This is a genomic window from Mesorhizobium sp. B4-1-3, from assembly GCF_006439355.1.
Classification (GTDB): Bacteria; Pseudomonadota; Alphaproteobacteria; order Rhizobiales; family Rhizobiaceae; genus Mesorhizobium.
The window spans coordinates 532501-587705 of sequence record NZ_VFTG01000001.1; the positions used below are offsets into that span (position 1 = coordinate 532501).

Annotated in this window: 57 protein-coding genes and 1 tRNA gene (2 of these 58 only partly in view); 26 read left to right on the top strand and 32 right to left on the bottom strand. The window is 64.8% G+C overall.

Going from position 1 to position 55205, the window contains the following annotated elements; all coding sequences use genetic code 11:
* Nucleotides 1-771, top strand: partial view of a M23 family metallopeptidase gene (locus FJW06_RS02575; RefSeq protein ID WP_181178110.1) — the final stretch only. Its footprint begins 1209 nt before the window's first position; the window shows 771 of its 1980 coding nt (coding positions 1210-1980); its start codon lies off the left edge, out of view; the stop codon is at nt 769-771.
* 17 nt (nt 772-788) lie between these two features.
* Here FJW06_RS02575 and FJW06_RS02580 read toward each other — a convergent pair whose 3' ends face one another.
* Nucleotides 789-2342, bottom strand: coding sequence for an MFS transporter (locus tag FJW06_RS02580; RefSeq protein WP_140747443.1), 1554 nt, complete (start codon nt 2340-2342; stop codon nt 789-791).
* Between the two features lie 289 nt (nt 2343-2631).
* Here FJW06_RS02580 and FJW06_RS02585 point away from each other — a divergent pair, with 289 nt between their 5' ends.
* The gene (locus FJW06_RS02585; RefSeq protein WP_246674503.1) at nt 2632-3174 is read left to right on the top strand and encodes a TMEM175 family protein; all 543 of its coding nucleotides are present in this window, start codon (nt 2632-2634) and stop codon (nt 3172-3174) included.
* Here FJW06_RS02585 and FJW06_RS02590 read toward each other — a convergent pair.
* From FJW06_RS02590 to FJW06_RS02625, 8 genes are all read right to left on the bottom strand, one after another.
* On the bottom strand, nt 3148-4692 hold the full coding sequence (locus tag FJW06_RS02590; RefSeq protein ID WP_140747446.1) for a L,D-transpeptidase family protein: 1545 nt from the start codon (nt 4690-4692) through the stop codon (nt 3148-3150). The genes FJW06_RS02585 and FJW06_RS02590 overlap by 27 nt on opposite strands.
* 140 nt (nt 4693-4832) lie before the next feature.
* The gene (locus FJW06_RS02595) at nt 4833-5192 is read right to left on the bottom strand and encodes an MmcQ/YjbR family DNA-binding protein (RefSeq protein WP_140747449.1); all 360 of its coding nucleotides are present in this window, start codon (nt 5190-5192) and stop codon (nt 4833-4835) included.
* Nucleotides 5193-5308: 116 nt separating this feature from the next.
* The gene (gene clpB, locus FJW06_RS02600) at nt 5309-7915 is read right to left on the bottom strand and encodes an ATP-dependent chaperone ClpB (RefSeq protein WP_140747452.1); all 2607 of its coding nucleotides are present in this window, start codon (nt 7913-7915) and stop codon (nt 5309-5311) included.
* A 279-nt stretch (nt 7916-8194) separates the two neighbouring features.
* A complete protein-coding gene (locus FJW06_RS02605; RefSeq protein ID WP_246674499.1) occupies nt 8195-9184 on the bottom strand; it encodes a DUF4167 domain-containing protein in 990 nt (329 codons plus the stop codon).
* A gap of 331 nt (nt 9185-9515) precedes the next feature.
* Nucleotides 9516-10394: a peptide chain release factor N(5)-glutamine methyltransferase gene (gene prmC, locus FJW06_RS02610; protein WP_140747458.1), complete on the bottom strand. Its 879-nt coding sequence runs from the start codon at nt 10392-10394 to the stop codon at nt 9516-9518.
* Nucleotides 10387-11466, bottom strand: coding sequence for a peptide chain release factor 1 (gene prfA / locus FJW06_RS02615; RefSeq protein WP_140747461.1), 1080 nt, complete (start codon nt 11464-11466; stop codon nt 10387-10389). Before prfA ends, prmC begins: the two co-directional genes overlap by 8 nt.
* Before the next feature lie 9 nt (nt 11467-11475).
* Entirely contained in the window at nt 11476-13746 is a 2271-nt protein-coding gene (ptsP, locus tag FJW06_RS02620) for a phosphoenolpyruvate--protein phosphotransferase (RefSeq protein ID WP_140747464.1), read from the bottom strand.
* Nucleotides 13747-13828: 82 nt separating this feature from the next.
* The gene (locus tag FJW06_RS02625; RefSeq protein ID WP_140747467.1) at nt 13829-15082 is read right to left on the bottom strand and encodes an aspartate kinase; all 1254 of its coding nucleotides are present in this window, start codon (nt 15080-15082) and stop codon (nt 13829-13831) included.
* 212 nt (nt 15083-15294) lie between these two features.
* Here FJW06_RS02625 and FJW06_RS02630 point away from each other — a divergent pair, with 212 nt between their 5' ends.
* Nucleotides 15295-15594, top strand: a complete 300-nt coding sequence (locus FJW06_RS02630; protein ID WP_140747470.1) for an antibiotic biosynthesis monooxygenase — start codon at nt 15295-15297, stop codon at nt 15592-15594.
* Nucleotides 15595-15619: 25 nt separating this feature from the next.
* On the opposite strand, the gene FJW06_RS02635 is transcribed toward FJW06_RS02630, so the two are convergent.
* Complete coding sequence (locus FJW06_RS02635; RefSeq protein WP_140747473.1) at nt 15620-16183, bottom strand: putative glycolipid-binding domain-containing protein; 564 nt, start codon at nt 16181-16183, stop codon at nt 15620-15622.
* Between the two features lie 207 nt (nt 16184-16390).
* On the opposite strand from FJW06_RS02635, the gene ubiG reads away from it, so the two are divergent.
* Entirely contained in the window at nt 16391-17140 is a 750-nt protein-coding gene (gene ubiG, locus FJW06_RS02640; RefSeq protein WP_140747476.1) for a bifunctional 2-polyprenyl-6-hydroxyphenol methylase/3-demethylubiquinol 3-O-methyltransferase UbiG, read from the top strand.
* Nucleotides 17141-17151: 11 nt separating this feature from the next.
* Here the strand turns inward: ubiG and FJW06_RS02645 are convergent, their stop codons facing one another.
* Together FJW06_RS02645 and FJW06_RS02650 are read right to left on the bottom strand one after the other, a co-directional pair.
* Complete coding sequence (locus tag FJW06_RS02645) at nt 17152-17655, bottom strand: flavin reductase family protein (RefSeq protein ID WP_140747478.1); 504 nt, start codon at nt 17653-17655, stop codon at nt 17152-17154.
* Nucleotides 17656-17722: 67 nt separating this feature from the next.
* Nucleotides 17723-18841 (bottom strand): LLM class flavin-dependent oxidoreductase, encoded by a 1119-nt coding sequence (locus FJW06_RS02650; RefSeq protein ID WP_140747719.1) that lies wholly within the window; start codon nt 18839-18841, stop codon nt 17723-17725.
* A gap of 117 nt (nt 18842-18958) precedes the next feature.
* Here FJW06_RS02650 and FJW06_RS02655 point away from each other — a divergent pair, with 117 nt between their 5' ends.
* A complete protein-coding gene (locus tag FJW06_RS02655; protein WP_181178111.1) occupies nt 18959-19543 on the top strand; it encodes a winged helix DNA-binding protein in 585 nt (194 codons plus the stop codon).
* Here FJW06_RS02655 and FJW06_RS02660 read toward each other — a convergent pair.
* Nucleotides 19540-20472: a DMT family transporter gene (locus tag FJW06_RS02660; RefSeq protein ID WP_140747484.1), complete on the bottom strand. Its 933-nt coding sequence runs from the start codon at nt 20470-20472 to the stop codon at nt 19540-19542. The genes FJW06_RS02655 and FJW06_RS02660 overlap by 4 nt on opposite strands.
* 99 nt (nt 20473-20571) lie before the next feature.
* Here FJW06_RS02660 and FJW06_RS02665 point away from each other — a divergent pair, with 99 nt between their 5' ends.
* The gene (locus tag FJW06_RS02665) at nt 20572-21057 is read left to right on the top strand and encodes a MarR family transcriptional regulator (protein WP_140747487.1); all 486 of its coding nucleotides are present in this window, start codon (nt 20572-20574) and stop codon (nt 21055-21057) included.
* Nucleotides 21058-21064: 7 nt separating this feature from the next.
* Here FJW06_RS02665 and FJW06_RS02670 read toward each other — a convergent pair whose 3' ends face one another.
* From FJW06_RS02670 to FJW06_RS02685, 4 genes are all read right to left on the bottom strand, one after another.
* Nucleotides 21065-21490 carry a DUF1178 family protein gene (locus tag FJW06_RS02670; protein ID WP_140747490.1) on the bottom strand — a complete coding sequence of 142 codons (426 nt, stop codon included), beginning with the start codon at nt 21488-21490 and terminating at the stop codon, nt 21065-21067.
* Entirely contained in the window at nt 21487-22353 is an 867-nt protein-coding gene (locus FJW06_RS02675; protein WP_140747722.1) for a carbon-nitrogen hydrolase family protein, read from the bottom strand. Before FJW06_RS02675 ends, FJW06_RS02670 begins: the two co-directional genes overlap by 4 nt.
* A 2-nt stretch (nt 22354-22355) precedes the next feature.
* Nucleotides 22356-22625, bottom strand: a complete 270-nt coding sequence (gene grxC / locus FJW06_RS02680) for a glutaredoxin 3 (RefSeq protein WP_140747493.1) — start codon at nt 22623-22625, stop codon at nt 22356-22358.
* Nucleotides 22626-22701: 76 nt separating this feature from the next.
* Nucleotides 22702-23502, bottom strand: coding sequence for a ComF family protein (locus FJW06_RS02685; protein ID WP_140747496.1), 801 nt, complete (start codon nt 23500-23502; stop codon nt 22702-22704).
* A 64-nt stretch (nt 23503-23566) separates the two neighbouring features.
* On the opposite strand from FJW06_RS02685, the gene FJW06_RS02690 reads away from it, so the two are divergent.
* Complete coding sequence (locus tag FJW06_RS02690; protein WP_140747499.1) at nt 23567-24439, top strand: methyltransferase domain-containing protein; 873 nt, start codon at nt 23567-23569, stop codon at nt 24437-24439.
* 30 nt (nt 24440-24469) lie between these two features.
* Here FJW06_RS02690 and FJW06_RS02695 read toward each other — a convergent pair whose 3' ends face one another.
* From FJW06_RS02695 to argJ, 5 genes are all read right to left on the bottom strand, one after another.
* On the bottom strand, nt 24470-24655 hold the full coding sequence (locus tag FJW06_RS02695) for a Flp family type IVb pilin (protein WP_140747725.1): 186 nt from the start codon (nt 24653-24655) through the stop codon (nt 24470-24472).
* Nucleotides 24656-24758: 103 nt separating this feature from the next.
* The gene (locus tag FJW06_RS02700; RefSeq protein ID WP_140747502.1) at nt 24759-25079 is read right to left on the bottom strand and encodes a hypothetical protein; all 321 of its coding nucleotides are present in this window, start codon (nt 25077-25079) and stop codon (nt 24759-24761) included.
* 137 nt (nt 25080-25216) lie between these two features.
* Nucleotides 25217-25639, bottom strand: a complete 423-nt coding sequence (locus FJW06_RS02705; RefSeq protein WP_140747505.1) for a (deoxy)nucleoside triphosphate pyrophosphohydrolase — start codon at nt 25637-25639, stop codon at nt 25217-25219.
* Nucleotides 25636-26415 carry a GNAT family N-acetyltransferase gene (locus FJW06_RS02710; protein ID WP_181178112.1) on the bottom strand — a complete coding sequence of 260 codons (780 nt, stop codon included), beginning with the start codon at nt 26413-26415 and terminating at the stop codon, nt 25636-25638. Before FJW06_RS02710 ends, FJW06_RS02705 begins: the two co-directional genes overlap by 4 nt.
* Nucleotides 26415-27656 carry a bifunctional glutamate N-acetyltransferase/amino-acid acetyltransferase ArgJ gene (gene argJ / locus FJW06_RS02715; protein WP_140747508.1) on the bottom strand — a complete coding sequence of 414 codons (1242 nt, stop codon included), beginning with the start codon at nt 27654-27656 and terminating at the stop codon, nt 26415-26417. The genes FJW06_RS02710 and argJ overlap by 1 nt, the downstream gene beginning before the upstream one ends.
* A gap of 188 nt (nt 27657-27844) precedes the next feature.
* On the opposite strand from argJ, the gene FJW06_RS02720 reads away from it, so the two are divergent.
* Entirely contained in the window at nt 27845-28438 is a 594-nt protein-coding gene (locus FJW06_RS02720) for a TetR/AcrR family transcriptional regulator (protein ID WP_140747511.1), read from the top strand.
* A gap of 79 nt (nt 28439-28517) precedes the next feature.
* On the opposite strand, the gene FJW06_RS02725 is transcribed toward FJW06_RS02720, so the two are convergent.
* On the bottom strand, nt 28518-29438 hold the full coding sequence (locus tag FJW06_RS02725) for a peptidylprolyl isomerase (RefSeq protein ID WP_140747514.1): 921 nt from the start codon (nt 29436-29438) through the stop codon (nt 28518-28520).
* A 264-nt stretch (nt 29439-29702) separates the two neighbouring features.
* Here FJW06_RS02725 and secA point away from each other — a divergent pair, with 264 nt between their 5' ends.
* Nucleotides 29703-32435, top strand: a complete 2733-nt coding sequence (gene secA / locus FJW06_RS02730) for a preprotein translocase subunit SecA (RefSeq protein WP_140747517.1) — start codon at nt 29703-29705, stop codon at nt 32433-32435.
* Nucleotides 32436-32553: 118 nt separating this feature from the next.
* On the opposite strand, the gene FJW06_RS02735 is transcribed toward secA, so the two are convergent.
* Nucleotides 32554-35142 carry a LuxR family transcriptional regulator gene (locus FJW06_RS02735; RefSeq protein WP_246674500.1) on the bottom strand — a complete coding sequence of 863 codons (2589 nt, stop codon included), beginning with the start codon at nt 35140-35142 and terminating at the stop codon, nt 32554-32556.
* A 322-nt stretch (nt 35143-35464) separates the two neighbouring features.
* On the opposite strand from FJW06_RS02735, the gene FJW06_RS02740 reads away from it, so the two are divergent.
* From FJW06_RS02740 to FJW06_RS02760, 6 genes are all read left to right on the top strand, one after another.
* Nucleotides 35465-35737 carry a DUF4242 domain-containing protein gene (locus FJW06_RS02740; RefSeq protein ID WP_140747520.1) on the top strand — a complete coding sequence of 91 codons (273 nt, stop codon included), beginning with the start codon at nt 35465-35467 and terminating at the stop codon, nt 35735-35737.
* A gap of 112 nt (nt 35738-35849) precedes the next feature.
* The gene (locus tag FJW06_RS30005) at nt 35850-35999 is read left to right on the top strand and encodes a hypothetical protein (protein ID WP_181178113.1); all 150 of its coding nucleotides are present in this window, start codon (nt 35850-35852) and stop codon (nt 35997-35999) included.
* A gap of 173 nt (nt 36000-36172) precedes the next feature.
* Nucleotides 36173-36625, top strand: a complete 453-nt coding sequence (locus FJW06_RS02745) for a hypothetical protein (RefSeq protein ID WP_225248335.1) — start codon at nt 36173-36175, stop codon at nt 36623-36625.
* A gap of 115 nt (nt 36626-36740) precedes the next feature.
* A complete protein-coding gene (locus FJW06_RS02750; RefSeq protein ID WP_140747526.1) occupies nt 36741-38144 on the top strand; it encodes a lipopolysaccharide biosynthesis protein in 1404 nt (467 codons plus the stop codon).
* The gene (locus FJW06_RS02755) at nt 38144-39424 is read left to right on the top strand and encodes a GNAT family N-acetyltransferase (RefSeq protein ID WP_140747529.1); all 1281 of its coding nucleotides are present in this window, start codon (nt 38144-38146) and stop codon (nt 39422-39424) included. The genes FJW06_RS02750 and FJW06_RS02755 overlap by 1 nt, the downstream gene beginning before the upstream one ends.
* Nucleotides 39425-39481: 57 nt before the next feature.
* Nucleotides 39482-40657: a YncE family protein gene (locus tag FJW06_RS02760; RefSeq protein WP_140747532.1), complete on the top strand. Its 1176-nt coding sequence runs from the start codon at nt 39482-39484 to the stop codon at nt 40655-40657.
* Between the two features lie 46 nt (nt 40658-40703).
* Here FJW06_RS02760 and FJW06_RS02765 read toward each other — a convergent pair.
* A tRNA-Leu gene (locus FJW06_RS02765) sits at nt 40704-40788 on the bottom strand.
* A gap of 336 nt (nt 40789-41124) precedes the next feature.
* On the opposite strand from FJW06_RS02765, the gene FJW06_RS02770 reads away from it, so the two are divergent.
* Together FJW06_RS02770 and FJW06_RS02775 are read left to right on the top strand one after the other, a co-directional pair.
* On the top strand, nt 41125-41712 hold the full coding sequence (locus tag FJW06_RS02770) for a YqaA family protein (RefSeq protein ID WP_140747535.1): 588 nt from the start codon (nt 41125-41127) through the stop codon (nt 41710-41712).
* Between the two features lie 23 nt (nt 41713-41735).
* Nucleotides 41736-42254: a disulfide bond formation protein B gene (locus tag FJW06_RS02775; RefSeq protein ID WP_140747538.1), complete on the top strand. Its 519-nt coding sequence runs from the start codon at nt 41736-41738 to the stop codon at nt 42252-42254.
* Between the two features lie 166 nt (nt 42255-42420).
* On the opposite strand, the gene FJW06_RS02780 is transcribed toward FJW06_RS02775, so the two are convergent.
* Nucleotides 42421-42978, bottom strand: coding sequence for an HNH endonuclease (locus tag FJW06_RS02780; protein WP_027167440.1), 558 nt, complete (start codon nt 42976-42978; stop codon nt 42421-42423).
* Nucleotides 42979-43088: 110 nt separating this feature from the next.
* Nucleotides 43089-43748 (bottom strand): DNA-3-methyladenine glycosylase, encoded by a 660-nt coding sequence (locus tag FJW06_RS02785; RefSeq protein ID WP_140747541.1) that lies wholly within the window; start codon nt 43746-43748, stop codon nt 43089-43091.
* 80 nt (nt 43749-43828) lie between these two features.
* Here FJW06_RS02785 and gluQRS point away from each other — a divergent pair, with 80 nt between their 5' ends.
* A complete protein-coding gene (gene gluQRS, locus FJW06_RS02790; protein ID WP_140747544.1) occupies nt 43829-44698 on the top strand; it encodes a tRNA glutamyl-Q(34) synthetase GluQRS in 870 nt (289 codons plus the stop codon).
* Here gluQRS and FJW06_RS02795 read toward each other — a convergent pair whose 3' ends face one another.
* Both FJW06_RS02795 and FJW06_RS30010 read right to left on the bottom strand, forming a co-directional pair.
* Nucleotides 44699-44986 (bottom strand): hypothetical protein, encoded by a 288-nt coding sequence (locus FJW06_RS02795; RefSeq protein ID WP_140747547.1) that lies wholly within the window; start codon nt 44984-44986, stop codon nt 44699-44701. It lies immediately after the preceding gene.
* 3 nt (nt 44987-44989) lie between these two features.
* Nucleotides 44990-45163 (bottom strand): hypothetical protein, encoded by a 174-nt coding sequence (locus tag FJW06_RS30010; RefSeq protein ID WP_181178114.1) that lies wholly within the window; start codon nt 45161-45163, stop codon nt 44990-44992.
* On the opposite strand from FJW06_RS30010, the gene FJW06_RS02800 reads away from it, so the two are divergent.
* Nucleotides 45141-46136, top strand: a complete 996-nt coding sequence (locus tag FJW06_RS02800; RefSeq protein ID WP_140747550.1) for a DMT family transporter — start codon at nt 45141-45143, stop codon at nt 46134-46136. The two genes, FJW06_RS30010 and FJW06_RS02800, sit on opposite strands and share 23 nt — an antisense overlap.
* Here FJW06_RS02800 and FJW06_RS02805 read toward each other — a convergent pair.
* Entirely contained in the window at nt 46099-46950 is an 852-nt protein-coding gene (locus FJW06_RS02805; RefSeq protein ID WP_140747553.1) for a YihY/virulence factor BrkB family protein, read from the bottom strand. The genes FJW06_RS02800 and FJW06_RS02805 overlap by 38 nt on opposite strands.
* Nucleotides 46951-47008: 58 nt before the next feature.
* Here FJW06_RS02805 and FJW06_RS02810 point away from each other — a divergent pair, with 58 nt between their 5' ends.
* The 7 genes from FJW06_RS02810 (at nt 47009) to FJW06_RS02840 (ending at nt 52459) form a co-directional block, all read left to right on the top strand.
* Nucleotides 47009-47875: an SDR family oxidoreductase gene (locus tag FJW06_RS02810; protein WP_140747556.1), complete on the top strand. Its 867-nt coding sequence runs from the start codon at nt 47009-47011 to the stop codon at nt 47873-47875.
* A 25-nt stretch (nt 47876-47900) separates the two neighbouring features.
* Nucleotides 47901-48092 (top strand): twin transmembrane helix small protein, encoded by a 192-nt coding sequence (locus FJW06_RS02815; RefSeq protein ID WP_140747559.1) that lies wholly within the window; start codon nt 47901-47903, stop codon nt 48090-48092.
* A 19-nt stretch (nt 48093-48111) separates the two neighbouring features.
* Nucleotides 48112-48693: a cob(I)yrinic acid a,c-diamide adenosyltransferase gene (locus tag FJW06_RS02820; RefSeq protein WP_140747562.1), complete on the top strand. Its 582-nt coding sequence runs from the start codon at nt 48112-48114 to the stop codon at nt 48691-48693.
* 21 nt (nt 48694-48714) lie between these two features.
* Entirely contained in the window at nt 48715-49518 is an 804-nt protein-coding gene (locus FJW06_RS02825; protein ID WP_140747565.1) for a rhomboid family intramembrane serine protease, read from the top strand.
* A 162-nt stretch (nt 49519-49680) separates the two neighbouring features.
* Nucleotides 49681-50430: an electron transfer flavoprotein subunit beta/FixA family protein gene (locus FJW06_RS02830; RefSeq protein WP_140747568.1), complete on the top strand. Its 750-nt coding sequence runs from the start codon at nt 49681-49683 to the stop codon at nt 50428-50430.
* A 23-nt stretch (nt 50431-50453) separates the two neighbouring features.
* Nucleotides 50454-51383 (top strand): electron transfer flavoprotein subunit alpha/FixB family protein, encoded by a 930-nt coding sequence (locus FJW06_RS02835; protein ID WP_140747571.1) that lies wholly within the window; start codon nt 50454-50456, stop codon nt 51381-51383.
* Nucleotides 51384-51580: 197 nt separating this feature from the next.
* Nucleotides 51581-52459, top strand: a complete 879-nt coding sequence (locus FJW06_RS02840; RefSeq protein WP_140747574.1) for a 3-hydroxybutyryl-CoA dehydrogenase — start codon at nt 51581-51583, stop codon at nt 52457-52459.
* A 129-nt stretch (nt 52460-52588) separates the two neighbouring features.
* Here the strand turns inward: FJW06_RS02840 and FJW06_RS02845 are convergent, their stop codons facing one another.
* Both FJW06_RS02845 and FJW06_RS02850 read right to left on the bottom strand, forming a co-directional pair.
* Nucleotides 52589-54550: a PAS domain S-box protein gene (locus tag FJW06_RS02845; RefSeq protein WP_246674501.1), complete on the bottom strand. Its 1962-nt coding sequence runs from the start codon at nt 54548-54550 to the stop codon at nt 52589-52591.
* Between the two features lie 164 nt (nt 54551-54714).
* On the bottom strand, nt 54715-55205 hold the 3' portion of the coding sequence (locus FJW06_RS02850; protein ID WP_140747580.1) for an NrsF family protein. The gene runs 148 nt beyond the window's last position; 491 of the gene's 639 nt are visible here — the last part of the coding sequence; the start codon falls outside the window, past its right edge; it ends in the stop codon at nt 54715-54717.

Below are 55205 nucleotides of genomic sequence, written 5' to 3' on the forward strand. Positions count from 1 at the left end.
ATGACGCAGAAGCTGATCAAGCTTCTCGCCTCCGACGTCGATTTTCAGTCGCGCATTTCGCCGGCCGACCGCCTCGAGGTCCTGTTCTCGCAGCCCGACGGCGACGACCAGACCTCCGACAATTCCGACCTTCTCTATGTATCGGCGACCTTCGGCGGCCAGACGAAGAATTTCTACCGCTTCCAGATGCAGGACGGCAGCACCGACTATTTCGACGAAAACGGTTCGAGCGCCCAGCAGTTCCTGCTGCGCAATCCGCTGCCCGCCGGCAAGTTCCGCTCTGGCTTCGGCGCGCGGCGGCATCCGATTCTGGGCTACGTGCGCATGCATACCGGTGTCGACTGGGCGGCGCCCATCGGCACGCCGATCATCGCTGCGGGCAACGGCGTCGTCGAGAAGGTCGGCTGGGCCGGCGGCTACGGCAAGCAGATCATCATCCGCCACGCCAATGGCTACGAGACCTCCTACAATCACCAGAGCGCTTTCGCCAAGGGCATCGAGCCCGGGATGCGCGTGCGCCAGGGCCAGGTGATCGGCTATCTCGGCCAGACCGGTCTCGCCACCGGTCCGCATCTTCACTACGAGCTGATCGTCAACGGCACCAAGGTCGACCCGATGCGCGTGCGCCTGCCGGTGGGCAAGGTGCTGAAGGGCGACGATCTCGTTGCTTTCAAGCGCGAGCGCGAGCGAATCGACGATCTTCTGAAGCAGGAAGACGGCAACGCGCTGAAGGTTGCCAGCGCCAAGACGGATTCGCAGCTTCCGAATTAGTCGCGTGACTATTGAACCTATTCGCCCGAATCGTCGCCTTGTTGCCGCCAGGGCGACGCCTGCCCGGGAACGGTGAGCCAGGCAACGATCGATGACAACACGCAAAGCAATGTCGTGATAGCGGCGACCGCGGCAAAAGCCGAATCGTTTGCCCTAATCCGCAATGCATCGAGATTGGCCGCCAGCCCGGCCGCAGGAGGCTCGCCGAAACCGGGAATGCCGGCAGGGTTGCCGGTCACTCGCGCATAGACGAAAGCCGCCAGCGAGCCCATTGCCGCCACCGCGATCAGCCCGCCGACGCGCGAGACGGCATTGTTGATGCCTGACGCAGCCCCCGTATCCTGGTCTTCGACCGAGGTCATTACCGCCGTCGACAGCGGCGACACCACAAGCGCCATTCCAAGCCCCATCAAGGCCATCAGCGGAAAGGCCCCGGTCCAGAAACGATGGACGCCGGCATGAGAGAGCAAGGCGAGCCCGGCGAAGGCGATGGCGACGATGAAGCTGCCGGCGGCGATCGGCAGACGCGGACCGATCTTGTCGGACCACTGGCCGACCGCTCCCGATAGCAATGCGATCGATGCCGACAATGGCAGGAAGATGAATCCGACCTCGGCCGAGCTCAATCCCCAGCCTGCGATCAGGACCATCGGCAGGTAGAAGAGATTCGCCGACAGCGCGAAATAGAGGAAGAAGGTCGCCAGATTGGCGCCGGCGAAAGCGCCGATGCGAAACAGGCCGAGATCGATCATCGGCTCGCGCCGCCAGCGCTCGTAAAGGATGAAGACGAAAAGCAGGACGACGCCAGCGACGATCGCCGGCCCGGCCATCATCCCGCCGCCCTCGGCGTTCATCGCCGTCAATCCATAGGCCAACGATCCGAACGCCAGCGTCGCCAGCGCCGCACCCCCGAGATCGAGGCTGCGCTTTTCAGTCGGCTGGTCGGCCGGCACCTTGGCCAGAAGCAGATAGATCGAGATCAGTCCAAGCGGCAGGTTGATGGCGAAGATCGCGCGCCAGACCCCGTTCCCGAAAGTCGTCAAGACGAAGCCGCCCAGAACGGGACCGAGCGCCGTGGTCAGCGCCGACGCGGCGGCCCAGATGCCGATGGCCCGACCGCGCTCCTTCTTCGGATAGGCTTTGGCGATGATGGCGAGGCTGCCCGGCACCATGATCGCCGCGCCGATGCCCTGGATGGCGCGGAAAGCGATCAATATGGCCGGGTTGGGCGCCACCGCGCAGGCGAGTGAAGCCGCGATGAACAGCGCGATGCCGGTCACGAAGGCGCGCCGCAATCCAAACCGGTCGCCGGCGGCGCCCCCCGCCAGGATGAGCGCCGACAGCGTCAGCGCATAGGCGTTGGAAATCCACTGCGCCTCGGCCAGGCTGGCGCCGAGATCAACGCGCAATGCGGGCATCGCGATTGCCAGGATCGAGCCGTCGATAAAACCGAGCGCCGAGGCGAGGATCGCCGCCACCAGGACGAATTTCCGCCGCGTCTGAGGACAGAATGTACCGTTCGCCCGCGTGGGCGAATGCTTATCGGCAATGGTTTCGTTCGCGGATGACATGAGATCCCTGCTTATCCCCCTCGTGCGGGCGCAACAACAAGCCAGAGCATCGCTGTCCTTGAAACCAGACGACAGAGCATGATGCCGAAAGTACGAAGCGGTTTTCGGACTCTTTGACTCAGCACCGGATCGCGAGGTGGCTCAGTCCTGATGCAAACCGCCGGTGGCGTGCTAGGTTCCACCATCATGCGTGAGAGGGAAGCCATGAAGCGGCCGCTCGTCGGCGGAAGGGCGCGGACGCATCGTCGGCATAACCGACGGCGTCTTCGCCATAGCGCTGACCTTGATCGTGTTGGAGATCAGGGTGCCGTCGCGTGAGGCGGTGCACTCGGAAGGCGAACTGGTTGCCGCGATCCTGGCGCTGGCGCCACGGTTCCTGACCTATGCGCTGAGTTTCCTGACGCTCACCATCTTCTGGTTCGTCCAGCAGGCGCAGCATGGCCTGATCGCGAGATCGGACCGCAGGCTGGCGACGCTCAACCCGTGCTTTCTTGCCTTCATTCGCGCTGCTGCCATTCTCGACCGATCTGCTGGCCGATTTCCTGGAATTCAGGATCGCGGTGCTGGTCTACTGGCTGAACCTGCTGATGCTTGGCGCCGCGCTGTTTTCGAGCTGGTGGTATGCCGACAGGAACGGCATGATCGCCGAGGATGTCGACGCGGAGATGCGGCGCACCGTCTACAGCGCATCGTCAAGGCGCAGGTCCTGTGGGCGGTCGGCGCGGCGCTTTGCCTGATCACGCCGCTGCTCAGCATCGTCTTCATCCTGCTGGTGCAGCTTATCTACGCCGCCGCGCCGCGCAGCTCACTGCTGCGTAAACTCATCGGTTGAGGTCCCGCCAACCTCCGCGATTGTTGCTCCGCCGACGAACTCCACCGTGACGCCCGGCGACACAAGCTTGGCGAGCTCGCGTGCATCCCAGTTGGTCAGGCGCACGCAGCCATGGCTCTCGGTCTTGCCGATCTTGGAGGGGTCGGGCGTACCGTGGATGCCGTAGGTCGGCTTGTCGAGCGCGATCCAGACCGAGCCGACCGGACCGTTCGGTCCCGGCGGGACGGTGAGGATCTTGTCGTTCTGGCCCTGCTTGAAATTGATGTTCGGGTTGTAGGTGTAGTTCGGGTCGAGCGCGATGCGCGAAACAGCATGGATGCCGGTCGGCGACGGCGTGTCGGCCGAGCCGATGGTCGCCGGATAGGCCGCGACCAGCTTGCCGCCGCCATCATACGCATAGACTTCCTTCTTGGTCTTGTCGGCGACGATACGCGTTACCGGCGTCGAGACCAGCTTGCCGAAATTGGCGACCTTGATCATCGTGCCGGGGCGATTGAAGTCAACGCCCTTGTTGATCGACTTCAGATAGGTCTCGTCCATGTGGAAGCGCTCGGCCAGCGCCTCGGTGACCGAGGTGTAGCACATGCAGTTGAGCTTGGCCTTCTGGCTGTAGTCCTCGGGGATCGAGGCGACGTAAGGGCCGGCCACATCTTCCGGCGTAATCGTATAGCTGGCAAAGGGGTCGCCGCCCGACTGGGCAAGCGCCGCCTGGATGCCGACGGCATCGGTGGATTTCAGATTGGTGCCGTTTATTTCGTTGTAGGCGGCCAGCGCCTTGTCGACATTGGAGCCGAAGCGCCCGTCGATCACGCCCGGCGAAGCGCCGCCGCGATCGAGCAGCACCTGCAGCGCGGCGACGTCCTGGCGCACCCCGAGCGACAGTGACGGATCGACCGCGGCCTTGCCGCCCGTGTTGGGCGGCAGCGACGGCTGGGCGTCCGGGTTTGTCTGCAGCACCTCGCCCTGGCCCGGCTGCTCCGGATCGATCGACGCCTCGTTCAGCGGCTGGCGCTTGATGGTGTTGGACTTCGGCGCGTCCGGATAGGTGGTGGCGTAGCCTTCATCATTGTTGGGCGCCGGCGGATAGGCATCGACGGAATTGTCGCCGTTGGAATCGTATTCATCGACCGGCGGCGGGATGACGCGGCCGTTCTCCTCCAATTGCCGGCGGCGGAAGCGGGCCATGTCCTCGGGATTGTCGAGATAATAGCGGTCGTCGTCCTCGGCCGGCGCGCGGCCGAGTTCCTGCATGCGCATCTGCCGGTGCAGCGCGCGGCGGTCGAGCCTGCTCCCCGGCGGCTGGATGGCGATCACCTTGCCGGTGTCGGCATCGACCAGCACGCGGTTGCCCCTGGCATCGTAGTAGATGTCGATATTGCCTTCCTGCGCCAGCATCAGCGCGCCGCGCTGGGCGGGCCTCGTCGCCTGCACCGTTCCATCCACACTCGGCATGGCGAACGCACTGGAGGACACCAGCCCGGCCGCAAGTGCCGAAAGGGAAAAGATCAAGCGCAGCATGGGGGTCCAACTCTCCGGTCGACGAGGCTCCTGGCGGGCGAATCTTCGCCAGCAAACCAGTCACGCAAATTAAGGTTCCAATATGAACCGGGCATGAAGATGGCGGTTTTCCGGCGTTTCACAATGATACCGAACGAATGTCAGCGCAGCCCCAGTTCCCCGCGTACCAGTTTCGTCAGCTTCAGCACCACCAGGCGATGGCTCTCACGCAGATAGTCCCTGAGTGCCGCATCATTCATGCTTTGGCTTGTCTGACGCTGGATCCATTTCATGCCTCGCGAGGCGAGATAAGGCGCCGGCCGGCAGCCTGGCTGATCCTTCAGCACATCATAAGCCATCTCGGAACATTTGAAGGTGACGAACAGCCCGCAGCCCTCGTTCCAGCCGCCGATGGCGAACACCTTGCCGCCGACCTTCCAGACATGGGCGCCGCCCCACTGAACGACATGAGTCGTGGCGGGCAGCGATGCGCAGAAGCCGTTGTAATCGTCGAGCGTCATCGAGTCCTTCCAGCCATTCGAATCGGCAGCCGATTATGCGCAATCACCGGGAATAACAAAGCGCGCCGCACCAGTCCGGTGCGACGCGCTTCGCGTTCATTGAACGCTCGACCCGATCAGGCGGCGGCTTCCGTCGCCACCACGGTCGGCTTCGAGCGGAAGTTCAACCGGTCGGAGCCCGCGGTGACCTTGACCGTCGAACCGTCCAGGATGTCGCCGAGCAGTATCTTCTCCGCCAGCGGGTCCTGCAGCTCCTTCTGCATCACCCGCTTCAGCGGCCTGGCGCCATAGGCCGGATCGTAGCCCTTCGACGCCAGCCAATCGATCGCGTCATGATCCAGCAACAGCGTGATCTTGCGATCGGTAAGCAGGTTCTCCAGCCGCTTGAGCTGGATCTCGACGATGCGGTCCATGTCCTGCCGGCGCAGCCGGTGGAACAGGATCACCTCGTCGACGCGGTTGAGGAACTCCGGCCGGAACGAGGCCTTCACCACGCTCATCACCTCGTCGCGCACGGCATCGACATCCTGGTCGTCGCTGAGATTGACCAGATATTCGGCGCCGAGATTCGATGTCATGATGATCAGCGTGTTGCGGAAGTCGACCGTGCGGCCCTGGCCATCGGTCAACCGGCCGTCGTCGAGCACCTGCAGGAGCACGTTGAACACATCCGGATGCGCCTTCTCGATCTCGTCGAACAGCACGACCTGATAGGGACGACGCCGCACCGCTTCGGTCAGCGCGCCGCCTTCCTCATAACCGACATAGCCGGGGGGCGCGCCGATCAGCCGGGCCACGGAGTGCTTCTCCATGAACTCCGACATGTCGATGCGCACCAGCGCGGTCTCGTCGTCGAACAGGAAGCTGGCCAGCGCCTTGGTGAGCTCGGTCTTGCCGACGCCGGTCGGACCAAGGAACATGAACGAGCCGATCGGCCGGTTCGGATCCTGCAATCCGGCGCGGGCGCGCCGCACGGCCTTGGACACCGCCTGCACGGCTTCGCCCTGGCCGACGACCCGCTTGCCGATCTCGTCTTCCATGCGCAAGAGCTTCTCGCGCTGCCCTTCCAGCATCTTGTCGACCGGAATGCCGGTCCAGCGCGACACGACATGCGCGACATGGTCGGGTGTGACCACCTCTTCCACCATGCCGGTCTTGCCGTCCTGCGCTTCCGCTTCCTTGAGCTTCTTCTCCAGCTCCGGGATCTTGCCATAGGCAAGCTCGCCGGCGCGCTGGAACTCGCCCTTGCGCTGCGCGATCGCCAGCTCGTTGCGCGACTCGTCGAGCTGCTTCTTCAGGTCGGCGGCAAGGCCGAGCTTCTGCTTTTCGGCCTGCCACTTCGTGGTCAGCTCGCTCGATTCCTCCTCGAGGTCGGCAAGCTCCTTCTCCAGCCGAGCAAGCCGATCCTTCGAAGCCTCGTCCTTCTCGACCTTCAGCGCCTCGCGCTCGATCTTGAGCTGCATGATGCGGCGGTCGATCTCGTCCAGCGCCTCTGGCTTGGAATCGACCTGCATGCGCAGCCTGGAGGCCGCCTCGTCGACAAGGTCGATCGCCTTGTCCGGCAGGAAGCGGTCGGCGATGTAGCGGTTGGAAAGCGTCGCCGCCGACACCAGCGCGGAATCGGAGATGCGCACCTTGTGGTGCTGCTCGTATTTCTCCTTCAGGCCGCGCAGGATCGAGACCGTATCCTCCACCGTCGGCTCATCGACGAAAACGGGCTGGAAACGGCGGGCAAGCGCCGGGTCCTTCTCGACATGCTTGCGGTATTCGTCGAGCGTGGTCGCGCCGACGCAGTGCAATTCGCCGCGCGCCAGCGCTGGCTTCAACAGGTTCGACGCGTCCATCGCGCCGTCGGCCTTGCCGGCGCCGACCAGCGTGTGCATCTCGTCGATGAACAGGATGATGTTGCCGTTGGCCGAGGTGACCTCGTTGAGCACGGCCTTCAGCCGCTCCTCGAACTCGCCGCGATATTTGGCGCCGGCAATCAGCGCGCCCATGTCGAGCGCCATCAACTGCTTGTCCTTCAGCGATTCCGGCACGTCGCCATTGACGATGCGCAGCGCCAGGCCTTCGGCGATCGCCGTCTTGCCGACGCCGGGCTCGCCGATCAGCACGGGATTGTTCTTGGTGCGCCGCGACAGCACCTGGATGGTGCGGCGGATCTCGTCGTCGCGGCCGATGACCGGGTCGAGTTTGCCGGCGCGGGCGTCGGCGGTGAGGTCGCGCGCGTATTTCTTCAACGCGTCATAGCCTTGCTCGGCCCCGGCCGAGTCGGCGGTGCGGCCCTTGCGGATATCGTTGATGGCCTGGTTGAGCGCCTGCGCGGTGACGCCTGCCTTGGACAGGATGTCGGCGGTCTTGGCCGACTTCTCCATGACAAGCGCCTGCAGCAGCCGTTCGACGGTGACGAAGCTGTCGCCGGCCTTCTTGGCCAGGTCCTCGGCGGTGGAAAACACCTTGGCGAGAGGCTGGGCAAGATAGAGCTGGCCATTGCCGCCTTCGACCTTGGGCATGGCTTCGAGCGCGGCCTCGACGCCGAGCTTGACGTCGCGGACGCTGCCGCCGGCGCGCTCGATCAGGGACGCGGCAAGGCCCTCGTCGTCATCGACGAGGACCTTCAGCATATGTTCAGGGGTAAATTGCTGGTGGTTGCGCGAGAGCGCCATGGTCTGCGCGGACCGGATGAAGCCGCGCACGCGCTCGGAGTATTTCTCGATATTCATATGCGTCTCCTTCCATCACCGGCCCGCTTTGCGGCACCGGATCAGATTGCGGTGACGGACCCGCTCATAGAGCCGAGCCCTGTTCAGCCGAGATATGGTGTATGGGGTACGGTCCCTCAAGACGCCTTGATGTCGATCAAAGCAGAATATTCCACTGCATGTCGCCCCGGAAGTGCAAAGCGGTTTGAGGGCGAGCGACATGCATCGAGCAAGCAGCGCACGAACGAAAACGGCGGAGATTGCTCTCCGCCGTCTGCAATGCCTGGATTGGCGTCCGGATCAGTTGTTCGCGTCGGCGGACACAGGCTCGCCAGGAGCTTCGCTGGCAACGGGCGCCGGCTCGTCGGCAACCGGCTCGTTCGCCCGGTCCGCTTTCTCGGCCGGCTTGGCGCTGGCGTGGTCGCCATTGCTCGCCGCGTTGCGCGTTTCGCCCGAATTTTCAGCGCTGGCAGCTTCCGGGCTCAAGCTCTCCGGCTGGTCGCCCTGCTCGCCATTGCCGGCCTGCTCGGCATAATTGCCACGCGGGCGCCGCGGACGCCGCGGACGCCGACCGCCGCCGGCATTGTCCATGGCGGCTTCGTTGAGCTCGGCCTGAGCAGCGAGCGCGGCCGGCGAGAAACTGTCGAACTGCGGCGCCTGCTCACCCTGGGAGCCGGCCTCGTCGGTCGCCTCGTTGCGGCGATTCTGATCGAACTGCTGGCCGCCCTGCTCGCCGCGCTGGCCATTTTCGCCACGTTGACCGTTCTGGCCATAGCCGCCATTGCGGCGGTCGCGATGCCGGTCGCGGCTGTTGTTGTCGCGCTGCCCCCCGTCACGCTGACCACCGTCGCGGCGACTGTTGTTGTCGCGTCCATTTTCCTGGTTGTAGGCGAGTTCCGCTGGCGTGCCTTCGATGACCGGCTGCGGCCCGGAGCCGTGCGCCGGCGCCCCGGCGCCATTGCCGGCATTGTCGAACTCGTCGCGGTCCTCATCGAGATCGTCATCGAACTCTTCGCGGTTCTGCGGAACGTTCTGGATCGGCATCTGCGCCTGTGCGGCGGCAATGATGCGATTGTAGTGTTCGGCGTGCTGGAGATAGTTCTCGGCCATCACCCTGTCGCCGGAGCTTTGCGCGTCACGGGCGAGTGCGGCGTATTTTTCGGCGATCTGTTGAGCCGATCCGCGGATCTTCACGTCCGGGCCGTTGCTCTCGTAAGTGCGGGTCAGGGGATTCGGCCCCTTGCGGTTGTTGTTGTTGCCACCGCCGCCATTGTTGTTGCGACCGCGCATGCGCCTGTTCTGCTGTTGTGGCCTCATTAGACTCTCTTCATAGTGAATTTTCGAAAAACTCTTCACGAACGGAGGCGCTCATGCAGCCAGCCGTTTCGTTTCTTCACCGGCGTTCGCCCGCATCAATTGCGTTGGCGCCACGTGCCATCCTGTTCCGGTTACATCACTTGCCGGATGATTCCCGCACGAAGCTTGGGCGTCGTTTGCGCAAGAAGGCAGCTATTTCCAAGGAAAACCGAATCGCTGGGAGCACTGCCTGCTTCGTCTCATCCGGTTGAGCCGGACCCTAACCGCATTCCCCTGTATTGCCAAGCGGTTTTTTCGCGCTGCATCAGGGCTTTCGCCGCTCGAACACCAGAACTCTGTCGTTGCCGCCGAGGTCCCGGTAGGCTGCGGCCAGCCCATAGCCGACTGCCGCGAATATCTCGGTGACCTCGTTTTTCTGCGTGTGGCCGATCTCGACCGCTACCTTGCCTTGCGCTTCCAGAAATCCTGCCGCCTCGGCGGCGATGACCCTATAGGGTTCCAAACCATCCGCGCCTCCGTCCAGGGCCCGGCGCGGGTCGAAATCGCGGACCTCGTCCTGCAGATTTCCGATCTCTCCCCTCGGTATATAGGGAGGGTTCGAGGCAATTACATGGTAGCGGCCCGAAACTTTTTCGAACCAGTTGGAATTCAAGGCCTTGAAGCGCTCGCCGAGCCCCAGATTCCGGGCATTTGCGGTTGCGGTCGCCAATGCGCCGGGCGAAATGTCGACGCCCGTCGCGGTCGCCGCCGGAACGGCGCCAAGCAGGGCCAGCGCGATGGCGCCGGTGCCCGTGCCAAGATCGAGAATGCGGCATTCGCCAAGCCTTTCGGCCGTCGCCCGGGCGAAGGGCAGGACGGCGTCGACCAGCGTCTCGGTGTCCGGCCGGGGTTCCAGCGTCTCCGGCGATAGCGACAGGCGCAAACCGTAGAATTCGCGGTAGCCGAGGATGCGGTGCACCGGCTCGCCTGCGACGCGACGCCTCAGGGCCGCTTCAACGGCCGAAAGCGCCTTCGGACCCACCTCGTGCCCCGGCTCGGCGATCGCCTGGGTGCGGGTCGTGCCGGAGAAATGTTCGACGATCAGCCGGGAATCGAGCGCCGGATCGTCGATACCGGCGGCGGCCAGACGCTGGCGCGCCGCCCTGAGCAGAGGCCCGAGCGCGGCGGGCAGTCGATCAGCCATCGAGGCTCATATCGGCTAACAGCTTCGACTGATGGTCGGCAATCAGCGCATCGATCACCTCGTCCAGCTCGCCCATCATCACCCGGTCGAGCTTGTAGAGCGTGAGGTTGATGCGGTGGTCGGTAACGCGCCCCTGCGGGAAATTATAGGTGCGGATGCGTTCCGACCGGTCGCCCGAGCCCACCTGCGATTTTCGCGACGACGAGCGTTCTTCGTCGGCCCGGCTGCGCTCCAGGTCATAGAGCCGAGCCCTCAGGATCTGCATGGCGCGCGCCCGGTTCTGGTGCTGCGACTTCTCCGCCTGCACCACCATGATGCCGGTCGGCAAATGGGTGATGCGCACCGCCGAATCGGTAGTGTTGACGTGCTGGCCGCCGGAGCCCGAGGCGCGCATCGTATCGATGCGGATATCCTCCGCCCGGATTTCGATATCGACCTCTTCCGCCTCGGGCAGCACGGCCACCGTCGCGGCCGAGGTGTGGATGCGCCCGCCGGCTTCGGTCTCCGGCACGCGCTGGACGCGGTGCACGCCGGATTCGAACTTCAGATGCGCGAACACGCCCTTGCCCGACACCGAGGCGATGATTTCCTTGTAGCCGCCGACCTCGCCATCGCTGGCCGACACAACCTCGAAGCGCCAGCCGCGCGAGGCGGCATAGCGCTCATACATGCGAAACAGGTCGCCGGCGAACAGGGCCGCCTCGTCGCCGCCGGTGCCGGCGCGGATTTCAAGGATGGCGTTCCTCTCGTCGGCCGCGTCCTTGGGCAGAAGCAGGATCTGGATGTCCTTCTGCAGCGCCTCGATGCGGCCCTCGACCTCCGGCAGGTCCGCCTCGGCCAGCGCCCGCATGTCGGCGTCGGTCGCCTTGTCGGCCAGCATCGCCTCGAGGTCCGCCTGCTCCTGCTCGGCGGCGCGCAACGCTCGGATCTTGCCCACCATCTCCTGGATGTCGGCATATTCCGACGCCATCTTGACATATTGATCGGCGGCGGGCCCGGCCGCCATCTGCGCTTCGAGCATATCGAAACGCTTGACGACTTGATCCATACGGTCGCGGGGCAAGTTGATCATAACAGAGGGCTATAGCGGAATCGAGCGGTCGTCGGCAAAGGCCTGAAGCAAGGCCCGCATCGGCGTCGCTTGGGCCGGCGCCATCAGATTGTCCCTGAAGAAGTCTTCCAGCTCCTGCAGCGGCAGTTCGGTCAGCATCGCCTTGACTGGGCCGATCGAGGCCGGCGACATCGAGATCGAGCGGAAGCCCAGGCCGATCAGCGCCATCGCCGAGATCGGCTTGCCGGCAAGCTCACCGCAGAGCGTCACCGGCGTGTTGTTGCGCAGGCCGGCATCGGCGATCGTCTTCAGCACCCGTAGGAACGGCGTCGACAGAGTGTCGAAGCGGTCGGCGAGTTGGGTGTTGCCGCGATCGACGGCCATGACGAACTGGAAGAGGTCGTTGGAGCCGACCGAGACGAAGTCCACCGCCTTCATCAATTCGTCGAGCTGGAACAGGAGCGAGGGCACTTCCAGCATCGCGCCGAGCTTGAGGCTGGTGGGCAGATGATGCGCAAAGCGCGACAGATGCCGGACCTCACGGTCGATGATCTCCCGCGCCTGCGCGATTTCCGACAGCTCGGTCACCATCGGCAGCATCAGCTTCAGTTCACGGCCGCCGCAGGCCTTCAACAGCGCCCGGATCTGCGTTCTGAGCAGGCCTGGGCGATCGAGCGTCAGCCGGATCGCCCGCCAGCCGAGCGCCGGATTCTCCTCCTGCACCGCGCCCTTGAAATAAGGCAGCACCTTGTCGCCGCCAATGTCGATCGTGCGGAAGGTAACCGGCTTGCCGCGCGCGGCGTCGAGCACGTCGCGGTAAAGCCGCTCCTGCGCCTCGGCGCGCGGGAAGGTCGAGGCGACCATGAACTGCAATTCAGTGCGGAAGAGCCCAATGCCGGCGGCGCCCGATTCGGTCAGCTGCGGCAGGTCGACGGCAAGACCCGCATTCATCAGGAGATCGACCGGAACGCCGTCCTTGGTCAGCGACGGCTTCTTGCGCAGCTCGCGATAGACTTCCTGCCGCCGCGCCCGGAAGCGGACTTTTTCGGCGTAGGCGGCTTCCAGGTCGGATTGTGGCCTGAGATGGATGGTGCCTTCCTCGCCGTCGACGATGATTGCGTCGCCGTTTTCCGCCATGGAAACGGCGCCCTTCATCTGTCCGGCGACAGGAATACCCATGGCGCGCGCGACGATGACGACATGGCTGGTGGCGGCGCCGTCCTCCAGCACCAGCCCGCGCAGCTTGTCGCGCGGATAGTCGAGCAGTTCGGCCGCCCCCATCGAACGGGCGACGATGATGGCGTCCTTGGGCAGCGAGGCCGCGACGTCATCCGGCCCGCGCCCCATCAACTGGCGCAGGAGCCGGTTGGCGAGGTCGTCGAAATCGCTCATCCGCTCGCGCAGATAGGGGTCGGTCATGTGCAGCATGCGTGCGCGCATGTCGCTCTGCACCTTCTCGACCGCCGCTTCCGCCGTCAGGCCGTTACGGATCGCCTCTTCCAGCCGGCGCACCCAACCGCTGTCATTGGCGAACATGCGATAGGCCTCGAGCACCTCGCGGTGCTCGCCCTCGAAGGCGACCTCGCGCCGCTCCAGCATGTCGTCGATGGAGAGCCGGAGCGAACCGAGCGAGGATTGCAGCCGGCGCACCTCCTCCTCGCTGTCCTCGTTGAACAGGTTGGTGACGACGATGCGCGGCTCGTGCAGCACGACGTGGCCGAGCCCGACACCCTCGTTGAAGGAAAGCCCGGTGAAGCTTGCCGGCCGGCTGAGGTCGAGCTCCAGTCCGGGCCGGGTGAGGCGCGCGAGATCGCCGGTGGCGATCATCTCGGCGATCACCATCGCCGTGGTTTCCAGCGCCTCGACTTCGTCGTCGCGGTAGTGGCGCATGGTCTTGTTCTGCACCACCAGCACGCCCAGCGTGCGCCCTGCCCTCAGCACCGGCACGCCGAGGAAGGAATTGTAGATCTCTTCGCCCGTCTCCGGCAGGTAGGCGAAGGCCGGATGCTCCTGCGCGTTGGAGAGGTTCAGCGGCCGCGCGCTGGCGGCGATCGTGCCGACCAGGCCCTGTCCGAGCCTGAGCTGCGCCAGGTGGACGGCGTTGGGGTTCAGACCCTCGGTGGCGTAGAGCTCGAGCACCGAGTCCGCGCGCAGCACGTATAGCGAGCAGACTTCGGCGACCATGTTGGAGGCGATGTCGCGCACGATGCGGTCGAGCCGCTCCTGCGGCTCCAGCGGCTCCTGCATGAGCTCGCGAAGCCGTTTGAGCAGAACGCGCGGGCCACTGGCCGTATCACGCATCGCGGCTTGTTCTCCAATGGGCATTCGCCCGCCGCAGTTTCTCCCGCGGCCGGCGTTCACGCAACAACTGACTCAGTTCTTGCTACTGCTTATCCAGACCGTAGACGGAATGCAAAGTGCGAACCGCCAGTTCCGTATAGGGACCGTCGATCAGTATCGAGATTTTGATCTCGGACGTGGTGATGGCGCGGATATTGATCGCCTTGTCGGCCAGCGCCTTGAAGGCGGTGGCGGCGACGCCCGCGTGGCTCCTCATGCCGATGCCGATGACCGAAACCTTCGACATGCCGGCTTCCGACTGCACGACATCATAGCCGACTTCCGGCTTCAGCTTCTCCAGCACCGCAAGCGCCTTGTCGACGTCGACGGACGGCACGGTGAAGGTCATGTCGGTGAACTTGCCGTCCTCGGAGATATTCTGGACGATCATGTCGACATTGATGTTGGCCTCGGCCAGAGGACCGAAGATGCCGGCGGCGACGCCTGGGCGGTCGCCGACGCGGCGCAGCGAAATCTGCGCTTCGTCCTTGGCGTAGGCAATTCCGGTGACGACCTGCTGTTCCACGATCTCTTCCTCGTCGCAAATAAGCGTTCCGGGCGGATTGAGCAAATCCCCCATTCCGGGCGCATCGGGATCGTCGAAGGACGACCGCACGAAGGTACGCACCCTGTGTACCATGGCAAGCTCGACCGAGCGCACCTGCAGCACCTTGGCGCCGAGCGAGGCCATTTCGAGCATTTCCTCGAAGGAAATCTTGGCGAGACGCCGGGCTTTCGGTTCGATGCGGGGATCGGTTGTGTAGACGCCGTCGACATCGGTGTAGATGTCGCAGCGGTCGGCCTTGACCGCCGCGGCGATTGCCACGGCGCTGGTGTCGGAGCCGCCGCGGCCGAGCGTCGAGATGCGGTTGTCCGGCCCGATGCCCTGGAAACCCGCGATCACCGCCACCTGGCCCTCGCCGAAACGCTTGATCAGAAAGGCGCCGTCGATGTCGAGGATGCGCGCCGCGCCATGCGCGTTGTCGGTCTTGATTGGGATCTGCCAGCCCTGCCACGACCGTGCATGGACGCCCATATTCTGCAGCGTGATCGCCAGGAGACCGGCCGTGACCTGCTCGCCCGAAGCGACAACGGCGTCGTATTCGCGCGCATCGTGCATGGGCGAGGCCTCGCGCGTCCACGCGACCAACTCGTTGGTCTTGCCGGCCATGGCCGATACCACCACGGCCACGTCGTGACCGGTATCGACCTCGCGTTTGACATGATGCGCCACATTGCGGATGCGGGCGATGTCGGCGACCGAGGTTCCGCCGAATTTCATCACGATACGCGCCATGGAAGCGAAATGCCTTTGACTGAAGCCGGCTCAAGGCCGGAACGAGAGGAAACGCCAAGGTAGGCCTGGCGCCGGAATGCGCGGCCTCCTTAGCCAAAACAGCAAGGCTTCGCAAGCGAGCGCCGTTACATGCGGCTCGGCACGTCTATCCTGACGGAATCCTGTCGCCGTCCATGCCATAAGACCGCCGAAACGGCCCGTTTGAGATTCTGATGACCGAGACCCTGGAAATCGTCACCTTCCGCCTCAAGCCCGGCACCGAAGCCGGCTTTGTCGCCAACGACAAGATCATGACCGACTGGCTCGCCCGGCAGCCGGGCTTTCTCAGCCGACATCTCGGCAGGCGCGAGGATGGAAGCTGGGTAGACGTCGTGCGCTGGCAGAGCCTGGAGCAGGCCCAGGCGGCGGCCGACCGCATCATGGCCGAGATCGGCGAAAGCGACGCGCTGCAGGCAATCGAGCCGGCCAGCATCGCCATGAGCCATGCCGAGGTTGCGCTCTCTATGCCCTAACTCGACGCTCGACGCCCGGCGCGGCTCAATTCAGCACAATGGCTTTCCAAAGACCCGGATAGTTGACGACGAAGCCTGACGGCGAGACGTCCAGCACCTGGTCGTATCTGAATTTCGGCGCGGCATAGGCGTAGCGGCCGTCGTCGAGGTGACGGTAGGTCTGGTCCAGACGTTCAAGCCGCAGCTCCGGAAAGGCCAGATAAGCCGCCGGGGCAGGCGTCGCGGCACCGACGGCGAGATCGAAGCGGCGGATCGCCACAAGGTTCGTCGCCGGCGTGAAGCCGAGATCGACATCGACGAGGCCCGCGACTTCGGCCTGGCCCAGGCCGTTCAGCACCCATTGGCCATCGGCGAGCCGCTCGATCTCGTAACACAGCTCCTGCGTGCCGACAAAGCCATCGACGCGCGCCGAGCGCGTGCTCCAGCCGGCATCGCAATCCACCACATAGGCAAGGCTGCAGGGTTTGCCGTCATGGGCAAAGAGTGCATGACCCTTGAGGCGCCAACCCCGGTCGGTCACGCAGAGCAGGCAAGCATCGCGGCCTTCGAGGTCGAGACGGCGCCAGAGGATCGACGAATGGGATTGCATGATTGGGCCTCCTGGTCATCATGCCTTCCATTCGTCCGACATGGCGATCGCGTTTCCGTGGCGGCCAGATCAAGCTGCCATGTGCTGACATCGGGCGACGGCCGGCGGGGGATGCTTGCCGGCAACGCGTGTGGCAGCAGCCGAAAAACCCTGCCTTGACTTTTGGCGCCAAGGACCCGACTTCCTAACGTCCGAGGAGACCCGCTTATGCCAGAACCCCGCCGATCGACCATCGATGCCGGAGAAGTCGAGCGCTTCTCCGCCCTTGCCGCCGAATGGTGGAACCCGAACGGCAAGTTCCGTCCGCTGCACAAGTTCAACCCGGTGCGGCTTGCCTATATTCGCGACCAGGTGGCGGCGCGTTTCGGCCGCGATCCGCGCGCGGCCCGGCCTTTCGAGGGCCTGCGCTTCCTGGATATCGGTTGCGGCGGCGGCTTGCTGTGCGAACCGATGGCCAGGCTTGGCGCCGATGTCGTCGGCGCCGACGCTTCCTCGACCAATATCGAGGTGGCCAAGCTGCACGCGGCGGAGGCCGGCGTCAGCGTCGACTATCGCGCCACCACGGCCGAGGCGCTGGCCGACGCCGGCGAGACCTTCGACGTCATCCTCAACATGGAAGTGGTCGAGCATGTCGCCGATGTCGACCTGTTCGTTGCCAAATGCGGCCAGATGGTGCGCCCCGGCGGCATCATGTTCATCGCCACCATCAACCGCACGCTGAAAGCGCTCGGCCTCGCCATCATCGGCGCCGAATATGTTCTGCGCTGGCTGCCGCGCGGCACGCATCAATTCGGCAAGCTGGTGCGGCCGGAGGAATTGGCAAAGGCGCTGGGCGCCGCAGGCCTCACGGTGATCGACCGCACCGGCGTCATCTATCATCCGCTGGCTGACCGCTGGCAGAAGTCGAGGGACATGGACGTCAACTACATGGTGCTGGCCGAGAAGGCCTCGGTCTGATCAATAGGTCCTTAGGCTTCCAACGGCCGATAGCCGCCGCGCCAATAGATCAGGGCCTGTCCGGCATCCCGCGTCCTCACCGCCTCGACCGAACCGATGACGATCGAATGCGTGCCGCGATCGATCATCTCGTCGAGGCTGCAGTCGAAAGCGGCCACCGCATCGGCAAGCAGCGCTGCGCCCGTCTTCAGCGTCGTCCATTCGGCACCCTCGTAGCGGTCTTTGCCCTTGACGCCGCCGAAACCGGAGAAGCGCTCGGCGACATGCTGATGCTGGGGGCCGAGCGAATTGACGCCGAAATGCCGGTAGCGCTCGATGATCGGCCAAGTCGACGAGGAGCGGTTGACGCAGCCGATCACCTTCGGCGGCTCCGCCGACAGCGACACCACGGAAATCACGACGAGGCCGGTACGATCGTCGCCGACCCCGGCGGTGATGACGCTGACATTGCCGACGATGAGCCGCATGGCGGCGCGGAAATCCGCGACGCTGACCGGACCTTCTGCGTTGGGCATTGTCGCCTCCTCTTTTCCCTTGACGCAATTCCGGACGGAAAACCGCTCACACTTTTCCTGGAATGCTCTAAGCCGCCGACTGCATCGCGGCCGGCGCGACGCGAATGCCTCTTTCTTCGAGAATAGGCAGGACCGTGTCGCGGAAATAAGGGAATTCCTCGACATAATCCACGAAGGACAAGGTCGAGCCACGGAAGCCCGCTTCGTGCAGTTGGGTGATGCCGTCGGCCACCTGCTCGGGGGTGCCGGTCAGCGGGAAACCGCCATGGCCCGCCGCCATGCGGTCGCGGATAAGCGCCAGAAGATCGTGCGGGAAGGATTGCGCATGTGCGAACTGCAGCCGCACGAGATTGTCGACGGCCGCCCAATCGGCGTTGGCGCGTGCGAAATGCTCGAGGTAGCTTTTTGCCTCCTTTTCCGTGGGGCGGCACACAACATGGGCGAAGGTCAGCACATCGACGTCCCGGCCCTCCGCTTTGCCCTGTTCCTTCAGCGCCGTGATCTCGTCCTTCGAGCGCGAAAGATCGATCGCCGGCGTGAACAGGAAATCGGCGTTGCGGACGGCAAATTTGCGCCCCTCTTCCGAGCCGGCCGCGTTGAGGATGGGCAGCGGTGATGACGGACGCGGGTCGCCGAGCACATTCTTCAGCTTGAACCAGGTACCGTCCCAGTCGAAGGCTTCCGTGCGGCTCCACAGGGCGCGCACGATGTCGAACCATTCCTGCGCGTAGCCGTAGCGTGTGGTGTGGTCGTCCGGCAGCGTCAGTCCAAGCGCCTCGTATTCCGGCTTGTTCCAGCCGGCGACGATGTTGAGGCCGATGCGGCCGCGGCTGATCTGGTCGATGGTCGCCAGTTGCTTGGCCACGACCACCGGATGGTTCGCCGCCGTATGGGTGGTGGCAAAGACGGTGAGGTTGCGGGTGAGCGCGAGCAGCCCCGCCGCCCAAGTGATCGTCTCAAGCACATTGCCATGGAAGTTGGTTTCGCCGCCGTAACCGATCCAGCGGGCGATCGGCAGCATGAAGTCAACGCCGGCTTCGTCGAGCAGCCGGGCGAGTTTGAGATTGTTGTCCCAGGAATTGTCCCAGCGTTCGGCGACCTTGGTGACGGTCATGCCGCCGGAACAGTTGGGCGCGAAAGTGCCGAGAAAGAAAGGCTGCGTGCCGGACGCGGACTTGTCGAGCATGCTCACGACGATGTTCTCCTCATATCTTTGATTATAATTTATAATAGAAAGTCTATCATAAATTCATGTGGACGCAATCGCCCCGGTCAGCGCATGCTCGGCGCGAGGGACAGGCGGATGAACGACCGGCGCAAATCTTTGGAAACACGCGAAGAACTGCTCGACCGCGGCTGGCATCTGGCGCGCACGCCGCTGGAGATCGACGTCACAGAGGTCGAATACGCGCTGATGCGCTCATACGAGGCGTTCGGCCACTGGCAGGCGGAGTGCCTCGCCACGGTGATCGAGTTTTCCGCCAGTGGGCCGGAAAACGCGCTGCTCCACATCATCAGGATGAACGACCGGCCGAAAAGCGTCCGCGACCTCGCCCAGATGACCAATCGCGACGACGTTCCCAATATCCAGTACAGCCTGCGCAAATTGTTGAAGGCTAGGCTGATCACGCGCACCGGTAGCGGCCGGGCCGGCGTGACCTATGAAGTGACGCCGCTCGGCCATAGGGTGACGGAGCGGTATGCCGATATCCGTTCGGTCCTGCTCATCGAGGCGGTGAAGCGCATTCCCGAAATGGCCGACAAGCTCGAGGACGTGGCGCGCACGCTGGAGCTGCTGACCGGCATCTACGAGCAGGCGGCGCGCGCCGCCGCCACCCATCGCCGCCGACATCCGCAGCCGGAACCCGCCGGCGGCAAGGAGGATTAGCTCCGCGACGAAGCAGGCTCAATCCGAACCGCCGCCGGCGCGCCGGCTTGGTTTTGCGCCTTGGTCGTGATGAAGACGCCCAAGGTGATGATGGCGGCGCCGGCCCAAGTCAGCAACTGGTAGTGCTCGCCGAGGAAGATCGTCCCGGCGAACAGGCCGACGGCCGCCGCGACATAGCCGATCTGGCTGAGATAGACCGGGCCGCCGACCGCCTGCAGGCGGAAGAAGAAGGCGAACATCGCCGAGGCCGACGCCACCTGGCCGAACACCACCAGCGGCACGTCGCGGAGCGGGACGAAGGCGTGCCCGCCCAGAAGCGCCAGAATGCCTATGACCAGGAGCGTGGCCGAGGCCAGATGGCTGCCGACGGCCAGCTCGATGGGCCCGGTGCCTTCCGGCCAGTCGACGGTGCGGTAGATGTTGCCGGCGGCAAGGCTGACCGGGATGAGCAGGCCGATCGCCACCCAGAAATAATCCGCCGGCTGGCCGGCCTCGCCGCGGGTGAGCGCGACCATCACCGCCCCGACGAAGCCGACGGCGATGCCGATGACGCCAAGCAGATTGGGGCGCCTGACGCCGAGCAGGATCGAGAACACCAGCGTGACGACCGGCGACAGCGTGAACATGATGCCGGTGTAGCCGGCGCCAAGATGCGGGATGGCCGAGAACATCAAAAGATTGGGGATCGCATAGGAAATCGCGGCGGTGACGAAGAAATAGCGCAGCTTGTGCGGCGTCAGCCGGATGGGTTCGCCGCGCAGCAGGAGCGCAAGCAACAGCACGCCGCCGGCGCCCAAAGAAATGACGAAGGCCCAGACCATCGCCGGCACTCCGGCCGCGGTCGCGAGCTTGCCGAACGGCAGCGTCATGCCGAGCAGGCCCCCGGTCACGACCAGAAGGCCAATCGCCGAATCCCAGAGAAATTTCATCGGACTGTCCTGTCGCTGCGTGACCGCTTGGCGGCCGGTTCATCTTACGGTAAGATAGCGTAAAGATTCTTTATGTCAAGATACTTTGTGGTGAGCGATATGGATCGAGCAGGCAGGGCCATGGAGCAATGGCGGCGGGAGCGGCCGGATCTCGATGTGTCGCCGATGGGCGTCATCGGGCGCCTGAACGAGGCTTCGGCGCTGATCGCGCGCGACCGGCTCGCGCCGGTCTTCGCCCGCTTCGGGCTACAGTCCGGTGAATTCGATGTCTTGGCAACGTTGCGCCGGTCGGGCTCGCCCTACGCGCTGACACCGACCGAGCTTTACGAGACAACGATGGTGACGTCCGGCGCCATGACCGCCCGCCTTGACCGGCTGGAAAAAGGCGGGCTGATCCAGCGCATGCCGCATCCCACCGATCGGCGCGGCGTGATTGTGCAACTCACCGCGAAAGGCCGCGAGCTCACCGACGAGGCCCTTGCCGCCCACGTCGCCAACGAGCATGAAATCCTCGCCGGCCTGTCGCGCGAGGACCAGGAAACGCTTGCAAAACTGCTGGAAAAACTGATCGAAAGCCTAAGCTAGCCGGTACTCAGTTCCGGTCATCCGGAAAGCTCGGGATCGGCATGAATTCGATGCCGTCCTCGATAAGGCTCTGCGCCTCTTCCGAAGTCGCTTCGCCATAGATGCCGCGCGGATCGGTCTCGCCAAAATGGATCTTGCGCGCTTCCTCGGCGAACTTGTCGCCGACATAGTCGGCATTCTCGCGCACCTTCTCGGCCAGCGCCTTGAGTTGCGCCAGCGCCTGCTTCTGCGCTTCGCCCATGGCGAGAGCGACCTTCTCCTGCTTGCGGGAGGTCGAGACAGCCGGCGCCATCAGCGCCTTCTCGACCTTATGCGAGCCGCAGGTGGGGCAATCGACGAAGCCGCGCTTCTTCTGGGTGTCGAAATCGTCATTGCTGCGAAACCAGGCTTCGAATTCGTGCTCGTGCTCGCAGATCAGGGAAAAACGGATCAAGAGGCAGCCCCCCTGAGACGCGGCGCCTCGCTCGTCCCGGCATTGACGGTGAAATCCCGCGCATTCTTCAGATTGGGGATTTTGCGGCGCGCGGCCAGCGACTGGGCCGGATCGATCTCGGCGACGATCACGCCGGGCTCGTCATGCGCGGCTTCGGCGACGATGCGTCCCCACGGGTCGACGATCAGCGAATGGCCATAGGTCTCGCGCCCGTCCTCATGCAGGCCGCCCTGCGCGGCGGCGATAACGTACGCGCCGTTCTCGATGGCGCGGGCGCGCAGCAGCACATGCCAATGCGCCTCGCCGGTCTGGCGCGTGAAGGCGGCGGGCACGGTCAGCACCTCGGCCCCTGCAACGGCCTCGGCGCGGAACAGCTGCGGGAAGCGCAGGTCGTAGCAGACGGCAAAGCCCAGCCTCGTTCCGTCGATGTCGGTTACGACCGCTTCCGTTCCCGGCTCGTAGGATGCGGATTCACGCCAGCTCTCGCCATTGTCGAGATCGACGTCGAACATATGGATCTTGTCGTAGCCGGCGATCAGGCTGCCGTCGGGCGAAAACAGGAACGCGCGGTTGGCGAGCTTGCCGTCGGCGCGCAGGATCGCGGTCGAGCCGATATGCAGGTAAATGCCGAGCTCCTTCGCCAGCCTGCGCGCGGTTGCGACGATAATGTCCTTGTCCTCGGTGGTGAAGGCGGCTGCCCCCGCCTGCTTGTCGCGGATCAGCGCGCCGGTCATTTCCGGCGTCTGCACATAGGTGGCGCCCTGACGCGCGGCATCGCGGACCAGCCTTTCCATGTCGGCCGCATTGCGCTCCGGGCTGGTCCCTGAACGCATCTGCACCGCCGCCCCCTTGAAAACGCCCATGATCAAGCCCTCGCTCCGTTGGCAAGCAGCGCGTCCAGCCGGCCTTGCGACTCCAATTCATGGAGATCATCGCAGCCGCCGACATGCGTGTCGCCGATGAATATCTGCGGAAAAGTGGTACGCCCATGCGCCCGTGAAATCATCTCCTGACGCAATTCCGGCGAGAATGAAGCGTCGCGCTCGGTATAAGTCACCCCCTTGCGTTCGAGCAAGCGCTTGGCGGCCGTGCAATAACCGCACATCATCCGCGTATAGATCGTCACATCGACCATCGATCAGCAATCCTGCCTACGCACATCGCCTAGCTGCTGCGCGAAGACGATCTGCACCAAAACAACAACTTAGGCACTATATAGTTGCAGACTCGTCGGCCCGAAAGTCCCCCGGCAGAACGCGCGCGAAAGTCAGCACGTCGACCGCTCCGGCGCCGCCTCTCTTTAGCGCCTTGGCGACCGCTCGCACCGTCGCGCCGGTGGTGTAGACATCGTCGACCACCAGTACCCGGCGCCCCGCTATCTCGATTTCGGCGTCCGGCGGTACACGGAAAGCAGCGCGCACATTCTCCTCGCGCTCGTGCCGTTCCAGCCCGACCTGCTGGCGCGTCAGCTTCACGCGCTTGATCGCGGATGGCGAAAAGGGCAGCCCGCCGAGCTTCGCAACGGCCCGTCCGAGCTCCGCCGACTGGTTGAACTGGCGCCGGAAGAAGCGCCGCCAATGCAAGGGCACCGGCACGACCAGGTCGGCCTCCGCGATCAGTTCCGCGCCGGCACGCATCATCCACTTCGCCATCCAGGGCGCGAGGTCGGTTCGATCCTGATATTTCAGCCCTTGCACCATCTGCCGCGCGACACCCGAATAGATGACGGCGGCCCGGGCTCGCTCGAAGGGCGGCGGATCGGCGATCGCTTCCGCCGACAGAAACCCCTCGCCCATATCGTGAGTGAAGGGCGTGCCCATCACTGCGCACCAGGGTTTTTCCAAAAGCCTCAGCTTCGGCCAGCAGGCGCCGCACAAGACGCCAGGCTGCGACACATGGCGACGGCAGCCGGCGCAAACCGGCGGGAACAACAGGCGCGCCGGCCAGGCAAGTACCTGCCGTGTCATATCCTGGACCGCTATGGTCTTGATCTTGTGCACCGGATCGGCCACGTGAAAAGAAACCCCGCGCCACCTTAACACCACTCCGGCATGTGCGGACAACAGGAAGCTTTCATTGCAGCCCTTGATCGACACCGAGCTCTGGCTCACGCGCAAGCGCCGGGCTCTCGCCCGTCCCGTCGAAGGCGCCGATTTCCTGATGCGGCGCGCGGCGGAGGATCTTGCCGACCGGCTGGGCGCCGTAGAACGCCGCTTCGGCAAGGCGGCCGCGCTGTTCTGTCAGACATCGGCGGCGGCACAAGTGCTTGCCGACAGCGGCAAAGCCGGCGAGATCCTGCGCGTCGAGATGGACGAAGCGCTTCTGGCCGGCAATCCCGGCCTGGTGGCGCCGCCGGAAACCGTGCCATTCGAGGAGGGCAGCCTCGATCTCGTCGTCTCCCTGCTCTCGTTGCACGCGATGAACGACCTTCCCGGCGTGCTCGCGCAAATCCGCCGGGCGCTGAGGCCGGACGGGCTGTTCCTCGGCGCCCTCGCCGGCGCCGGCACCTTGGCGGAACTGCGCGAGAGCATGCTTGCGGCGGAGACGGAGCTTTACGGCGGCGCGAGCCCGCGCATCCTTCCCTTCACCGACGTGCGCGACGCCGGCGCACTGTTGCAGCGCGCCGGCCTGGCATTGCCTGTCGCCGATGTCGAGACGGTAACGGTGCGCTACGATACGCTGTTCGATCTTGCCGCCGATCTGCGCGCCATGGGCGAGACCAGCCCACTCATCGACCGCAGCCGCCGGCCGGCCGGCAGGCGCCTGTTTGCCCGCGCCGCCGAAATCTATGCCGAGCGGTTCTCGGATCCGGATGGCCGTATCCGAGCAAGCTTTTCAATCGTTTGGATGTCCGGCTGGGCGCCGGACGCCTCGCAGCAGAAGCCGCTCAAGCCCGGGTCAGCCAAGGTATCGCTGAAAACTGTCTTGGAAGACGTGCGGAAGCGTTGACTGCCGCCTCTGATTGCCTGACCGGCATGCTCAGGGAGAGAAAGCTTGGACCAGTCTGCTGTTGTTATCGCTAAACAACCACTGGAGCGCATCCGCGGCCTTGCCGACGCCGCCGATGATCACGAGCGACAGCACGGTGACGATCAGGCCGTATTCGATAACCGTGGCGCCCGTCTCATCTTTAATGAATTGCTGCAGCAGGTTCTTCATGGCCATCATCCCTTATGCAGAAACTCTAACCTCCTACCCGTTAAGAAAGGTTAACGGCGAAAGCTTAACAGCGAATGAAACGCCGCCGTGCCGGAAATCATTAACCAAGTCAGCACTCGCCGCTGCGGCTGCCGTCATTGCGGATGACGCAGATTGAACTGGGCAGCGGCTGCAGCACGCTGCGGCGCACCGTATATGTATTGAGGCGATGGCCGATCGATCCGGTCGCCGCCATGTCGAGTCCGCCGGGGAAGCCGTCGCGGGCGCTTTGCTGCCGGGTCTGGCTGTCCAGGAATGGCGCCGCGATCAGCGCCAGCGCCACCGCGGCCGAGCCGAAGAGAAGCGTGATCCGCAGGATGCCCATGCCGGCGTCCACCGCACGGAAGCCTCGGTCGGGCCGGATCGAGTCCCAGTCTCTTTCAAGGCTCATGCCGTATATCCCAATCATCGACGATCTCACCGCGCGAACGGCTTCGTGCAATTTTTCACGTCGAGATAAATCTTCCATTAACGCTGGCTAAAGCAGTCCAGGAAAGCGCGAAACAGCCGCTGCGGCAGGCCGCGAAATCACAAAAGATCGATGAGGAACTGGATCAGCGGCGCGTCGGCCGGCGGCATCGGATAGTCGCGCATCTGCCGCGGCCTGACCCATTTGAGCCCCTGCCCTTCCCTGGGCTGCGCGATGCCGCTGAAACGGCGGCAGACATAAAGCGGCATCAAGAGATGGAAATCGTCATAGGAGTGGCTGGCGAAGGTGAGCGGCGCCAGGCACGGAATCTGCGTCTCGATGCCGAGCTCCTCGTGCAGCTCGCGGATCAGGCACTCCTCCGGCGTCTCGCCAGGCTCGACCTTGCCGCCTGGAAATTCCCACAGCCCGGCAAGCTGCTTGCCCTCGGGGCGCTGCGCCAGGAGCACGCGCCGGTCGGCGTCGACCAGCGCGCAGGCGGCGACCAGGAGCAGGCGCTTCCCGGTTGGCTTTATCTCGCTCATGCGCCAGGCGGTCGTCGATAGTGGTAGCGATAGACTTCCTCGAAGCCGAGCGATCGGTAGAGCGAGAGCGCCGGGAGATTGCTCGCCTCGACCTGCAGCCAGGCCTCGCGCGCGCCGCGCAGCCGCGCCCACTTCAGCGCCGACAGGATGAGGTTGCGGCCATGGCCCTGTTTGCGCGCCGACTTTTCGGTGGCGACCTCGAACAGGCCGGCAAGATCGCCGTCATGGACGCAGATAAGCGTGGCCAGCGGCTCGGTGCCGCCTTCCAGCGCGAACAGCCCCGCCTCCGGCTGGATGGCGCCGATGACCTCGGACAGGCCTGGCCGCAGCGAGGCGTCCGAGCCGCTCGTCCTGAGCGACGCGCCGATGAAGCGGCTGATATCCTTGAGCGGTATCTGGTCCATGGCCGCGCCAAGTTCGAGGTTCTTGAGCGGCAGCCGCATGACCAGGGATTCGTCAAACCTGTTCCAGCCGGCCTTGTCGAGATGCCTGGACAGCACCTGTCCCGACAGCGGCGACATGCGAAAGGTCAGCGGCCTGCCATAGGCGTCGAAGCGCCTTGCGGCGCGGCCGATGCGCTCCTCGATGGCGTGCGTATCGCCCGGATCGAGCGGATTGACCGAATTCAGGCGCTTGGCGGGGTGCCCGGCGGTGAGCCGCACCACCCACGTCCCATCATAATGGACGGCGGCCGCCGGCCAGGCGCGAAAACCCGCCGCCTCGTAGCGGCGCACGACCGCCAGCACGCTTGCGGGATGCCCGGACACCGGCGCCATCAGCTCCGGTAGTCGCCGTTGATGGCGACATATTCCTTGGTGAGGTCGCAGGTCCACACCGTCGCCTTGCCGCGGCCGATGCCGATATCGGCGCGGATGCGGATGTCGTCGCGCTTCATGTAGGCCGAGGTCGCTTCCTCCGAATAGGCCGGATCGCGCTCGCCCTCATGCGCCAGGCGGTTGTCGCCGAACCAGATCGACAGCCGGTCGCGGTCAGCCGGCTCGCCGGCCTTGCCGACGGCCATGACGACGCGGCCCCAATTGGCGTCCTCGCCCGCGACCGCCGTCTTGACCAGCGGCGAGTTGGCGATCGAAAGCGCGATCCGCTTGGCCGAACGCGCCGATTTGGCGCCGGTGACGGTGACTTCGACCTGTTTGCGCGCGCCCTCGCCATCGCGCACCACTTGCAGCGCCAGCGACTTCAGCACCTTGCCGAGCGCCCGGCGGAACGCGCCGAGCCGCGCATCCTTGGGATCGGCGATCGCCGACGCGCCGCGCGCGGCCGCTTTACCGGTGGCGAAGATGAGCAGCGTGTCGCTGGTCGAGGTATCGCTGTCGACGGTCACGGCATTGAAGGTCTTGGCCGTGCCGCGCGACAGCAGGTCCTGCAGCACGGGGGCGGCGATCGGCGCGTCGGTGGCGATGAAGGAAAGCATCGTCGCCATGTCGGGCGCGATCATGCCGGCGCCCTTGGCGATGCCATTGATGGTCACATCCACATTGCCGAGCTTCACCGTCTGGGTTGCCACCTTCGGATAGGTGTCCGTGGTCATGATCGCCTTGGCCGCCTCGGTCCACAGATCCGGCTTGCCGTCCTTGACCAGGCCGGCGAGCAGATGGCTGAACTTGGTTGTGTCGAGCGGCTCGCCGATGACGCCGGTCGAGGCCAGGAACACTTCGCTCTCGGAGCAGCCGGCGGCCTTCGCTGCCGCCTCGCCGGTCAGCGCGGTCGAGGCCTTGCCCTTCTTGCCGGTGAAGGCGTTGGCGTTGCCGGAATTGACCACCAGCACGCGCGCCTTGCCGGCAGGCAGGTTCTGGCGGCAGAAGTCGACCGGCGCCGACGGGCATTTCGACCTGGTAAACACGCCGGCGACCGCCGTGCCCGGATCGAAGACCATGGCGAGCAGGTCGGTCCGGTTCCGGTATTTGATGCCGGCTTCGGCGGTCGCGATGCGCACACCCTCGATGACCGGCATCTTCGGATATTTCTTCGGTGCGAGCGGCGAAATCGTAGCGGACATCGGGACCCCGGAGCGGCAAGAACACGAAAGGAACGCCGGTTTGCCCGATAGCGCGCGCCGGCGCAAGGGGCGTTCTGGCCGCGCCCTGCCGGCCTGGCCGGCGGCTTCGCAGTTGGAAACGCGTCGTTTCGTTTCATCGCCGAAGCCAATATGATCGGCACCAGATTCACCGGCTAAGGAAGACCTCGATGGGCGAAGCCGCCGCTCGCGGGCGCAAGTCGATCGGCGCGAAACGCAACCCCGAGAGCGCCGATGCCATTGTCAAGGCCGCCGAAGCGGTGTTGCGCGAGGCGGGCTATGCCGGCTTCTCGATCGAGGCTGTCGCCCGGCGGGCGCGAGCGGGCAAGCCGACCATCTATCGCTGGTGGCCGAGCAAGGCGGCTCTGCTGATCGAGGTCTACCAGCGGCAGAAGCGCGTCGAGACGCCCGACACCGGAAACATCGAGGACGACCTGGCCGGCTTCCTCCAGAATCTGTTCAGGCATTGGCGCGACACCCCGTCGGGCAACATCTTCCGCTCTCTGATCGCGGAGGCGCAGTCGGACGAGACAGCCGCGGCCGCGCTTGCCGAATATTCGAAAGGGCGCCGCGGCCATACCGGCCAGATGATCGAGCGCGCCAAGGCGCGGGGCGAGGTGGCGGCCGATATCGACGCCGGGATCGTCGCCGACCTGATCGCCTCCTTCGCCTGGCGGCATCTGCTGACCGGGCGGCTCGACGAGGACGCGGCGGCGATCCGTACCGCCGTCCGCTACATCACGCGCGGGATAGCGACCGCCTGAGCCCCGAAAAGCCCTGAGCCCCGAAAAGCAAAGGGCGCCTCCGAGGCGCCCTTTGCAGGATTACCCCGTCGGTAGCGGATTACTTGCCGCCTTCCAGCGTGTCGACGTCCTTCTTGAGCTTCCCGTCCGGGATCTCGACCTTGGCGGCCGCGCGCAGGTCCTTGACCATGGCGAAATACTTGTCGCGGATCACCGCCTGCTTGGCCTGGTCCTTGACGTCGTCGAAGGCCGGCGGCTGCTTGGCGCGCTTGTCCTCGAGCTTGATGACATGCCAGCCAAACTGCGTCTGCACCGGCTCCTTGGTGTATTTGCCGACGTCGAGCGCGAAGGCCGCCTTGTCGAATTCCGGCACCATCTGGCCCGGTCCGAACCAGCCGAGGTCGCCGCCATTGGTTTTGCCCGAGGGGTCATTGGTGTGTTCGTTGGCGAGCTTCTGGAAATCGGCGCCGCCATCGAGCTGCTTGATGATCGCCTCGGCCTCTTCCTTCGTCTTCACGAGGATGTGACGCGCATGCACCTCGTTGACCGGCGGCGTGTTGGCGATCTCCTGGTCGTAGCGGGCGCGCACTTCGGCGTCCGTCACCTTGTCGACCACTTCCTTCTCGACGACCTCGCCATGCAGGGCGCGCGCCTGCAGGAAAGCCATGCGGCGCTGGAAGTCGGCGTCCTTGTCGAGGCCCGCATCGACCGCCTTCTTGGCCATGACGCGAATCTCGATTGCGGCCGAAAGGGCTGCCGCGCGGCGCTGGTCGGGCGGCAGTTGGGCGAACTGCTGCGACAGTTCGCCTTCGGCGAGCTGCAGATCGGCCTCGGTCAGCTTCTCGCCATTGATCATGGCGACGACGGCATTGGGGTCGACCGGCTTCGCGGGAGCGGCGGCAGGCGCGGTGGCATCCGCGGGCTTGGTCTCCTGCGCCATCAGCGGCGACAGGCAAAGAGCCGAGAGCCCGAAGGCCAGACCAAGGCTGGCGAGCGAGGCGCGGCGGAACGACAGGGACATCGAGATAAACTCCAATGGGGATTGCCAGTAAGGATCGCGTGAGCGAAAGGGTTCCAGATCAGTCGGATTGTGGCGGAATTTGGCGCTGCCCATAGGGCTAACGCGGCGTTGACATCGATTGAGCCCCCTCTTATCTGTCCATCGACTTGGCGTCCAGAACCGTTTTCCGGGCGCTTTTTGCGTTTGTCCGCATTCACGCGGATTTGATGGGCCCGCCCGGCGCCTATCGCAAACGGCTAAAATTGCTATCGAAAGGACCATTGGATGGTCAGTCTCGGCGGTCTCGCCCGTAAGGTTTTCGGTTCTTCCAACGACCGCCGCGTCAAGTCGACCCGGCCCAGGGTTGAAGCCATCAACGCCATGGAAAACGAGATGCGGGCGCTTTCCGACGCCGAGCTCGCGGGGCGCACGCAAAAGTTCCGCCAGGATCTCGCCAACGGCGCTTCGCTCGACGATCTCTTGGTCCCGGCCTTCGCCACGGTGCGCGAAGCGGCCCGCCGCGTGCTCGGTATGCGGCCTTTCGACGTCCAGTTGATCGGCGGCATGGTGCTTCACAATGGCGGCATCGCCGAGATGCGCACCGGCGAGGGCAAAACCCTGGTCGCCACCTTGCCGGTCTACCTCAACGCGCTCGCCGGCAAGGGCGTGCATGTCGTCACCGTCAACGACTATCTCGCCAAGCGCGACGCCGAATGGATGGGCCGCGTCTACAAATTCCTCGGCCTGACTGTCGGCATCATCGTCCACGGCCTTTCCGACGACGAGCGCCGCGAGGCCTACGCCTGCGACGTCACCTATGCCACGAACAACGAGCTCGGCTTCGACTATCTGCGCGACAACATGAAGTATGAGCGCTCGCAGATGGTGCAGCGTGGACACTCCTACGCCATCGTCGACGAGGTCGATTCCATCCTGGTCGACGAAGCGCGCACGCCGCTGATCATTTCCGGTCCCCTCGAGGACCGTTCGGAAATGTACAACACCATCGACGCCTTCATGCTGAAGCTCGGTCCGGCCGATTACGAGGTCGACGAGAAGCAGAAGACCACCATCTTCACCGAGGAAGGCACGGAGAAGCTGGAGAACATGCTGCGCGACGCCGGCCTGTTGAAGGGCGAGTCGCTCTACGACGTCGAGAACGTCGCCATCGTCCACCACGTCAACAACGCGCTTAAGGCGCATCTGCTGTTCCAGAAGGACCGCGATTACATCGTGCGCAACGGCGAGATCGTCATCATCGACGAGTTCACCGGCCGCATGATGCCCGGCCGCCGCTATTCGGAAGGCCTGCACCAGGCTCTCGAAGCCAAGGAGCATGTGCAGATCCAGCCGGAGAACCAGACGCTGGCCTCCGTCACCTTCCAGAACTATTTCCGCCTCTACAAGAAGCTTGCCGGCATGACCGGCACAGCGCTGACCGAGGCGGAAGAATTCGCCAACATCTACAATCTCGAAGTCACCGAGATCCCGACCAACCTGCCGGTCGCCCGCAAGGACGAGGACGACGAGGTCTACCGGACGGTCGATGAGAAATACAAGGCGATCGTCAGGGAAATCAAAGACGCGCGTGACCGTGGCCAGCCCATCCTGGTCGGCACCACCTCGATCGAGAAATCCGAGCTGCTGGCCGAGCGCCTGCGCAAGGAAGGCATCAAGGACTTCGAGGTCCTGAACGCCCGTCACCACGAGCGGGAAGCGTCCATCGTCGCCCAGGCCGGCAAGCCGGGCGCCATCACCATCGCCACCAACATGGCCGGCCGTGGCACCGACATCAAGCTCGGCGGCAACGCCGAGATGCGCATCGCCGAGGAGCTTGGCGACATGCCGCCCGGACCCGAACGCGAGGCTCGGGAAAAAGAGATTATCGACGACGTCGAGCGCCTGAAGGAAAAGGCGCTGGCCGCCGGCGGCCTCTACGTCCTGGCCACCGAACGCCACGAATCGCGCCGCATCGACAACCAGCTGCGTGGCCGTTCCGGGCGCCAGGGCGATCCCGGCCGCTCGAAATTCTTCCTGTCGCTGCAGGACGATCTGATGCGCATCTTCGGCTCCGAGCGCATGGACGGCATGCTGCAGAAGCTCGGCCTCAAGGAAGACGAAGCGATCATCCACCCCTGGATCAACAAGGCGCTGGAAAAAGCGCAGAAGAAAGTCGAGGCGCGCAACTTCGACATCCGCAAGAACCTCCTGAAATATGACGACGTTGCGAACGACCAGCGCAAGGTGGTGTTCGAGCAGCGCCTCGAGCTGATGGACGGCGAAGGCCTGTCCGAGACGATCGCCGAGATGCGCGAAGGCGTCATCGAGGAGATCGTCGCCAAGAACATCCCCGAGAATGCCTATGCCGAGCAGTGGAACGTCGCCGGCCTCAAGGAAGAGGTGGCGCAATACCTCAACCTGGACCTGCCGATCGAGGAATGGGTCAAGGAAGAGGGCATCGCCGAGGATGACATCCGCGAGCGCATCACCGCCGCGGCCGACGCTGCCGCCAAGGAGCGCGCCGACCGCTTCGGTCCCGACGTGATGAACTATGTCGAACGTTCGGTGGTGCTGCAGACGCTCGACCATCTGTGGCGCGAGCACATCGTCAACCTCGATCATCTGCGCTCGGTCGTCGGCTTCCGCGGCTATGCCCAGCGCGACCCGCTGCAGGAATACAAGAGCGAAGCCTTCGAGCTGTTCCAGGGCATGCTCGGCAACCTGCGCCAGGCCGTCACCGCGCAGCTGATGCGCGTCGAGCTGGTGCGCCAGGCGGCCGATGCGCCGCCGCCCGAAACGCCTGAGATGTTCGGCAGCCATATCGACGGCTCCACCGGCGAGGACGATTTCCAGGGCGGCGAGACCGCGCTTCTGATGCGCCAGGATACCAACGCCGTCGTCGCGCCGGAAAACCGCGACCCGAAGAACCCCTCGACCTGGGGCAAGGTCGGTCGCAACGAGCTCTGCCCCTGCGGTTCTGGCAAGAAATACAAGCACTGCCACGGCGCCTTCGCCTGAAGCCTATTTCCTTCTCCTCGCTTGCGGGGAGACGCTGCCCGAAGGGCGGATGAGGGGCAGCGCCGGCGCTGGCGATTCCTCCAGAACGGCGGTCTTGGTTCGGATTTTGCCGGCCGCTTCACACCAGGCCCGACGCGCGCGCCGCGGCCGCCGCTTCGCCACGCGAGATGACTTCCAGCTTCTCCAGCACCGCCGAGACGTGGTGATCGACCGTCTTGGGCGAAATCGTCAGATGCGCGGCGATCTTCTTGTTGGAAAAGCCTCGATCGAGAAGTTCCAGCACTTCCATCTGGCGCTGCGTGAGACCGGCCTGGTTGGCGCGCGTCGCCTGTCGCGGTCCTCTCGCGATATGGCTGACCCCGCTTTCGCGCATAAGGCCGCGGGCATGCTGCGCGACCGCCCTCGCGCCAAGATCCTCGAAAATGGCGAGCGCCTCGCGCTGTGCCGCTTCGTCGCCGAGCAGCAGGGCCATGGCCTGTTCGAAAGGCGCGCCCATTTCGGCCCATAGCGCGGCGGCCGCGCGCCAGTCGCCGGTCAGTTGCAGGCGGTACGGCTCCGCCATGCCGTTGACATCGCCGGGTTCGGGGTCGGGCGACAACAGCTCCCGCCAGATCGCAAGCTCGCCGAACACGGCCGGCGTCGGCGCGAGGCTTTCCGCGACCGCGATCAGGCGCAGGGCTTCCTGCCTGTCGGCTTGCCCGAGCCACGCCAATTCGGCCAGCACCCCGGCAAATGCCACAAGGCGCTGCAGTTCCATGCCCTTGTCCAGGAACCGCCGCATCTCCTCGACGATCGGCTCGGTCGACGGGTCGCCGCGGCGGATGCGCAACCTTGCCAGCGCCACCAGCGACGGATAGCGCACGAGCGGTGTCGTTGCGTCGTCGTCCACCACCTCATGCGCCAGTGTCGCGGCATCGTTCCAAAGGCCGCGGCGAAGCAGAAGCTGCGCCTGCACGCCCCGCATGTAATCGCGCCATGTCGCGAGATCGTTCTCGACGCAATAGCCGATGCCGCGCTCCAGGAACGACGCCGCCTCCTTGAAGTTGAGCCTGTTCATCTCGACGCAGGCGCAGTTCGTGAAGGCGCGCGCGGCATGCTCCTGGAAGTTGCCCGACAGCGCAATCCCGAGGCTGCGGGCGAGATCGCGCCGCCCCTTGGTAAAATCCAGCCATTGTCCCGCGGCGCCGACATTGTTCAGCGCATGACAGAGAATATCCGGGCGGTTGAGCCGCTCCGCCAGCTCGACCGCCTTGCCGCCGAGCAAAAGCGCGTCATCGAGCCGCTCGGCGAGCATCGCCAGTTGCGAGAGGTTCGAATAGGCCATCCCCAGCTCGGCACTGTCCGGCGCGGTCTCCAGAAGTTCCACGGCTTGCTCGCCGAAACGGTCCGCCGACTCGCGATCGCCGAGCAGATAGGCGAAGCGCGACAGGCACCGGAGGCTGTCGCCTTCCTTGAGCCGGTCGCCCAGCGCCTGGCGCAGCAAGCGCGCTCGGCCCTGCGCCTCCATCGCCGCGTCGATGCGGCCGATCAGGTGGCACTCGAAGGCATGGCCTTCGTAAAGCTCCGCCCGCTTCTCCATCGGCAGGATATCCGCGTAGCGCAGGGCGACCTCGTAATAGCCCGCCGCATCGCGATGCGCGCCGACGTGGGAAGCCTCGCGCGCGGCCACCGGCGCGAGCTCGCGCACCACATCCAGGTTTTGCGCTTCCACGGCATGATGCACCAGCCTTGCGGTGGCGACCTGCGGGTTGTCCCGCAAGGCTGCCAGGGCGCGCTCGTTGTACTCGCGCCGTTTGCTGGGCGTCAGCGCCATCTCGATGGCCGTGCGGGCAATTTCGTGCCGGAAGGCATAGCCGTCGCCGAAATCCTCGAGCAGGCCGTGGGCGACGCATTCGGCAAGCTGGCCGGCGGCGGCGATCCCGCAAAGGCCGCTGAGCGCCCACGCATCGGCGCGGCGCGGGAACACCGAGACCGCGTCGAGCATCGAGCGGGCGCCCGGTGACAATTTTTCGGCGCGCGCCAGCACGGCGTCCCGCACGCTTGCCGGCAAGGCGCCGCTTCCTTCGGCGGCGAGCAGCTCGGTGACGAAGAAGGCGTTGCCGGCGCTCGCCCGGTAAATCGCGCCGCCATCGCGTTCGGCGGCCGCGGCCAGCGACAGCACCGCGCTTTCGCTGAGCAGCGGCACGTCGATGCGCACGACATTGCCGGCCGGTATCTCGCCGAGCGCCCGGCGCACCCGCATCTGTCCTTCGCTGCGGTCGGTGCGAGCCGTGATCAGAAGCAGGATGCGGGTGTTCGCAATGCGCCGGCCGAGGAAGCGCACGAAATCGAGCGTCGCGTCATCCGCCCAGTGCAGATCCTCGATGACGAGCAGGCATGGGCCCTTGGCCTCGAAGACGTCGAGCGCCTCGGAAAACAATGGCAGCCGTTGCAACTGGCGGTCGTCGATCGCCCGCGGCAATTCCCACTGCCCGTTGCGCGCCAGATCGTAAAGCGGCCCCAGCGGATCAGGAATCGACAGGTCCTCACAGGCGCTGCGAAGCACGCTCACGCCGTCATCCAGCCGGCTCGCGAACACCTCGACCAGCGCCGTCTTGCCGGCGCCGGCCTCGCCAGAGACGACCACGACGCGGCCGCGGCCCGCTATTGCATCCGCCAACAGGGTGTCCATCTGCTGCAGCTGCGGCTGCCGTTCCAGAAGCATCATCGCTCTCTCGCGAAATCGGAATTCCATCGTGGCGGGTCGCCACCGCGATAGCCTGGGAGACAGCCCTGAAATGTGACTTTCCACACACTAAGGTGCCATCTTCCACATAGAACGTTCCAAAGATAGGGAATCGTCCCGGCCAATATGGGGAATGGCTCCGATGCGTGGGATTTGCGGACATGGTGGTATCCGCCTCGCTCGAAACGAGCGCAGGACAATTCCACGGAAAACCGCGTAGCGGGTGGGCTCGGCGACTTCGCCGTGGCCTTTCGTCCGGAATTGCGTGGAGACTTGCAATCCAATCACGAAAGGAAAGACGATCGTGCCACGTTATCTCGTTGAACGCACCTTCCCGGAAGGCCTGCACGTACCGATGAACGATGCCGGCGCCACGGCGATGGGCGGCGTCATCGCCCGCAATGCCGAGAAGGGCGTCACCTGGGTGCAGTCCTTCGTCTCGCCCGACAAGGGCAAGAGCTTCTGCATCTACGACGCGCCTTCGCCGGAGGCGATCCGCAGCACGGCGCAGAAAAATTCGCTTCCTGTCGACAAGATCACGGAGGTGCGGGTCCTCGACCCCTACTTTTATCGCTGACTGGGCGGGCAGTGTCGGGCAGATCAGTCCCGTCGCTGGCGGACCTGATGCCGTGCCGGATAGCGAGAGTGTATCCGCCGCGGCGGACAAGGCCTCGCCCCGGCGCGGTTACATGCGACGGGCCCTGTCGGCGCTGCTTTCGCCGTTGCGAAACCGGCGCCGCCTTCTGCCGCCTCAGGACGATTACCTGAGACGCGACATCGGCCTCGATGAGCGGGAAAACCCGCGCGAATACTGGGACTATTGGTGGCATCACCGCTGATCCTGCCCCGATCGGGATCAGCGACCATCCCTTTTACGACAGGCGCCGCTGGCGTGCGGAGTTGGCGTTGACTGGCCAACTCCCGCCGCTTGCGCGCCGCAACTGAATTGGAGAGACAAATGAGCATTCATATCGTGACCAGATGTATCGTCGGCGCCTCTGCCGCGATCATCATGATGGTTGCAGGCGCCGCCACGGCGGAAACCGCCAATCCGCTTGCCGAAAAAGTGCGGGCGCTCGACAGCCGCTTCGAGGACGTCGCGGTGGCGAAAGCCGAGGGCTACGCGCCGATCCCCTGCGCCAGCGGCCTCACCGGCGGCGCCATGGGCATCCATTACGTCAACGCCGCCTATCTGAAGGACGACGCCGTCGACGTCGCCAAGCCGGAAGCGGTGATGTACGAGCCGATGGCCGACGGCACGCTGAAGCTGATCGCAGTCGAATACATCACTTCGAAAGGTCCCGCCTCGCTCGAAGGTCATCTTTTCAACTTCAACACGGCGCCCAACCGCTACGGCCTCGGCCCATTCTACGAACTGCATGTCTGGGCCTGGAAGCAGAACCCGACCGGCGCCTTCGCCGACATGAACCCGAATGTCTCCTGCGACGCCATGAAGGGGATGTAAGAGCGCCCATTCCTTCTCCCCGTTCACGGGGAGAAGGAAAGCCCCACCCACCCTTTCTTAAGGTGTTTCGGATAGACCGAAACCTTGGAAAGAGGCGGAAAACGGAGAGTTCTGGGTGCGCTTTTCCGCGGCAACGACTGCCGGGCGGTTCCTGCCGCAGCGCTGGGCGCTGCGCATGCGGCCGTTGCTTGGCCGCATCGATGCCGTGCTGTTCACCGCCGACGAGCGCGGCGAAGCCGGGCGCATGTCGCTGATCGCCTTTTCCATCCGCATCGTCAGCGCCTTGATCGCCTTCGTCAGCCAGGTGCTGATGGCGCGCTGGATGGGGTCGTTCGAATACGGCATCTCGGTGCTGGTCTGGGTGACGATGGTGATCGTCGGCAATCTCGCCTGCCTCGGCTTCCACACTTCGGTGATCCGCTTCATTCCCGAATATCGCGAGCGCGGCATGCTGGCCGAGCTGCGCGGCATCGTGCAGGCGAGCCGCCTCTTCGTGCTCGTCGCCTCGACGCTGGTAGCGGGCCTCGGCGCGCTTGGCGTCTGGCTCGCCTCAAACTGGATCGAGAACTACTACGTCATCCCCTTCATCCTCGGCGCCATCTGCCTGCCGATGATCGCGCTCGGCGATCTCCTGCAAGGGCTGGCGCGCGCCAATTCCTGGGCGCTGCTGGCGCTGTCGCCCACCTATCTGGTGCGGCCGGTGCTGATCCTGGTGTTCATGGCGCTGATGCTTGGCCTGCGCTACGTGCCCGACGCCAAGACCGCGATCTTCGCCTTGATCGCCGCCACCTATGTCACCACGCTCGGCCAGCTGATGGCCGTCACCTCGCGCATGGACAAGAAAGTCCCGCCCGGGCCGATGACCGTGCATTTCGGCCAGTGGATCCTCGTCTCGCTGCCGATCTTCCTGGTCGAGGGCTTCTTCTTCCTGCTCACCAATGCCGACGTGCTGATGGTGGGCGCCTATCTCGATCCCAATGACGTCGCCGTCTACTTCGCCACGGTGAAGACGCTGGCGCTGGTGCATTTCGTCTATTTCGCGGTCAAGGCGGGTGTCGCCCAGCGCTACGCCCAGTTCACCCATGGCGAGCCGCACCGGCTTGCCGCCTTCGCCCGCGAGACGGTCTCCTGGACCTTCTGGCCCTCGCTTTTGATGGCGCTGCTGGTGCTGGCGCTGGGCGAGCCGATGCTGGTGCTGTTCGGTCCCGAATTCACCGCCGGCTACCCGCTGCTCTTCCTGCTGGTGCTGGGCGTCGTCGCGCGCGCCGCCGTCGGCCCCTGCGAAAGCCTGCTCACCATGAGCGGCAACCAGAACATCTGCGCCGCCGTCTACGCCATGACGCTTGCGCTCAACATCGGCCTGAACGTGATCCTGATCCCGCTCTTCGGCCTCTGGGGCGCGGCGATCGCCACCAGCCTCGCCATGGTCTTCGAGGCCAGCGCGCTCTCCTTCACCGTCTGGCGCAAGCTCGGCATCGTGATGGCGATCTTCGTGCCTGCAAAGAAGGAAATCGCCTGATGGCCGCCATCCCGTTGCTCGAAGAGACCAGCGGCGGCCCCGCCGGCGCCATGGTCTCCAACCTCGCCGGCCTGGCGCGCGAGGCGGACCCCGCCCATATCGAGCTCTTCGCCAGCAACAGGCCGGAACGCAAGCTCGCCATCTACCCTGCCTCGGCCGGCTTCGACCTTGTCGAGGAGCTCGACTACCTCAGCGCCCGCACGATCGAGCCCAATGTCTTCTTCAACCCGCGCTTCCTGGCTCCGGCGATGCCGCGGCTGGAAGACCGCGAGGTGCGGCTGGCCGTCATCCGCGATGGCGACGAGTATCGCAACCGGCTGCGCCTTCTGGTGCCGTTCTCGGTCGAGCGGCCGGCGATCCCGCTCGGCGTTCCGGTGATGCGCACATGGTCGAGCCCGTTCGGCCCGCTCGGCACGCCGCTGGTCGACCGTGACGATCCCATGGGTGTCATCGAGGATTTCTTCTCGATGCTGTCGCGGCCGCATCTCAAGTTGCCAAAAGTCTTCGTGCTGCCCGATATGCGCCTCGACGGTCCGGTGGCAAGCCTGCTCACCTCGTTTGCCGACAGCCGCGGCCTGACCCTGGTGACCACCGGCAAGGTCGAGCGTCCGGTTCTGGAGAGCGATGCCGACGGTGAGGACTACCTCAAGGCGTCGCTGCGCGCGCACCACTATCGCGAGTTCCGCCGCCTGAAGCGGCGCCTTGCCGATCAAGGCAGGCTCGAGCACGTCGTGGCGCGCGGGCCGGACGAGATCCGCCACGCCATCGAAAGCTTCCTGACGCTGGAAGCGGCCGGCTGGAAAGGCCGCGAGCGCACCGCGATGGCGATCGACCGCTACCGGGCCGCCTTCGCCCGCGAGGCCGTGCACCGGCTGGCCGAGCAGGACATGTGCCGCATCCACCTCTTGACCCTCGACGGCCGCACCATCGCCTGCCTAGTCGTCTTCGTCGAGGCCGGCGTCGCCTACACCTGGAAGACGGCCTATGACGAGACGCTCTCCGCCCATTCGCCGGGCACGCTTTTGATGATCGAGGTCACCAAGCAGCATCTCGACGATCCAAACATCGTCATGACCGATTCCTGCGCGGTTCCGGACCATCCGGTGATGAGCCGGCTGTGGGCCGAGCGCAAGCCGATGGGCACGCTGGTGGTCGGGCTGACGCCAGACGCCGACCGGCTGGCCCGTCAGGCGGCCTCACAGCTGCACCTCTACCGCGAGACCCGCAACATGGCACGCATCCTGCGCAACCGCATGCGGAGCCTCTTGAAAAGGCGCTAGATCACCGGCGGGGCACAAGCTATGGGTCCGGGCGGCGAATTCGGGGCCGGCCTTCAGATGATCAGAACTCTTTTGGGTCACACCAGTCTTCGTGCGGCCCTGCTGCTGATTGCGCTCTCGTCTGTCCAAGCCTGGCCAGCCCACGCCTTAGCCGATACATGCCCCGAGGACTGCAGCGAACCGCCGCCGCCGCCCGTCAACATCTACAAACACACCGCCGCTGGCCATCTCAGCCCGGTAACGACCGGCGCGCTGCCGCGCGTCTATGTGCCGAACCGCTCCTCCAACAGCGTCTCGGTGATCGACAGCGTGACGCTCAAGGAAGTCGACCGTTTCAATGTCGGCAGCAAGCCGCAGCATGTCGTGCCGTCCTGGGATTTGAAGACGCTGTGGGTCGCCAACAACGGCACGGGCAAAAACGGCAGCCTGACGCCGATCGACCCGATGACGGCCGAGCCGGGCCAGCAGATTGCGGTCGACGATCCCTATAATCTCTATTTCATGCCGGACGGCAGCGCGGCAATCGTCGTCGACGAGGCGATGAAGCAGCTCGATTTCCGCAACCCCCACACCATGGCGCTGAAGTCCAGCCTGCCGACGCCGACCTGCACCGGTATCAACCATGCCGATTTCTCGATCGACGGCTCCTATGCGATCTTCACCTGCGAATATGGCGACGGCGGCCTGGCCAAGATCGACCTGAAGAACCACAAGGTGCTCGGTCACCTCGACCTCTCCAGGATGGGCATGCCGCAGGACATCCGCCTCTCGCCCGACGGCAAGGTCTTCTACGTGGCCGACATGATGAATGACGGCGTGTTCCTGGTCGACGGCGACAGTTTTCGCGAAGTCGGCTTCATCCCGACCGGCATCGGCACGCACGGCTTCGTCGTCAGCCGCGACGGCAAGCGGCTCTATGTTTCGAACCGCGGCTCGCACAAGATGGAGCAGGGCAGGGCCAAGGGTCCGGGCAGCGTGACGGTGATCGATTTTGCCACTCGCGCCGTGGTCGCGCAATGGCCGATCCCCGGCGGCGGCAGCCCCGACATGGGTAATATCAGCGCCGACGGCAAGCAGCTATGGCTCTCCGGCCGCTTCGACAGCGAGGTCTATATGATCGACACGGTGAGCGGCGCGGTGACCAAGATCCGCGTCGGCGCCGAGCCGCACGGCCTGACGGTGTGGCCGCAGCCAGGGCGGTATTCCCAGGGGCATACGGGGAATATGCGGTAGGGCGCTTGTGGGATGACGCGCCATCCGGAGCTCGCAGAGCGAAGGGTGGTGCCCCTAGCCGGGATCGAACCAGCACTCCTTGCGGAACTCGATTTTGAGTCGAGCGCGTCTACCAATTCCGCCATAGGGGCTCAGGCCGGGCGGCCTGGATGGGCGCGGACTATACGGGCGGATGGGTGTTCGTCAACTGGCCTGTTGCGAATTTGCCCCGGGCAAACGGCGGCATTGCCGTGCTTCGGCCACCATGGCGACGCCGGACGTTGTGCGGCGCGGAAAATCTTTCTAGACAGGCGAAGCGTTGAGCGCCTCGCAGCCGGAAGCCGGATGCGGCGCTTTGGGTCCTTGTCTTCCTGCCTGCCGTTGCCCAAAACCGCCAAGCGTCTCGGGTGACATTGATCATAGCAATTCCATGGAAAGCGCGCTGCGGTCTTCCTTCCGGAATTGCGTCGACTGCATTAGGAGAGCCGATGCTTCGCGGACTTTACGACTGGACGCTGTCGCTGGCGGCGCGCAAATCCGCCGAATGGTGGCTGGCCTTCATCGCCTTCGTCGAAAGCTCAGTGTTCTTCATACCGGCCGACGTGCTGTTCCTGCCCATGGCGCTGGCGCGGCCCGATCGCGCCTATCGCTACGCGCTGACCGCTACTGTTGCGTCCGTGCTGGGCGGCATTGCCGGCTGGCTGATCGGCTACTATGCCTATGACACGATAGCACGCCCGATCCTTGAGCATTTTGGCGGCCTTGCCACGTTCGAGAGGTGGCAGTCGTCCGGCGCCGGGCTGATGCTGGTGCTGCTCGTCACGTCCGGCGCCGCGCACCTGCCGCCGATCAAGGTGGTCACCATTCTGGCGGGGGCGCTTCAAGTCAATCTTTTGGTCTTCATCGTGTCGGCCATCGTGGCGCGCGGCGCGCGTTTCCTGCTGCTTGCCTGGCTGCTGCGCCGCTATGGCGAGGAGATCAAGGAGTTCATCGAAAAGCGCTTGGGACTGATTGTCGGCGCCGGCGCCGCTGCCCTGATTTTGCTCTATATCCTCGTCAGATACGCCCACCCATAGCGACGCAACAACGGACCCGATCGATGACCGCGACCATGAATGCCGACATCGGACGCCAGCGCACGCGCGCGGCGCTGTTTCTCGCCGCCGCCATGGCCGCAACCGTCGGCTCGGCGCTCGCCTTCCAATATATCGGCGGCTACATCCCCTGCCATCTCTGCCTCGAGCAGCGCACCCCCTACTATGTCGGCGCGCCGCTGATGGTGCTGGCGGCGATCGCCTCGATGCTGCGCGCGCCGGCCTGGGTGACGCGCGGTCTGCTCGCCATGGGCGGCCTGCTGATGCTCTACGGCCTCTATCTCGGCGTTTATCATTCCGGCGTCGAATGGGCCTGGTGGCCGGGCCCGGCCGACTGCACCGCCGGCGCCGGCCCGGTCGACACCGGCGGCAAGGGCGTGCTCGACGCACTTGATAAGTTCGTGCCGCCCTCCTGCGACAAGGCGGCGCTTCGCATCCTCGGCCTTTCGCTCGCCGGCTGGAACGCCATCGCCAGCCTCGTGCTGGCCGCCGTCGCCTTCCGCAGCGCGCTCGCGCGGGATTGAGCCAGTTCCCACCGAACGGCACGACGCAGAGTTCGTCCAGAAATTCGCCAGCCCGGATTGGCTGGCGCGGCTTTCGAGAACCGGAGCGGAGCGTACTTAAGTACGTGAGCACCGGAAGCGCAGAAAGCTGCGACAGACGGCCGGGCTCGCGGATTTCTGCCGAACTCTATGGTTCGAGTTCGACATCCCAGTAGAGATAATCCATCCAGCTTTCATGCAGATGGTTGGGCGGGAACAGGCGGCCGTTGTTGTGCAGGTCGTGCACCGTCGGCTGATAGGGCTTTTGCAGCGGCCACATCTTGGCCTGCGCCGGCATCATGCCGCCTTTCCTCAAATTGCAAGGCGAGCAGGCGGCGACGACATTCTCCCAGGTCGTCGCGCCGCCGCGATGGCGCGGGATGACATGGTCGAACGTCAGATCCTCGGGCGTCCCGCAATATTGGCACTGGAAGCGGTCGCGCAGGAACACGTTGAAGCGGGTGAAGGCGGGATGCCGTGACGGCTTCACATAGGCTTTCAGGCTGACCACGCTCGGCAGCTTCATCGAGAAGGTCGGCGAGGAGACGGCGTGCTCGTATTCGGCGACGATGTTGACCCGGTCGAGGAAGACAGCCTTGATGGCATCCTGCCATGACCAGAGCGACAAGGGGTAATAGCTGAGCGGGCGGTAGTCCGCATTCAGCACCAGCGCGGGAAGCCCATCCGGAGATACGGCAACCGTCACGTCCTTCGCCTCCTTCGTTCTAAACCGAACGGCGCGGATACTGTAAGCCCGACATGACAGGGATGTGAAGCGGATTGTCTGTCGCCGAAACGCTCAAAAACGCATGATTTTCACGCTTTTTTTGCCATATCGGCGGGAGGCGCCGCGTCCCTGCCCTTCAGTTCGCGGTAATAGGCCCAAAAAAGCCGCGACGCGACCCCCCGCCAGGGGCTCCATGATTCGGCCAGCCGGATAAGCAATTTTTCCGGCGGACGCGGGTCGATGTCGAGTGCATGGCCGACCGCCGTCTGCAGCGCGACGTCGCGCGCGGGGAACACGTCCGGGTGGCCGGCGGCAAACAGCAGATAGCATTCGGCCGTCCATGGGCCGATACCGGGCACGGCCGTCATGGCGGCGATCGCCTCGCCGGCATCCAGGGTGCACAGGTGATCGAGATCGAGCCCGCCGGCTACCGCTTCGGCCGCGGCGAGCAGCCCGCGCTGCTTCGGCCGCGACAGCCCGGCTTCGCGAAACACGTCCTCGCCCGCGGCGAGGATTGCCTGCGGCGTCAGCGGATCGAGCAGCCTGATCAGCCGGCCGAAAATGGCATCGGCGCTCGCGCGCGAAACCTGCTGCGAAACGATGATCGAGGCCAGGCTTTGAAACCCCGGCTCCGACAGCCGGAGCGGCACCTCGCCCGCCTTGCCGCGCACCGTCTCCAGCCGCGGATCGATCCGGCAGAGGGCGTCGAGCCCTGCCGCAATGTCGTCGAGCGAGGCGATGCGTTGCACGTTGCTTGTTCCCAGGGCGACAAATGATGGCTAACTATCAACCGGCGGAAGCACCTGACAACCTGAATGCCGCCTGAAAGATGACGCTCCTGACATTCCGCTTCGCGCCGAGCCCCAACGGCAAACTGCATCTCGGCCATGCCTACTCGGCCCTGCTCAACCAGCGGATGGCGGCGCAAGCGGGCGGGCGCCTGCTGCTGCGCATCGAGGATATCGACGTCACCCGCTGCACGCCCGAATTCGAGACCGGCATTTTCCGCGACCTCGAATGGCTGGGGTTGCGCTGGGAAGAACCGGTGCGCCGCCAGTCGGAGCATTTTGCCGAGTACCAGGCTGCGCTCGACCGGCTGATCGCCGAGGAATCGGTCTATCCGGCCTTCATGAGCCGGGGCGAGATCCGCGCCTTCATCGCCGAGAGAGGCGGCCGCGACTGGCCGCGCGATCCGGACGGCGTGCCGCTCTACCCACCCTTCGACAAGGCATTGTCGGCCAGGGAGCGCAAGCGGCGGCTGGCCGAGAACGTGCCCTTCGCCTGGCGCCTCGATGTCGAGGCGGCGACGGCGCGCCTCACGGCCGGCCTGTCATGGCTGGAGTTCACCGACGAGACGATGTCGGCGACGCGGGCGGTCGAAGCGCAACCGCAGGCCTGGGGCGACGTCATCGTCGCCCGCCGCGACATCCCGACCAGCTACCATCTCGCCGTCGTCCTCGACGACGCGCTGCAGGGCGTCAGCCATGTCGTGCGCGGCCAGGACCTCTATTCGGCGACCGGGGTGCAGCGTTTGCTGCAGCAACTGCTCGGCCTCTCGCCGCCGCGCTATTTCCACCACCGCCTGATCCTCGGCGCGGACCGCAGGAAGCTGTCCAAGAGCTTCAAGGACACGGGTCTTGCCGCGCTTCGAGAAGCGGGCATGTCGCCGCAGGACGTCAGGCAGCTGGTCGGTCTCTGACTAAAGCCGGGCCATGCCGGCCTTGATCAGCGCCAGCACGCTGATGAAGGAAAAGGCGCCGCCCAGCCCCCAGGCAACCGCCAGCTTGAGATCGCTCAGGCTGATGCCATGTTTGTTGGCCATTGCCACCGCGGCAAAAAAGCCGAAGATGAACAGCAGCGTGTTGCCGGTCGGGCCGAAGCCGCTCTCTCTCATGATCGCGTCGAGCGCCGCGCCGAAGAAGAAGCCGAAGCCGGCGATGATCGCGAAGCCGAACAACAGCCAGGTCGTGTCCAGGTGCAAAAACATGCCTCACCATGGCGCGGCGACGCGCCATGCCCCTGTTGGCACGGTTTGTTGAATTCGACTTAGCTTATGGATCAACCGTTTCGTTTTGCTTGCAGGATTGATCGGCATTAGAGCAAATGTCGTCATCAACCGTTCACCCGGCAGCTTTCCACCCATGCAGAGCATCAAGCGGTTCATTCCCGCCTCCTTCGTCGTTCTGTGGGCGACGGGCTTCATCGGCGCGCGCTACGCCATGCCCTGGGCTGAACCCTTCACCTTCCTTGCCATCCGCTTCGTGATCGCGGCGATCCTGTTTGCCGGCCTCACCGTTCTCATCGGCTCGCGCAAGGCGACGCGCGAGGAGGCGCTGCACGCGACGGCGGCCGGCGTCCTCATGCACGGCATCTATCTCGGCGCTGTCTTCTGGGCGATTCACCGGGGCATGCCGGCCGGGTTTTCGGCGCTGATCGTCGGCCTGCAGCCGCTGATCACCGCCGTGCTCGCCGGAAAATTCCTGGGCGAGGCGCTCCTGCCGCGTCATTGGGCAGGCCTTGCCGTCGGCCTGCTCGGCGTCGTCATTGTGCTGTGGCCGAAGCTCGGAGCGGTCGGCGGCGGGGTAACCGCGGCAACATTGATCGCCTCGCTCGTCTCGGTGCTCGGCATGAGCGCCGGCACCATCTGGCAGAAGCGCTATGCCTCCGGCGGCGATCTGGTCTCGGCGACGATGTGGCAATATGTCGGCGGCTCCGTCGTGATGATCCTGGGCTCGCTCTTCTTCGAGACGCGCGCCGTCACCGTAAATGGGGAGCTGATCTTCGCCATGGCCTGGCTGGTCCTGGTGCTGTCGGTCGGCGCCATATTCCTGTTGATGGTCATGATCAGGGACGGCGAGATGTCGAAGGTCGCCTCCCTGTTCTACCTTGTGCCTGCCGTGACCGCGGTCATCGCCTGGATCCTTTTCAACGAGCAGCTCAACCTGCTGCAGATCGCCGGCATGGCGGTCGCAACCTTCGGCGTTGCCCTGGCAACGGCGCGGCACGCGAAGGGAAGGGGAACTGAGGAACTGAGGAGGGAACATACCGCCGGCTATTGTCGCCCTTTTCTTCAGTTCTTCAGTTCCTCAGCTCGCCAGCTCAGCCAACTCTGGCGCGCGCTTCGAGATACCGGCTGATCGCCGCGTTGAGCTCGCCGCCCAGGATGAAGATCGCCGAGATGATGTAGAGGAAGACGACCGCGATCATGATCGAGGCGAGCCCGGCATAGGTCGTCACATAGGAGGAGAAATGGTTGAGATAGGTGGCGAAGATCGTCGACCCCACCAGCCAGGCAACCAGCGTGAAGACGATGCCGGGTATGATCGAGACGAAGCGGCGCTTGCCGGCCGGCAACCAGATATGCACCGAGAACAGCCCGATGACGATGACCGTCGAGGCGATCACGTAACGCCAGATTGTGATCGTGCCCATATAGGGCTTGATCCACTCCAGATGCGCTTCCGCCAGCCGCGCGAGCAAGGGCGCGAACACCAGAAGCACGCTGACGGCGAGAAAGCAGGCGGTGGCGATCAGGACGAAGATGATGCTCTGCACCCGGCGGTGGATGATGCCGCGCGTCTCGGTGACCCGGTAGGCGCGGTTGAGCGAGGTGCGCAGCGCCTCGATGCCGTTGGAAGCGAAATAGGCCGCAAGCAGCACGCCATAGGTTAGAAGGTCGGTGCGCCTTACGGTCAGCACGTTCTGCACCTCATGCGCGATCGGCTTGGCGATCTGCTCCGGCCATGTATCGAAGACCAGATGCACGGCCGTGTCGGCGAAGGCGCGCGCGCCGAGGAAGCTCGCAAGCGTGGTGGCGAAGATCAGGAACGGGAACAGCGCCATCAGCGAGGTGATCGCCAGATGGCTGGCCATCGCCCAGCCGTCATCGGTGTTGAAATGGCCGATCGCATCGTAGAGCACGCGCTTGAGGGCGACGATGTTCCGCAGCAAGGGCCCGCGCTCCGCTCGATTGTGTCAACGCCGCGAATATGGGAAGTGATTGCGGCAAATGGCAACCCCAGGTCCCACAACGCGCCCCGCCGCCGAAGAGTTGCGCACCATCATCGTCACCGGAGCCTCCTCCGGCATCGGCGCCTATTGCGCGCGGGCGTTGAAGGCGGAAGGCTGGCGGGTCTTCGCCACGGCGCGCAAGCCGGGCGATATCGCCGCGCTCGAGGCCGATGGCTTGGAGGCCTTCTACCTCGACTATCGGGAACCCCAATCCATCGGGGCTCTTGTCGATGCGGTACTGGAGCGCACCGGCGGCACGCTCGACGCGCTCTTCAACAACGGCGCCTACGCCCAGCCCGGCGCCGTCGAGGATCTGCCGGTCGCGGCGCTTCGCGAACAATTCGAGGCCAATTTCTTCGGCTGGCATGATCTGACCCGGCGCATCGTGCCCGTCATGCGCCGCCAGGGGCACGGCCGGCTCGTCCATTGCTCCTCAATACTCGGGCTGGCGCCGGTCCGCTTCAGGGGCGCCTATTCGGCCTCCAAGCACGCCATAGAAGGCCTGATGCTGTGCATGCGCCAGGAACTCGAAGGCAGCGGCATCCATCTCTCGCTGATCGAGCCGGGACCGGTGACGTCGAAGATCGCCAGCAATGGTCTCACCTGGTTCCTGAAAAACATCGACGTCGAGAATTCCGTCCACCGCGCCGATTATCAGGCGCAGCTCGCCCGGCTTAAGGCCGGCGGCAGCGTGTCGAAGCTGAAGCCCGGGCCGGAGATCGTGCACAGGGCTCTGCGCCACGCGCTTCTGTCACAGCGCCCGCGCCCGCACTATGTGGTAACGCTGCCGGCCAGGATCGGCGCGGCGCTGAAACGCATCCTGCCGGCATCCCTGCTCTACCGCGTGCTCGCCAGGCGCGCCTGACCGAACCTGAACCGGAGCCAGCCAGATGCTCATCGCCTTGAAAATCCTTGCCATCGTCGCGATGGCCGCCGTGGTGATCGTGCTGGTCCGCGGCCTGATCAACATGATGCGCGGCGGCTCGGGCATCACCTCGAACAAGCTGATGCAGGCGCGCATCATGCTGCAGGCCGTAGCCTTGGCGCTGCTGTTGCTGGTGGTCTATTTCACGCGCAAATAACCGGCTTGAGGGGGAAGGCGTGGTCAAGCTCAACAAGATCTACACCCGCACCGGCGACGACGGCACGACGGGGCTTGGCACCGGCGAGCGGCGGCTGAAATCCGACCTGCGCGTCGACGCCTACGGCACCGTCGACGAAGCCAATGCCTGCATCGGCATTGCCCGCATCCACACCGCCGCCGGACATCCCGCCATCGACGCAATGCTGTCGCGCATCCAGAACGACCTCTTCGATCTGGGCGCCGACCTTGCCGTGCCCGACGACGGCAAGCCCCTGGAATACGAGCCGCTGCGCATCGTCGCCGCCCAGACCGACCGCGTCGAGCAGGACATCGACGCGCTCAACAAAAGCCTGCAGCCGCTGAAATCCTTCGTGCTGAACGGCGGCACGCCGGCCGCGGCCGCGCTCCATCTTGCCCGCACGGTGGCGCGCCGCGCCGAGCGCCTGATGGTGGCGCTGGCGCAGGATCCGGCCGAGCATGTCAACCGCGAGGCGCTCAAATACATCAACCGCGTCTCGGATTTCCTGTTCGTCGCCGCCCGTGCGGTCAATGACAATGGAAACGCCGACGTGCTATGGATTCCCGGCAAGAACCGCTGAATCCGGAGGCGGGAGGGTCCGATGTTCATCCCGCTCTACGACACCAACAGGCTGCGCCATATCCGGCTGCAATATGTAACCATCGGCCTGATCGTGGCGAATGTGCTTGTCTATCTGGCGACCACGCTTGGCGGTGAAAACTTCACCAATGCCGCGGTTCTCGGCCTGGGTTTCATCCCGTCGGTCGTTCACGACAAGGTCGAGCTGTCGCCCGAATTCGTCGTCATCCCCGAGAGCCTGAGCTATCTCACCTATTCGTTCCTGCACGCCGACATCTTCCATCTCGGCGGCAACATGCTGTTCCTCTGGGTGTTCGGCGACAATGTCGAGGATGCGCTCGGCCATATCCGCTACCTGACCTTCTATCTCGCTTGCGCAGCGGCGGGCGCGTTCGTCCAAGGCTTGGTGGGCTGGGATTCGCAGGTGCCGCTGATCGGCGCCTCCGGCGCCATCGCCGGCGTCGTCGCCGCCTATCTGATCCTCTATCCCCGGGTGAAAGTCTGGGTGCTCGCCTTTGCCCGCATTCCGCTGCGCATCCCGGCCTTCATCCCCCTGATCCTGTGGATCCTGTTCCAGATCGTGATGTTCGCCGCGGGCGGCGAGGACCAGATCTCCTGGGCCTCCCACATCGGCGGCATCATCGCCGGATCGGTCCTGGTGCTGGTGCTGCGCAGCCGCGGCGTGCCGCTGCTGGCCGGCGCCGACGGCGAGCCGGACCCGACGCCCAACATCCAGCAGCCGCCTGTCCCTGTCGAGCCGGCGAGTAGCGATCCGGCGCAGCCGGCCTCGCAATGGGGCCGTGGAGCAGCGACGCCCCGGGACTGAACCGATTTGGGTGCGTCGTGGGATATTGACGCGCCCGTTTGCCGCCACTACGGAAACGGCACCGCTGGGCGGATATTCCGCCCGTAATGTCGGCTTTCGACAACTCTGACAGGGCGCACGCTGCTATAGCGCCCCGACTATCTCAGGAGAGGTGACAGGAAAATGAAGATCCTTGTGCCCGTGAAGCGGGTTGTGGACGCCAACGTCAAGGTCCGGGTGAAAGCCGACGGACTGGGCGTCGAGCTTGCCAACGTCAAGATGGCGATGAACCCGTTCGACGAGATCGCGGTCGAGGAAGCGATCCGCATCAAGGAAGCCGGCAAGGCGGAAGAGATCATCGTGGTGTCGATCGGCCCGCAGCAGGCGCAGGAGACGCTGCGCACCGCGCTCGCCATGGGCGCCGACCGCGCCATCCTGGTCAAGACCGACGAGCAGACCGAGCCGCTCGGCGTCGCCAAGGTGCTGAAGGGCGTGGTCGAGGCCGAGAAGCCGGGCCTCGTCATCCTCGGCAAGCAGGCGATCGACGACGATTCGAACCAGACCGGCCAGATGCTGGCCGCACTCCTCGGCTGGTCGCAGGGCACCTTCGCTTCCAAAGTTGAGCTCGCCGGCGATCATGCCAAGGTGACGCGCGAAGTCGACGGCGGCCTGCAGACCATCGAGCTGAAGATGCCGGCGATCGTCACCGCCGATCTTCGCCTCAACCAGCCGCGTTATGCCTCGCTGCCCAACATCATGAAGGCGAAGAAGAAGCCGCTCGACGAGAAGAGCCCGGCCGACTACGGCGCCGACGTCAAGCCGCGCCTCAAGGTGATCAAGACCGAGGAGCCCGGTGGCCGCAAGGCGGGCGTCAAGGTCAAGAGCGTCGCCGAGCTGGTCGAGAAGCTGAAGAACGAAGCCGGCGTGCTCTAAGCGGTCAGGAAAGGACAAAGAAAATGGCAATTCTCCTCATCGCCGAACACGACAACGCAAGCCTTTCCGACCAGACCGCGAAGGCGCTGTCGGCGGCGCTCCAGATCGGTTCCGATGTCGACGTGCTGGTGGCCGGCAAGGGCGCCAAGAGCGCGGCCAACGCCGCCGCCAAGCTGAAAGGTGTCCGTAAGGTGCTGCTCGCCGAAGCCGACGAGCTCGCCGAGCGTCTGGCCGAGCCGACGGCAGCTCTCGTGGTCTCGCTTGCAGGCGGCTACGACACGATCATCGCGCCCGCGACCTCCGCCGGCAAGAACATCGCCCCGCGCGTCGCCGCCCTGCTCGACGTCGCGCAGGTGTCCGAGATCATAGAGGTGGTCTCGCCGGATACCTTCAAGCGGCCGATCTATGCCGGCAACGCCATCCAGACCGTGCAGTCGACCGACGCCAAGAAGGTCATCACCGTGCGCACCGCTTCTTTCTCGGCGGCACCCGAAGGCGGTTCCGCCTCTGTCGAGACGGTCGGCGCTGCCGCCAACCCCGGCCTGTCGTCTTTCGTCGAGAACAAGCTTTCCGAGAACGACCGTCCGGAGCTGACCTCGGCCAAGATCATCATCTCGGGCGGCCGCGCGCTCGGCTCCTCGGAGAAGTTCCAGGAAGTGATCCTACCGGTCGCCGACAAGCTTGGCGCCGCGGTCGGCGCTTCGCGCGCGGCCGTCGACGCCGGCTACGCGCCGAACGACTGGCAGGTCGGCCAGACCGGCAAGGTGGTCGCGCCCGACCTTTACATCGCCGTCGGCATCTCCGGCGCCATCCAGCACCTCGCCGGCATGAAGGATTCGAAGGTCATCGTCGCCATCAACAAGGACGAGGAAGCGCCGATCTTCCAGGTTGCCGACTACGGCCTGGTCGGCGATCTCTTCGTCATCCTGCCGGAGCTGCAAAAGGCGCTTTGACGCCGTCTGTTCTGGCATATTAAAATCCGAAGGGTGGGGTAGACGAAGTCGCCCCGCCCTTTTAGTTTGCACTGCACAAAAAGCAGGCCGCCAAGGTCTGAGCCATTCCGGCGGTTTGCATCGGAATTGCTAGGAACAAACAAGCAGGAGCGTTCATGCTTCAACGAAGCGGAATTGCTCCGGACGGGATTGGGGTCATGAGCAAGATCGAGACGATCGGCATTGTTGGCGCGGGTCAGATGGGTGGCGGCATCGCCCATGTTTCGGCGTTGGCTGGCTATAAAGTCCTGATCCACGATATATCGGCCGACCGGATCGAGAAGGGCATCGCCACCATCAGCGGCAACATGGCCCGCCAGGTCGGCTCCGGCAAGCTCGAGGAGAAGGCGCGCAACGAAGCGATGGCGCGCATCTCCGCCGCCCCGGCCATGGCCGACCTTGCCGCCGCCGACCTCGTGATCGAAGCGGCGACCGAGGACGAGACGGTCAAGCGCAAGATCTACGCGCAGCTCTGCCCGCAGCTTAATCCGGAGGCGATTCTCGCCACCAACACCTCGTCGATCTCGATCACCCGGCTCGCCGCCCAGACCGACCGCCCCGAGCGCTTCATCGGCATCCACTTCATGAACCCGGTGCCGGTGATGAAGCTGGTCGAGCTGGTGCGCGGCATCGCCACGGAGGATCAGACCTTCGAGGCGGCCAAGACCTATGTGAAGCACCTCGACAAGACGATCACCGTCTCGGAGGATTTCCCGGCCTTCATCGTCAACCGCATCCTCTTGCCGATGATCAACGAGGCGATCTACACGCTCTACGAAGGCGTGGGCACGGTCGACGCCATTGATACCGCCATGCGGTTGGGGGCCAACCATCCGATGGGACCGCTGCAGCTGGCCGATTTCATCGGCCTCGACACCTGCCTGTCGATCATGCAGGTTCTGCATGACGGCCTGTCGGATTCGAAATACCGCCCTTGCCCGCTGCTGGTGAAATATGTCGAGGCCGGCTGGCTCGGCCGCAAGACCAGCCGCGGCTTCTACGACTATCGCGGCGACCATCCGGTGCCGACGCGCTGATCTTTTCCGATTGAACGTCTTCGACGCGGCTTAGAGCCTTTCACCGTTTCACGGAAACGGCGAACTGCTCCACCTCTTTGTCTTACGCAATTCCGGACGGAAAACCGATCACACTTTCCTGGAATTGCTCTAGCTCGCCGCTGCGAGCGGCAAAGGCGTCATGCCCTCTTTCGAAACGACGTCGGGCGCGGCGGAAACGCAGCCGCGGCCGGCCGCCTTGGCGGCATAACAGGCGGCGTCGGCCCGGGCGATGATCTCGTCGACCTCGCCGCAGCCGGCGCGGATCGGCGCAAGCCCGATGCTGGCGCCGATCGGATGCGGACGCCCGTCCCAGCTGAAATTGAGGTTGCGGACGGCATCGATGATCGAGCGCGCCGCGATCGGCCCGCGCTCCCCGGCGCCCGATTTGAGAAGGACGGCGAACTCGTCGCCGCCGAGCCGCGCGACGATGTCTTCCGGACCAAGCACATCGCGAAGGGTGTCGGCCACGCGCTTGAGCAGCGCATCGCCCGCGGCATGGCCGCCGGTATCGTTGACCGCCTTGAAGTGGTCGAGGTCGACGAACATGAACAGATGCTCGCCGCCATGGAGGCGGCACTGGTCGACAAGTTCCTCCATGGTGCGGATGAAGCTCGAGCGGTTGGCGAGCCCGGTCAGCGCGTCATGGGCGGCGGCATAGGCCAGCTGGCGCTGCAGAGCGCGCGCGTCGGTGAAATCCTGGAAGACGATCACCAGGCCGCAGAACTCCTCGCGGTCGTTCATGATGGGCGACACCACCTGGCGGATGCTGCAGCGGGTGTCGTCGCGGCGCACCAGCACCGCTCGCGTGTTCTGGTCGCAATGCGGCCGCTCGTTCGCCGAAGGACGCGAAAGCTCGATTCTGCGCCCGCTCTCCTCATCGGCCACCCAATAGACATGACTGAGCAGCTTGCCCAGCCCCTCGGCGACGTCGACGCCGGTGAGCTTCTCCGCGATCGGATTCATGAAGGTGATGCGGTTGGCGGCATCGGTGCAGATCACCGCGTCGCCGATGGACTGCAGCGTCACCCGGAGCCTCTCTTTCTCGTCGGCCAGCATGGCCGCAGAAATCTTGAGCCGTTCTTCGGCCTGCTTGCGCTCCGTGATGTCGGTCAGGCTGCCGATGGCCCGGATCAGCCGCCCTTCGCCGTCGCGCTCGATCGCCTTGCCGCGATCGAGGATCCAGACCCAGTGGCCATCCCTGTGCCGCATCCGGAACTCGGCCTCGAAGAAGGGCGTCTCGCCGGCAAGATGCGCGCGGTCCGCCTCGGCGACGTGCTCGCGGTCGTCGGGGTGGATCATGGTCAGCCAGCGATCGGGGTCGCCGTCGAGCTCGCCATCGGCATAGCCCAACATCTTCACCCAGGTTTCGGAATAGGTCGTGCCGCCCTTGCCCATATCGAAGCTCCAGACGCCCTGTCCAGCGCTGGTAAGCGCGAAATTCCATCTCGTTTCGGCCTCGGCAATGCGCGCCTCGGCTTGCTTGCGCGCATCGATGTCCTCGATCTGCGACACCAGGTAGAGCGGACGGCCTGTCTCCTCTTCAAGGATGACCGAGCCGGCAAGCTGCGCCCAGACCGGGGTGCCGTCCTTGCGCAAATACCGCTTCTCGAAATGGAAGGAGTGGATCTTGCCTTCCTTCAGGCTCATCATCGTCTCGCGGCCGATCTGCAGGTCGTCGGGATGGGTGATCTGGAAGAAAGTCAACGCCTCGATCTCCGAGCGTGTGTAGCCGAGCATGTCGGCGAAGGCGGGATTGGCCTGAACGATACGCCCGTCCAGGCCGACAATGGCGACGCCGATGGCCGAATCCTCCATGGCCCGGCGGAAGCGCTGCTCGCTCTCGGCGATCTGCCGACGGTCATCGACGATGCGGTGAATGAATAGCGCCGACAAGAATAGCGTCGCGGCCGTGATGGCGATGGAAACCTGCAAGCAGAGCCTCAGCGCACTGGCGCCAAATTCGAGACGCGGCAGCAGGAACGATGCAGCCGTGGCGAGCAGGCCGACTGCCAGCAAACCCTGCCCGGCATGCCTGTCGGCACGAAGCCCTTTCCAGTTCAACCACGTCACGATGCGATCCCACCCAACACGCAACTGCACGTTGCTATGACCTTGGCGGATCGGTTTTAAGGAATGGTTGCGTGGACGGCGGCGATCGCTTCGCTAACCGGCGACAATTGCCGGCATGATTAAGGTACTGTTTCCAACTGTGCCGAAGGATCGCCATACGGCGCCTACCAGCGGACGAAAAACCGCCCGCCAAGCGCGCCGAGCCCCGTAAGGAAGGCGATCGCGATCGTATACCAGGTGGCGACGAAGAGCGGCGAATCGTCGAAGCAATGCGCGGCGTAAAAGGTTGCCGCAAGTCCGCCCGCGAGCAGGCCGGCCACCGCGCCCGCAAGCACCGGGCGTGTCGGCGCGCCATAGCGCAGCATGCCGAGGAATATCGCCAGCGGACCAATACCGATAAGTGGGATGAAGCTCATGCAGATCATCATGTTCGAGCCGATAAGCCGCTTGCCCCAATCGGCCTCGGGCACGACGAAGAGCTCCAGAACCACCGCCAGCACGACCAGAAGCGGCGCGGCGAGCATCCAGGCCATCCTCCGCCTGGTCGAAGCGCCCGGCACCGACAGCGCGCGGATCAGCGCGAAGGCGCTGGCCGCCAGCACCAGCGTGAACACGAATTTCGACATGAAGCGCATCGTGTGCATGGCGGGCATGA

Excerpts from the sequence above, each read along its gene's own strand:
- ubiG (WP_140747476.1), top strand. The coding sequence starts at position 16,391 with ATGCCAGAACCCCGCCGATCGACCATCGATGCCGGAGAAGTCGAGCGC.
- FJW06_RS02760 (WP_140747532.1), top strand. The coding sequence starts at position 39,482 with ATGATCAGAACTCTTTTGGGTCACACCAGTCTTCGTGCGGCCCTGCTG.
- FJW06_RS02665 (WP_140747487.1), top strand. The coding sequence starts at position 20,572 with ATGGATCGAGCAGGCAGGGCCATGGAGCAATGGCGGCGGGAGCGGCCG.
- FJW06_RS02830 (WP_140747568.1), top strand. The coding sequence starts at position 49,681 with ATGAAGATCCTTGTGCCCGTGAAGCGGGTTGTGGACGCCAACGTCAAG.
- FJW06_RS02775 (WP_140747538.1), top strand. The coding sequence starts at position 41,736 with ATGACCGCGACCATGAATGCCGACATCGGACGCCAGCGCACGCGCGCG.
- FJW06_RS02710 (WP_181178112.1), bottom strand. The coding sequence starts at position 26,415 with ATGGCGCCGGTGTCCGGGCATCCCGCAAGCGTGCTGGCGGTCGTGCGC.
- FJW06_RS02630 (WP_140747470.1), top strand. The coding sequence starts at position 15,295 with ATGACCGAGACCCTGGAAATCGTCACCTTCCGCCTCAAGCCCGGCACC.
- FJW06_RS02735 (WP_246674500.1), bottom strand. The coding sequence starts at position 35,142 with ATGATGCTTCTGGAACGGCAGCCGCAGCTGCAGCAGATGGACACCCTG.
- FJW06_RS02695 (WP_140747725.1), bottom strand. The coding sequence starts at position 24,655 with ATGGCCATGAAGAACCTGCTGCAGCAATTCATTAAAGATGAGACGGGC.
- FJW06_RS02835 (WP_140747571.1), top strand. The coding sequence starts at position 50,454 with ATGGCAATTCTCCTCATCGCCGAACACGACAACGCAAGCCTTTCCGAC.
- FJW06_RS02840 (WP_140747574.1), top strand. The coding sequence starts at position 51,581 with ATGAGCAAGATCGAGACGATCGGCATTGTTGGCGCGGGTCAGATGGGT.
- FJW06_RS02770 (WP_140747535.1), top strand. The coding sequence starts at position 41,125 with ATGCTTCGCGGACTTTACGACTGGACGCTGTCGCTGGCGGCGCGCAAA.
- clpB (WP_140747452.1), bottom strand. The coding sequence starts at position 7,915 with ATGAATATCGAGAAATACTCCGAGCGCGTGCGCGGCTTCATCCGGTCC.
- argJ (WP_140747508.1), bottom strand. The coding sequence starts at position 27,656 with ATGTCCGCTACGATTTCGCCGCTCGCACCGAAGAAATATCCGAAGATG.
- FJW06_RS02580 (WP_140747443.1), bottom strand. The coding sequence starts at position 2,342 with ATGTCATCCGCGAACGAAACCATTGCCGATAAGCATTCGCCCACGCGG.
- prmC (WP_140747458.1), bottom strand. The coding sequence starts at position 10,394 with ATGGCTGATCGACTGCCCGCCGCGCTCGGGCCTCTGCTCAGGGCGGCG.
- grxC (WP_140747493.1), bottom strand. The coding sequence starts at position 22,625 with ATGGTCGATGTGACGATCTATACGCGGATGATGTGCGGTTATTGCACG.
- FJW06_RS02810 (WP_140747556.1), top strand. The coding sequence starts at position 47,009 with ATGGCAACCCCAGGTCCCACAACGCGCCCCGCCGCCGAAGAGTTGCGC.
- FJW06_RS02720 (WP_140747511.1), top strand. The coding sequence starts at position 27,845 with ATGGGCGAAGCCGCCGCTCGCGGGCGCAAGTCGATCGGCGCGAAACGC.
- gluQRS (WP_140747544.1), top strand. The coding sequence starts at position 43,829 with ATGACGCTCCTGACATTCCGCTTCGCGCCGAGCCCCAACGGCAAACTG.
- FJW06_RS02625 (WP_140747467.1), bottom strand. The coding sequence starts at position 15,082 with ATGGCGCGTATCGTGATGAAATTCGGCGGAACCTCGGTCGCCGACATC.
- FJW06_RS02650 (WP_140747719.1), bottom strand. The coding sequence starts at position 18,841 with ATGCTCGACAAGTCCGCGTCCGGCACGCAGCCTTTCTTTCTCGGCACT.
- FJW06_RS02655 (WP_181178111.1), top strand. The coding sequence starts at position 18,959 with ATGAACGACCGGCGCAAATCTTTGGAAACACGCGAAGAACTGCTCGAC.
- FJW06_RS02800 (WP_140747550.1), top strand. The coding sequence starts at position 45,141 with ATGCAGAGCATCAAGCGGTTCATTCCCGCCTCCTTCGTCGTTCTGTGG.
- FJW06_RS02825 (WP_140747565.1), top strand. The coding sequence starts at position 48,715 with ATGTTCATCCCGCTCTACGACACCAACAGGCTGCGCCATATCCGGCTG.
- FJW06_RS02745 (WP_225248335.1), top strand. The coding sequence starts at position 36,173 with ATGATGGTTGCAGGCGCCGCCACGGCGGAAACCGCCAATCCGCTTGCC.
- FJW06_RS30010 (WP_181178114.1), bottom strand. The coding sequence starts at position 45,163 with ATGAACCGCTTGATGCTCTGCATGGGTGGAAAGCTGCCGGGTGAACGG.
- FJW06_RS02705 (WP_140747505.1), bottom strand. The coding sequence starts at position 25,639 with ATGAGCGAGATAAAGCCAACCGGGAAGCGCCTGCTCCTGGTCGCCGCC.
- FJW06_RS02660 (WP_140747484.1), bottom strand. The coding sequence starts at position 20,472 with ATGAAATTTCTCTGGGATTCGGCGATTGGCCTTCTGGTCGTGACCGGG.
- FJW06_RS02815 (WP_140747559.1), top strand. The coding sequence starts at position 47,901 with ATGCTCATCGCCTTGAAAATCCTTGCCATCGTCGCGATGGCCGCCGTG.
- FJW06_RS02590 (WP_140747446.1), bottom strand. The coding sequence starts at position 4,692 with ATGCTGCGCTTGATCTTTTCCCTTTCGGCACTTGCGGCCGGGCTGGTG.
- secA (WP_140747517.1), top strand. The coding sequence starts at position 29,703 with ATGGTCAGTCTCGGCGGTCTCGCCCGTAAGGTTTTCGGTTCTTCCAAC.
- FJW06_RS02700 (WP_140747502.1), bottom strand. The coding sequence starts at position 25,079 with ATGAGCCTTGAAAGAGACTGGGACTCGATCCGGCCCGACCGAGGCTTC.
- prfA (WP_140747461.1), bottom strand. The coding sequence starts at position 11,466 with ATGATCAACTTGCCCCGCGACCGTATGGATCAAGTCGTCAAGCGTTTC.
- FJW06_RS02725 (WP_140747514.1), bottom strand. The coding sequence starts at position 29,438 with ATGTCCCTGTCGTTCCGCCGCGCCTCGCTCGCCAGCCTTGGTCTGGCC.
- FJW06_RS02595 (WP_140747449.1), bottom strand. The coding sequence starts at position 5,192 with ATGACGCTCGACGATTACAACGGCTTCTGCGCATCGCTGCCCGCCACG.
- FJW06_RS02795 (WP_140747547.1), bottom strand. The coding sequence starts at position 44,986 with ATGTTTTTGCACCTGGACACGACCTGGCTGTTGTTCGGCTTCGCGATC.
- FJW06_RS02645 (WP_140747478.1), bottom strand. The coding sequence starts at position 17,655 with ATGCCCAACGCAGAAGGTCCGGTCAGCGTCGCGGATTTCCGCGCCGCC.
- FJW06_RS30005 (WP_181178113.1), top strand. The coding sequence starts at position 35,850 with ATGCGACGGGCCCTGTCGGCGCTGCTTTCGCCGTTGCGAAACCGGCGC.
- FJW06_RS02635 (WP_140747473.1), bottom strand. The coding sequence starts at position 16,183 with ATGCAATCCCATTCGTCGATCCTCTGGCGCCGTCTCGACCTCGAAGGC.
- FJW06_RS02675 (WP_140747722.1), bottom strand. The coding sequence starts at position 22,353 with ATGGGCGTTTTCAAGGGGGCGGCGGTGCAGATGCGTTCAGGGACCAGC.
- FJW06_RS02755 (WP_140747529.1), top strand. The coding sequence starts at position 38,144 with ATGGCCGCCATCCCGTTGCTCGAAGAGACCAGCGGCGGCCCCGCCGGC.
- FJW06_RS02605 (WP_246674499.1), bottom strand. The coding sequence starts at position 9,184 with ATGCGCGGTCGCAACAACAATGGCGGCGGTGGCAACAACAACAACCGC.
- ptsP (WP_140747464.1), bottom strand. The coding sequence starts at position 13,746 with ATGCGTGATACGGCCAGTGGCCCGCGCGTTCTGCTCAAACGGCTTCGC.